Genomic DNA, 57,671 nt, shown 5'->3' on the forward strand with positions numbered 1-57,671 from the left:
CCGCCACGGGTCAAAACCCTGCCGCGAACGGTCAGTCGGATTTTCCGACTCCGGTCAGTTTAAAGTTGCCGCTTACACAGACCTGATCGTACCGACCCACCCCGACCTCAGCTCCGACTCAAGACTGGCAGCATTGGACTCCCCGCTTTCAAAGTCTGCGGCTTTGGTACTCCACCTCTGCGCCCAGAGCTGGAGTACCGCGCGCCAGACCTTGACCGCGTCCATTCGCGGCGGCCTGACGGCCGAGGAGCTGTATTCGGACGGTTGCGCGGCGATACGGTGGGCCATGCATCGACGCCGGACCTACACAGGTGCTGACGACCCGTACAGCTCTGTTGTGACGAGCGCTTGGGTTCGGCGCGCCCGCAGTGTCGACAAAGGCCAGCCTTGGGACGAGGCCAGGCGCGCCCGCTTGGCTATGCAGGAAAAGGTGCCCGATGGACTCTACGAATGGTTCATTGCCCGATGACCGTATTCCAGCCTCGCTCGTGCCCTCTGAGGGCGATGCCACATCACCGGACGCGACCGAAGGGCAAGATTGACCGTATGCCGTCAACCTGGTGGGACGGTAGGGTCCGCTCAGAAAGCACAATGGATGCTTTGGCTCCGCGTCTGAACGGAGAGTATGACGTATTGCCAAGGGTTCGCGACCGGGGAACGAGAAGAGCACGGCAATTGTCACCGGCCCCGGCTACGGTCGCATGATGATGCAGGAACTACTCAACGACGCGGGCCCCCATCTTGTCACCATGGCCACGGGCAGTGAATACCTAATGGACCTGACGAGCAGGACTGTGAGTCGCCAGATGGCCGCAACAACTCCCCTCGAGGGCTTCCTGGATGGTGGCTTCTATCGGTTGCGCCGTGGTTCCGCGTTTCCTTGTTTGTCCGGGCCGGGTTTAGCGGACTTCCGGGGAGCTGGGACGGCCGCGATCCGTTCGCAGGCCAACCCCGGACCTACCCGGGGCTGGCCGATGGGAAGCGTTGCGAAAGTGGACGCGATCTAGGTGTGTATCAACGTCCCGGAGTCCGAGCTGTCACTTGCAGATCACATCAGGCCACCCGTCCATGGCCACGTACCAGCTGTCGGACGCAGTTCCTTGCGAAGCCATGCAGCCTTTGTCTCCATGCCAGTCCACGCCGACAACGACATGACCTTTGCTTCCGAAGGAGAGATAGATGGAGGCAGGTGAGTTGAGCTGTGAGATCGCAGGCCCGGACTCGGGAAAGGTCCCGAGCTTTTGGGGTACGGTGCTTCCCTTCAGGGTCTGGGTCGCGTCAGGCGAGAGTATGGTGCTTTCGACGAAGCCGAGGTCGATCTGGCAAAACGATGATTTCTGCCAGCTGTCGCCCTTGACAGAGATGCCGTTGTAGTTAGTGCAGGCCGGGGATTCGAGGGGATAGACGGCCACGACAGATGCCCCGGTTGCTTTGGTCTGTCGGCCAGATGTCGTATTGGTTATCGAGCCCGAGACTGTCGAACTGGAGACTGCATTGAGCTGACCAGGAGGAGCTTCAGTGACGTCCTTTGTGAAGGGCTCGAGTTTTCCCTGAACCTTCAATTGGGCGGTGTAGCCCTGATCGTCAGCGACCCCTAGGCTTGTGGAGAATGAGGCAGTAAGCCCTTGCGATAGTGCTTTCGTAGGGTCGCTGGCGCTGGCACCCGCGGTAGAGGCCGCTCCTGAGGCCTTCAGCATGGCCTGGGCCTTATCCGCATTCACCGAGAAATAGATTTTCGACTGGCTGCCCTGGGTGTATGCGGGAATGACGGACTGGTCAAAGCCGAAGCTAGTGCCCTCTCCGACCACCTGTACGACGGTGCTTTTCGACCAGCTACTGAAGGTGTCCGGAAGGTCGAAATCGTGGCCCGTAGTATCAGTTGTTGGCTTGTTGGACACCGGGTCGGTCCCCGTGAGAGGCGTTCCTCCAGCAGCCTTAGCCCAGGCGGTTATGTCTGATGTACTTGTCCTGCTTGGGCGGTTGGTGTTGAAGTACCAGACGAGGACATGCTGGAACTTGTCGGTGGAATTGCTTGCAGTTCCGGGCGGCCCGTAGAGGTAGGCACACCCGTTCTTGGGCAGCGGGGTTTTGAGCTCAGAGTCGACGAGCTTCGCATCAATCGAAGTCAGCAAGTCTGTCTTGCCTGCCCAAGCCTGGCCGAGTTGATCCCCCGGAGGACAGCCGTCCGGGACCGGGAGTACGGTCGGTGTCGCAGAGGGCGAGGACGCTGCGGCGGCCGGCGTAACAGCTGATGATGATTCCGGCGACTGTCCGCATCCTGCAGTCATGGCGGCCATTGCCACGATTGCCAGCGCGACTGTAGAGGATCGGATGATGTTCTTCGGCATAGATATTCCGTTCTGTGATGCTGCTGTTCGGGCACTACTTGATCTGGGAAAGCATGAAGGCTACGAAAACGAAGTAGACAAGAATGAGAGCTACCCAGCTATATGCCAGTGCCAGGCCGGCAAGTGCCATTCCGCGGCCGCCTTCACCCGTACGGCGGATTTGCGACAGCGCAATATGGCCGATTGGAATCGCCACTATGCCGCCCACGATGCCAAACACAAGCGAAAGTATGGCCAGGACGTTGGTCTTATCGACCGCGACCACCCCGGAGACGGCGCGCGCGGCGTAGAGCGGGGTGCCTGACTCGTCGACGCCGACCTGGGTGAGCACTTCCCTGGTTGCGGACTGGCCTGCCATCGGCTTCGCGTCGGGTCGACGAGAAGCCGAACGCCGTGGGCCAGCCTTTTCGAAGCCGGGCTTTTGACCGATTCCCTCGGCAAGAAGGAACGCTATTGCGGTCATTGCCAGACAGTCAAGAACAGCCACCGGCCCGTTGACTCCCGGAGCCACGATTATGACGAGAGCGCCGATCCAGCCAGCCGGCAACAGATGCCTGTAGAGGATCCATCCGCTCAGAGCCAGAATAACGCCGATGCTCCCGACGAGGGCGGTGATGCCTGCATGGAGGAAAAGCGTGGTGAGTGAGAAGACCACTCCGGCAGCGGCCATCCCGAGGAACATCGGATTCGGCTGTTGCCGGTCCTCCGTAACGCGAACGGGAAAGCCTACCTTTTCAGTGACAAGCGATTGGCTCACGTTGACCCCCATCATGTGTACTAATTCAGGACCCGTCAAAGAATTTGCTAGATTCCCGGGGAATTCGGCCCATGTATGTCCCCGTCTTTGAATTACCTATCGTCGGCTGCGCCAAAGAGACATCCGCAGCTTCCGCGACCTGCCAACATTGCATTCCGGTCTCAGAAAATGAAGAATCCCCAGCGGCCCCCACGATAGAGGTAGACGGAGTAGGCGATCATGAGAGGGCCCGCCCAGAAGCCGTGCTCGTGTCCTGTTGTTGTAGCGGTGAACGCGGCGACCAGCGAGGCGATGCCGAGGATCATCCAAAAGGTGCCCAAAACGTAGCGCGGGCGTCGACGGCGCGTCGGAACGTTCTGGTTGATGGAGTTAGTGAGGTCTGGCTTGGACAAGACGGCTCCTTCTTTGCTTCTGCGGAATTCTGGTTCGTCGGACTGTTTAGACCTGCCTCACCACTTTGTGGAGGTCCAGTCGACGGCTTGGTCAAGTTGGCTCCCGCCGTTTTTGCCGGCCTTCGGTTCTCCGCCCAGACCGCCGACACCGCAATAGTTGCTGAGCGCCTTCACGATTCCGACCGTGTTGGCAATTGAATATTTGTCGAGGCCGTGGGCGGCTAGGAGGGCTTGTTCAGTGTCTTGGCGCTGACTGAAGGACTGTGCCGCGTACTGATCGCATGTCGTGGAACCGGCGTTTGAGCATCCGGACAGCAGCGCTGCGGCGACCAGCAGGAAGGGAATGACCAAGGAGAGGCCGCGACTTGGGTGGGCCGGGTGCCGTCGTGGGGTGCGAGCGGTTTTCATTGATTGTCCTCCAGAGTGCGATGAAGGGTGGCTAGGAGCTCGTGGGTTAGCGCTTGTTGGCGGGCATTTTTCTTCCGACAAGGATTCCGACCAGGCCGACAACGTACAGCGGAATGATCCACGCCAGATCGCTGGGGTAGTAACCGAGGACTGACATTTTGAATCCGGCGATGAGGAAAAGGATGACGCCGAGCGCGGTGATGATCGTTTTGTTGTTCACAGTGAGACCTTCAGGGTTGGGTGCTGGTTTCGGGGGGTTAGTTGGGTGCCGTCTTTGACGGTGGTGCGGCTGGGGCGAACTGTGCGCCAGCGCCTGCAGACCAGCTCGTCGGGATTTCGTATTTGCCCATCTTGCCGTTCTCTTGGATCACACGACCCTTTGACAGCAGGAGCTCGAAGGCTTCAGCTTCTTCGCTTTCAAACTCGTCGGTGTCGGCCTTGCGGTAGGCCACGGTGCGCGTCATCAGCTCGTGGGCAACGCCGGCGCTGTCAGTTGATTTGTCGAGGGTCAACTGCAGGTACATCTTGGCGCCCTCCGATTTGTAGACGAGCCGCAGCGCCTCCATTCCACGGAATCCTTCTTTGCGCTGGAACAGGATCTGGCTCAGCCATGCGTAGCGCAGGTGCCCGGTCAGTGCCTTGCCCCGGCGCCGGTTGGCTGCCAGGATCTTGCTTCCGGCGTTCAGGACCACGGCGGCACGTCCTCCGATCCAGCCGCCGCCCTTGTCGTACTTCTCGCAGATCATCGCGAACCGCGACTCAGTGATGTAGCAGTCGATGCGGACATCTTCCACCGCGGCAACCTTGCGGAATTGCTTGCGGTTGCTATCGAACAGGTGCACCGACGCGGCTGAGGCATGGATGGGGCCAATTATGTCGCCGTCAAGTTCGTCCCAGACGAGTTTTAGATCCTCGCTCAGGCTCGGGTAGGCGAAAGACTTCGGTTCGCCCGGCTCTGTAACGCTCAAGGGGCTGTAGACCACGGGAAGCTCCTTAGTTCTTGGTGAAAGGATTGGGCCGGACGTTGGGATCTTCCGACGATCCGCGTTCGGTGGTCGTCGCTCCCGTCTCGGTGAGCATCCGCGGGAGTACTCCGATCAGAAAAGCAACGTCAGCACCAAGACCGGGAACCCCCATGAGGCCAAGGATTGCCAGTAGGGTCAGCCAGAAGCTCCTGTTGCGGTCGGCAGCCAGCCACGCTGAACTCGGCCTAGTGAATGCGTAGACGAACAGAGCGACGTTCAGGATGTAGCAGATGGTGACGAAGAAGTTCATGATGCCTCTAACCTTCAATACAAAAGAGCGGATGCTCCGTAGTTATGGATCGTTCGCCTTCAGGCCGGTCGATGATCCTGATGGATGCTATCCAGACGGACCGGTCGTACCGAAGAGATGAGGAACCGTCGCGTGAGGTATGTCCACCGAAAGGCGGACAACATCTACTACTGTGACGCTGGTCCGACTCCCAAGATCCCAGAGTCACCTGTAGCGGGCCGCGCTCGTCCCCAGGATGATGAAATATGCGGCCACGGCGACGACGGCAATCCCTGTGGTGATCCAGCCGATGATCACAGCTGCCAGGGCAAGGCCGTGCCCGGCCTGGCCGTTCTTCTTGATCTGGGACAGGGCAATATGCCCCAGGATCAGTCCGATGACGCTGTTGAAGAAAACTACGATGAGCGAGGCGATCGCCATGCCGTTCGTCTGACCAGGGGTTGTTACCGTCGGATGCACAACTTCGTAGGTCTGACGCAAAGGTTCACGCTCTACGGGGATTTCGTTCCTCCGCGGATCCAAGGCCATAGCCAGCCAAGCACAGCCGATGCAGGTCAGGGCAAGAACCGCCCCGGAATACGCCGGAAGTGTCCAGGTGATTCCGCTGGACATGTTGCCCAGCAGCGCCATGCCGATGGCGACGCCAATGACGGGCACGATGGCGACATAGCTTCGAACGGGTCGACCTCGAAGCACAAGCCATGAGGTGAAATAGAACAAGGCCATGCAGGCATAAATCGCTACCGGCCCTGCCAGCCCGATCGAGGCGTAGCCGTGAAGGTAGGAGAACGGAACGCCGGGCACTGCGGCGAGGCTCGTCAGTGCCAGGCCCAGTACGACGAGCACGATGGCTGGAAGGACCAGGATCTTCTTTTTGGCCGCCAGGAAGAAGCCGCCAAGAACCAGAAGGAACCTGAGAGCCAGTAGCGTGTAGCTGATAACTGAAGCGGCTTGAAAACCGAAAGCCTGGATCAGCGGATAGATCAGATAGAACACGATCTGCCAGGAGACCACGACAATGCTCGCGCCCACCAAAGCGCGAACCCACCTAGGTCGCCCCTTCGGCAGGGAACCCGGGGCTTCCTGAGCTGCGGTAAGCAATCCCGATTCTTCGCTCATGATCGAACCTTTCAGTACGGATTGGGCATATTTCACGTTCCCGGAGGCCGAGTTCCGGAGACCGGACCCGGGTTTTCCGGAAACGCTTTGAACCACACAGGTTCATTCATTCCGTGCGGCGTTGCCGTGTGAAAATCGGCCACGTCGGCGGGGGAGCTTGGGCTCCGGATCAAAGGTATGGCAGCCCGAATGTGCGCCGGCCCTTTATCGCAAGTTAATGGACAGATTGTCCGCTGAACGGTCTACACCGCGACCATCGGGGACAGCGAGCACTGACAATCGGGTCGTCCTGCGTGTCCTCCAAAGAGGGGTCAACGGAAAGGTCATTCGGACACTCACAGTTATCGTGGGGGAGTCACGGACGTTTAGCCTGTTAGCCGTGGTTCCATCGGTGGCACAAGCTGGTGAACGCCATGCCGGTGTAGTCTACGACGGGCCGCTTTGATGATTACCGTTGGCTACCGGCAGCTGCGGAATGGAACCCCTCGGGAGGTGCTGGTGCGGGCTGCCCAGAAGCACCGGCGGGCGATTGTTGGAGGCCGTCAAAGGCTGGCGCTAGGAGACCTTCCTTATTCGCCGATGTTCGTCTTCGGCGCCAACAACCCTTCTTGTGAGAGTTGCCATCCGTCGAACGCGGCGCCCAGCGGACTTCGCCCGTGAGCTGAAGGGCGCCTCAGCTTGGGCGGGTGAATGTGCGGCCCAAAAAATTGCTAGCGGGCCGGGTCCGGTAATTTGGTCAAACGGATGAGGGCAATAGCGCTGCAAATGATGATGATGACGACAAGAGCTCCAATAGCGAGCCACGCCCGCTCGGGCACGGCCTCCCAGAGCCAGTCCTTCTCGGTGCTAGGCACCAGTGTTCTCAGGTTGATCGATTCAGCCCCCAAGGCGAAGCCCCACCGCGCGGGCATCAAGGCCGATAGCTGCTCAAGGCCTTGGCGGCCCGTGACCGGGATCAAGCCTCCGGCCAGCACGAGCTGCGCCATGATTCCCACCGCCAGGATGGGCATCACCTGCTCAGATGATTTCGCCCAGGCCGATGCCGCTAATCCAAGGGAAGCCGAGGCAATCGCGGTCAAGCTCACGGCGATCCAGAGGTCGACGCCAGGCATCGGGCTGAGGATGTGGTGAACCGGTTGGGGTTTGTACATGAGGAGAATTGTGACCATTACCGCGGACTGGATGCAGCACAGGGCCGCCGCAACACTGAGCTTGGCCAATAGGTAGATCACTGGGCGTAGTCCGGCCGCGGACTCACGACGGAAAATCTCCCGTTCTCCGACGAGATCACGGACAGTGAGCGCCATGCCCGTCACGGCTGCACCGACGACGAGCAGTACAAGTAGCTGGCTGGGCTCTCCGATTCTGGCCGGGCCGGGGACTCCAAAACCGGCGTCTCCCGGGACAATGAGGGCAAGAAAACCGAGCACCACAGGCAGGGCAGCGAGAAACGTGCTGTACCCCACGTCGGCCGTCATGAGCCGTAATTGCCGCGCAATCAGCCCACGGTACTGTCTCAGCGGCGGGCTGACCGAGGGGGCGCGCTTTGACTTGAACGGGCCGCTGGCTGGCGGGACAGGCCGGGACGCCTCGCGGGCAAGGTATCTTTCGAGCAGTTCGTCAGCTTCGTTGGCTGCCATGCCGAAGGCATCTCTCCACATGGTGACTCCGAAGTAGTGCAGCGCCTCCTGGGGGCGGCCTGTGTAGGCGGGGGTGCCTCCTCGTGCGAGGACAAGCAAGTAGTCGCACACGTCAATGCTTTCGGGCCTGTGAGTAACTACGACAACAATCCCTCCGGAGTCCGCAATTCGCCGCAGCAGGGCCATGACCTGCCTGTCCATATCCGGGTCGAGGCCGGAGGTCGGCTCATCAAGGATAAGCATTGTCGGTTCGGTCAGGAGCTCGAGCGCTACCGAAGCACGCTTTCGTTGCCCGCCGGACAGGCGTGCGATTGTTGTTCGAGCTTGTTGGCTGAGCCCCAGATCTTCCAGGACTCTCTTCACCCGCTCACCTCGCTCCTCCACGGTCACATCGGGTGGAAGCCGCAATTGTGCGGCGAAATCCAGAGCGTCCTCGAGCCGGAGTGTGCGGTGGATTATGTCTTCCTGGGGGACAAATCCGATTCGGGTCCGAAGGGCATCGAAATTGGCTGCGATGTCCATTCCGTCAAACGTGGCCCGCCCTTGGCTGGGTCTCTTCTGACCTGTCAGGATTGACATGAGGGTGGACTTCCCCGCCCCAGTCGGTCCGATTACGGCCATGAAACGGCCATGGGGGGCTTCGATCGCAACTTCGTTCAGGAGAGCCCGGGCTTTGCGCCCTGTCCCGGCGTGATAAGCAACCCGCTCCAGACGCAGTCCAGGACCGTCCGCGGCGGGTTCGACTACAGGGGACGTGCCGTCCACCGAGATGCGGAAATCGGTGTTTCCGACGGTGAGCAGGGCGCCTTCGGGACATTCGACTGTACCCTGTACGCGCTCTCCGTCGAGGAAGGTTCCGTTCCGGCTCCCCAGATCGCGAACCCGTAGTCGGGATTCGTCCGACGTAACCACGCAGTGTCGGCGTGAGACCAGCAGGTCATCAAGCGCGACGTCGTTCTCTGCCGCACGACCGATGGCCACTTCACGTCTCGGCGGGCGGCCGGGTCTTTCCGATGGCGATGTCGTCACCAGGGTTATGGCACCGGTTCCGGTGGGTGATGGGCTGAGGACGAGTGAAGGTGCTCCATGCAAAGGGTCGCCCAGATGGACGGTCTTCTCACCGCTCAGACGTACAGTGTGGATCCTCTGGCCGTCAGCCCATAGGCCGCCGGCGCTTCCCTCGTCCCGAACCCACCAGCCACCGTCGAAAAAGATAGCGGCATGAACCCGTGAGACGGTTGGGTCGTCCAGGACTAGGTCGCCGTCGCGGCCTACGGTTGCAATGGTCCCGGCGTGCACGGTCCATGTGCGCATTCCAGAACGCACCTCGAGGGTGCCGTCCAAGTCGTTCACTGGGTGCTCGTTGGCATCGGGACCACGCCGGGGGCGCCGAGGATCCGGGCGTCACCGACGACAAGTTCGGCTTCCCCATCCTTTGCACATGTGGCCCCTTGGTACTGGATCTTGAGCCGAAGCACATTCGTCATATCGACGTTAATCGGGAAGGCTTGCCCGTAGGAGACGGTCTGACTGTAGACCTTCCGGCCGTCCGCGAATATTTCAAGGAGGGCGGTTGAAGCGTTGCTGTGTGAGTCGTCCGCAAGTCCAGCGGTGGCTGCGAAGGTTTGGTAATTCCGTCCGAGGTTGTATTCGACCGACCCACCCGCAGTGTCCCCCCAGTTGCAAAAATTGGTGGTGATTGAGTGGGGGTACGCTACCCCTGAAATGGTTGCCGAACCTTTAGACATGCTTCCGTTGACGGATTGTTGATCGGCAAGGTAGTTCGTTACCGCCGACCGGGCGACAGACACTTTCATGATGCCGAGGGTGGACAGGTCCGTACCGGGCTGGGGGTCTTGGGTGAGCACCGTTCCGTCGGGTGAGCTCGGGTCGTATTTGTCGGTGACCTGGAGACGCGTCGATGTGCCCAGGAGCCGCTGTGCTTCCGGAAGGGACTTGCCAACAATGTTCGGCACCGTGCCCGGGGCTGCGGTCGCGGAACTCGACGATGACGCCGTTGCTGACGGTGTGGATGTCCACGTGGAGGTCGGTGTCACACTTGCTGTCGCGCTCTGGCTCACTACGTCATTTGCCGCAGAAGTTGCGGTCGTTGAGGAGGCATTCGTTGCGGTTGGGCGGAAAAGGTTTGCGGTAAGGATTCCTGCGAGCACCAATGCTACTGCTACCCCTGCTGCACCGATTATCAGGGGTTTGCGGTTCCTCGCCGGGCCGGAGATGTTGGTCTCCTCTCCTGGCTTGTTCGTATTTGGTTCGGCGACTGTGGCTGCGGTTATCCCCGCGAACTGGGTAGGCGTTTCGGTCACGGAGAGTCCGGGGGCTGCGGGCGGCGCGGTGAGGAGCGGCGCAGCAGGGGTACCGTCCAGAGCCTGGGCCAACGCCGCGAGCTGGAATGCGAGGGAGCTTGCCGAATCCGGTCGCTGCTCGGGCCGCTTGGACAGTAACCAATGGATGAGATCCCACAGCTCGTCAGGGATCCCTTCGGGCCGTCCCGGTGGCAGTTCGGCGGCTCGCTTGAGCACAGCGATTAGAGACCCTCCAACGAAGGGTGTGACACCGCAGGCGAGCTTGTACAGCATGATCCCAAGTGAATAGAGGTCCGCCGCCGGGGTGGGCTCGCCTCCGTTTGCCAGTTCAGGGGCGATGTATTCCGGCGTTCCGACGAGCATGGTGCTGCGGGTCCGTTGTGAATCCGTCAGTGCGGAGACTCCGAAGTCGGTCACTTTGGGCAACATTTCGGAGCCAGAGGCGTCAAGTAGAACGTTCTCCGGCTTGACGTCTCGGTGGACGACGCCTGCCTCGTGTACGGCCGCGAGTCCGGCTGCGATTCCCGCTCCAAGCCGGCAGACCTCAGCGGGGGGAAGGGTGCCTTGGCCTGTGAGGTGAGCGGCAAGATTGGGGCCATGGATGCGTTCCATGACGATGGCGAGGGTCTCACCTTCCACGACGAGGTCTTCGACCTTCACGAGGTGGGGATCGGCGAGTGAGACGAGGATTCCTCGTTCTTGGATGAACCGTGAGACGACCGCTTGGTCTTGGGCCAAATCTGCATGCAGGACCTTTACCGCGAGATCGCGCCCGTCGACGTCTTCTGCGGCGAACACCTCCCCCATCGCGCCTCGTCCCAGGCTCTCATTGATAATGTATCGGCTGCCAAGCGGTCGGCTCATCGCGCCCCTTCTCTCGTACTAGGGGAAACCCGGCGGAAGATAGGATCCACCGGTCCCGGAACTGACAAAACTAAGCTGCTTATGGAGTACGCAGACATCGCTCACTCCCGTTGGACGCTCATCAAGAGGGCTTGTCGCAATGCTGCCTTACGTAGGCATCCACACGGCTCATCGGCCCTGCATTGAAGATTGCTCCACCGACCAAGGCCTTCCAATCCCCGGAAACCGCTGCGTCTTCCTGCTTGGCCCATGCATCTCGCACGGATTCGGTATCACTGCGGATCTCATCCGGAGCAACGTCCGCCATGTCTTTCCACATGCTCTTCAGATCGCCGATGGCGCTGGCTGCATTCAGGAGACTTCCGAGGGGGTTCTTGCCGTTTGGGTCGCTGTTCATCGCGCTGAGGTAGAGCTCTTTGTGCTTTTCCATCGCCGCGCAATAGGCCTGCACCGACCGCGGTGAGGAGCAGGCCGCCGTCGTCACCAGTCCTGCGACAATACCTATTGTCCCAGCCACCCTGAAGCTCTGCCTCACTGGATCTCCCAACGACGTCCCCCTTCTGCGCGCTCCGCGCATGCACGCCCCTATTCTCCATTCAGATTTATTCTTTGGCCGCCGCGACAAACAATCTGCGTCAGCAGTGTGGGCCGAACGGGGGACATGGTTGCCGGGGTTGTGAAGCTCCTATCGCCGGAACGCCTTCACGTCCCCTGGCCGCGCGCGGTCAGATCGCAATATACGCTGAACTCTCATCCTCATTTTGAGGAGAGAAAACCACCGTAATTGCAGGGATCGATCCGGTGGGACGGGCACGGACCGTTAGCTTTCCCGGTCCTGAGAGAGCATCGAGGATCTTTTGTATGCATTGTTCCGCCTCGGCAATTTTCTGAGCGGGTATGACCCCGCCACTGTCGTCGAGAAGGTCCACTGAGATCCCAAGAGACCGGGCCTTTTCGGCTTGCTGGAGGATGGTCCTGGTCGCCAGGTAGCCTCCGCGGATGGTGTCCCGGATTCGTGCCTCGATTAGGAGCATCGTTTCACGCTCTTGAGGCAAAATGCGGTCCGGTGTTGCCGCAGCGAGACGGAGAGATGGCCCGGCCAGTTCTTGGATTTCTCTTGCCCACGTTGAGGCTTGCACTGCCCTTGCGCGTGCTCTGGCCGCCTCGTCCAGCAGCCGCAGCGCCTGACGTGTCTTTGCGTGCGCCTGCCGCTCATGAAGGTCGAGGAACCGCGCCAGGACCGTCGCCGTCGCTGCGCAGAGCAACGGGAGGATGACCAGGTTGAATCCTTCGTGTATGCCGTCCAGGGTGTTGAGAGACCACACCACGGTCAGAGCCGCGAAGCCAACGATTCCGACAATGGCCTGAGCGGGCCTGCCTCGCAGTGCGACCACGATAAAGAGGCACTGCAAGGCTCCAGGGTGCCAGTCCGCGTAACCGGGCCAACCGGTTGTCGGCAGTCCGGGTTGAACAAGCAAGGTCACGATCATCGCCCCGGCGACGAGAATCCACGCGACGACGGCTGGGAGCTGTCTGGGGCCGGGTAGGAGTGACAGAACCATCATGCCCCCATATACGACCATCGCGACGACGCTCAACGCCGGGAGCGTGCTCGCGGCAAGGGCGGAAAGGCCCAACGCAACCTGCAACCCTGCGAACGCTGCAGCCAGAATCACGAGTAGTGCGGTCGGTATTGCCCTAGTCACGGGTTATCCCGCACTCAAGGATGATCCGGGTTCCCCGGCCAGGGGCGGAAGTAACCGACGCCGAGCCACCCACGTCGGACATCCGCTGGATGATGGAGAGTCGGATACCGAGCCGTCTCTGGCTCACTGCGCCGGGGTCGAAGCCGCGACCGTTGTCCGAAACTTCGATCGAAAGGCGGTCCCTTGCTTCCGGTAGAGACACGGTGATGGCGACGGAATCTGCCCCGGAGTGGCGGCTCGCATTGTCGAGGGCTGTGTAAGTGGCTTCAAGTAACGCCGACGCGACAATGCCTGGCACCATGACCTTGGTGTCAACCGGAAGGTGGGAATAAATGTCGACCGGAAGGAAAGCAATGTTCTCTGAGATCGCCTGCAACCTGGAGGGAAGTTCCGATGCCTGAACCGGACCTTCGGCAAGCTGACCGGATCCGTAATATTCGAGTTGACGCAGACCTTCGACTGCCGCTGCAGACGCCGCCTTCTTCTCGGCCAAGCCAGCCGCAGCGCTTGTCCTCGCAACTGACACGAGCGCCGTCATCACGGTGTCATGGAGAAGGGCGCCGAGTCGGTGTCTTTCCGCGAGGTCTGCCCGCGCCGATGCCGACTCCTGGTAGGCATTGATGGCTTCTTCCTCGGCCTTGTCCGACTGCTGTGCACCCAGACGCATTGCTTGAATTGCGACAGACACCGCGACGCCGGCAATCCCCGCGTAGGCTGCGTCTTGGATAGCAAGGTCCATCCCTGAAGCACCACCAACAGGTGTAGCACGTATGAGGGCAAACACAATGGCGGTTGCGATCGCGTACGCCGTCGCGCTCCATGTCCCGGCAGCCCCTGCGACGCATGAGGTACTCAGCATCAGCACATGCCAAAGCCATGGAGGTCCGCTTTCAGGTCCGGGATGGCCGAGTGGCCAGAGAATCAAGCCGGCCGCAACGAGAGCCGCAAATGCCCCCATTGTTCGACGAGCCAACACCCCCCGGATCGCGGCACCAATAATTACTGCCAGAGATACCGCGACTCCGCCGCCGAAAACAATGACCCACCAGGGCGCCGTGCGCGGCAGTTCGGCGACAATGTCCCCGAATCCACGGATGCCCATGGCGAGGGCAAACACGGAGATTGACCGGGCAATGACTGTCTCTGCGGCGGCGCGGTTCGTGACGACCCGTGCGGCCGCGGCCACTACTTGGACCCCGGAATCACTGGCGGGAGGATGCCGTCCTCGATCGCATTCTTGTAGAGATGGACTTTTTGGCTTGCCGGACGGTTCTGCCCTTGGTATTTGGCTTTTGCGCGGTCAACAAACGTCTTCGCGGTGGAGGCGTTGCAACCCATACGGGCGGCGGTCGCTTCGAGGCTCAACCCCGAAGCATAGAGACCGACGGCCTCCCGTTCTTTCTCCGTGAGCGAATTGCGGGCGAATTCACGATCGTTTTCAACGACCGCAGCAAATTCGCGGCAGATGACCGGCCTCCCGGCATGGACGTCCCGTACCATCGCCATGAGTTTGGCCAATGGCTCACCTTTCCGGATGTATCCGACTGCACCCGCCGCCATGGCATCCCGCAGTGTTGCCGGGTCATCAGCAAGGGAGTAGATCACCACCGCACAACCGTGCTGCCGAAGACGGTAGACATTTATCCCCGGGTTGGACCCGTCGGCCAAAGACAGGTCGAGAGCCACGATCTGGCAAACCCCGTGTCCTGCCCCAATGAGCGCGTCCACTGTCGCCGCAACCTTGGTGACCCGGATGGGTTGCTCGGCCACGTGAGATTCCTGCACCGCGTACCCGGCGACACCGACGCGTATCGCTTCATGATCATCGACCACGCCAAGCAAGACCGGAAGCTTCCCCTCCGGATCTCCCGCATGCGCACGTCCGCGGTAACTCGGCCGGCAAGGCTGTGTCCCCATTTTCGTCCCCCCAAACCTGACCTTCTTGTGGAGGCATACCCTCCTGACTGCACAGTTTAGATTCGTCGAAAAGCAGGAGATCCAGTTTGCAGATCATTACGCATGACAGTTTCGGTCATGTCCAACACAATTGAGGTGATGAGGCGGGCCGCACCGGTAACCATTTGATGACTATTCCCTGGGAATCAACCAGCCAGGCCGACGAGCGTGGAATCGGCACCATTCAGGGCGCAGTACGCCTTGGCGGAGATCTTGTAGGCGCCTACCTTGAGGACGGATTCAGTTTGGCCTTTGTCCTTGAGGATCTGTTGGATCACCTTTGTCTGGTCATCTGAGGACATTTTTGTAAAGTCCGAGCACTTCGTGTTTGCTCCTTGGTTCCCGGAGCATGCTGTCAGGGATATGGCCGTCAAAGCGACCGTTACTGCTCCAAGCACAATATTTTTCAGTCCCACGATGTTTCTCCTATTCATATCGTCGATCACCTTTTTCGGGATCGTGTCTTCTCGGAATTGTCAATGAGTCGTCGTGGCACACCAGCACCTGAAGGTGAGGGGCAGCCGCCCGCAGCGCTAGTTCGATGTCCTCGCGGAACCAAACAAGATTTTCCTTGGCCACAGCCAAGCCGTCGTTTTCGAGCCAACGCACGACGTCCAGGGTCACAATTGATCCGGATCCTTGGGGACTTGCAGCGACGGCGGTCTCAAGAAAACTAGACATGCGGGTGTTCAGGGAGTACCTCAAGCAGTTCGGGGTCTGTTCGACAAGGCGGATGTCGGTGCGTGACCCTCCACGACTGGACACGGCGGAAAACCACGCATCAATCGTCTCGATAGCAATTTCAGGCGGCAGACCGGACCGGTACTCGACTGTGTCCGAAAATATTTCCCTGGTTCGCTCGTATTCGGTCTTGAACACCCTTTTGCAGGTACCCGATGCTGCCGCAGCGTTGAACCTATTTGAGGTGCCCGTACGAAGGAGCGCGCCGGCGGCAATGCCCACCAGGACGATGGCAATGACAAACCCAAGCGCTTGGTTCACTGTTCCTCCAGGTTCGGCAGACTGTCGTAAATCTGAACCCAAGACCATCAGTTCCCCATAGGATGCACCATGCTAACCCTGCTTCCAGGCTCCGGCTGTCCTCCGATCGGCGGACAAATGCTGCTGCTGGACTGTGGGGTCGGGGGGTCGCTGAACCTGGCTTCGCGCTGTGGCTGGCAGCGTTACTTGCCTGGCACCGAATGTCGCTACCAGTTTCCCTTACCAAGGCCGACAGGGTCGAGCTCGAGAGGATCAAGATGCTGGCAGACCTCGGCGTGGTCCCGCCAAAAGGCAGTTTTGGCGTCCAGATTCCAGGAGACATCGAGATATTGGTGTCCACGGTGCAGGCGTCCGCAGGTGGAAGCTAGAGTGGGGGCCGCTGGAGTCAGAAAATCCGCGCCAGCACTGGAAAGCAAGGCAATAAACCCACTCCACCGGCGGTGGATTCGCCCTTGTTTCAGTGGGTCATTCAGGCGGAGCGGCATCGGCTGGATGCCTCGCCGAAGGAATCGACGAGGGCTTCCGCGCGCGCAATGCCACCCAGGAGCTACGAAGTGGCCGGTGCGCGGACGATGTACGGACACGTCACGAATGCATTAGCGCTGGCTATCTCCTCGCATCAGCAGCAGAATAGGGGGACGCAGCTGGGGCCGGCTCTATGGGATGTCGGGTTGCGCGCACGGTCTCGATCTTAGAAGACGTTTTTCTTTTGGAGGGAAGAAAATGACACTTCTGGAGGCCGTTTCAGCATGCCTTTCCAAATATGCAACCTTTTCCGGCCGCGCCAGGCGCTCAGAATACTGGAAGGCCAACCTTGCCTACGTCCTGGCACTCCTAGCCTGGGGCGTTTTGTACCGCCTTCTTACTTGGGACGTCATCAGCTTCCTGTTCTTACTCTTCCTGTTGGCGTGCATCATGCCGCTTTGGACGGTAACCGTCCGCCGTCTCCATGACATTGGAAAACCGGGCTCATGGCTGCTTATCAGGGCTCTGCCACTCGTGGGTGACATCGTGATTTTCGTCTTCTGTTGCACTGACAGTCAGCCATTCACGAATGCCTACGGCCCTTCACCGAAGGCTGTCACCGACGCGCCGCCGGGCTATGCGTCCGTGCCGCCAGTCCACCAAGACGATTCGACTCTTCCGTTTTTTCAAGCCCGACGGCAGGCGCTCATTGAACGAGTCGGTCGAGAACGTTACGACTCCGGTGAGCCGAAGCTTGAATCCAAAAAGGTCGATGATTACTTCGACTATGCCAATGGACTAAGGCCAGCGTCGCAACCAGCTCCAAGGCCGGCCCTCAGTATTTCCGGGATGAGCCGGCGGAGTTTCGCCTTAGTTGCGGGCGTAGCCGCGGTGGCGCTCATCATACTTTTCCTCGTCATAGGCGTCTCAGGCGCGGGGAAGACTCCGCCGCAAACCGCGGTCCAGGCGGGAGTCCCAGCCGCCCAGTCTGTGGAACCTCCGCTTTCGCAGACAATCCCCGCCCAGCAGGCCCCGGTTGAGGTTGCGGTGCCGCCGGCAGTAACGGCTACACCCCCGGTCGTTCAGCCCACCTCGCCCGCCCCGGTAGTTCACCCCGGCGATCTTGGCCTCACATCGCCCTTACGACCGGTTGACTGCGCGGGCAAGTTCATCGTGATTTATCACTCGTCCTTGGCCCCTGACAGTTACGCTGCGGACGTCCAGGCGAACTTGGTAAGTCACCCAGGATCCAAATACCTTCTAACGCTTGGCAGTTGCACCTCCTTCAACCGCGTGTCCGCGACGGGAACGATGATCTACGCGGTGTATGGGGGACCATTCGATACCCTGGGGCAGGCATGCGTGGCTGCCTCAAGGTACTCCGATGCCTATGTCAAGGTCTTGGACAACACGACGCCCCCGGACCAGTCCGTACGCCAGTGCTCATGAACGGCAGTCCGTCCGAGCCACGAAGGGACGATCCATCCCCGGCGGACAGCGTGGCCCTTGGCAGCCGGCTTATACGCTGCATGTGCCTGATCATGGTGGGCACAATGTCAGTGCTAACAGCATGCACCGCATCTCCTACGGAAAAACCTGTAAGCACCGGAACGGCAGCAACCCACTCCGAGGCTAAGGTGAGCTTTCCTGGAGGTTCCGGGCTTTCGGCTACGGCGACGAACCACCCCGAAACTCCGGACATGCAGGCCGCCGCCCCGCCTAAATCGTCACTGCATGAGGTCGTGGATCTCGAAATGAGTACCGGCACTTTCCCGTCGTCCGGGGCGGCGCTCACGTTCACACTTGACCAACCCGTGCCGAATGAGAAATCCGCGTTCATCGCCAATTGGGACGCCCGGAACCTTGATTGGGTTCCCATGGCCACCGATCTGTCCTCGGACCGAAAAACTGTCAGCGCCAAGCTCGCGCATTTCTCCACCTACGGGCTGTTCGACATCGTGAGCAACACCATCGGACAACTGGTCGGCGCTCGGACTACCCCGCCCGATTGCAAGAATCCACCGCCAACCTGGGACGACAAGAATGCCCCGCAGTTCTATGACAACATCAACGGGCCCGTACTCTGGTGCGCTACATCAGACCCGGCCAACCCGGACGACCTTGAAATCAAACTCAGGCTGAATCGTGGCGCAGCAGCTTCCATCACGACCGCCATCAAGCCTGTCTGGTCGGAAAGCGACCTATGGCAGGGGCTTACCCCTGAAACCTGGGCGACCATGGCACTCAGCGGACCGGAATCGTTGGCTCCTACTCCGAACACCTATTTCATCCAGCCAACCGGCGAGTACTCGTTCCGCTTCAACAAGTCGGACGTGCTCGACTTTTGGCACTCGAACAAAACCACACCGCTCATCGAGGTCGACACGACAGTTCCGGACGTCCTTGCCGGGCTTCTCTACGATCAGGTATCGGATACCGGAGTTCCGGCGCTCTCCCTCATAACGACGATGATGGCGGTGACCCAGTGCGAATCTGATGTCTACGCAGCCGGGGGAGATCTGACGCTCACTGTTACCTCCAAGAAGTCCGTCGTCGACAAACTCCCGGGGTTGATGAACACACTCGCCGGATGTCTATCGGGCCACAGCGATTCCATAGCACAGGAAGCCGCTAAGTACTGGGCAACTAGAAACCCGGCATCAACCATCACGCAGATCGAGAAGACAGCTCATCTGGTTTCAAAAAGCATCTTGGCTGGCGCACAGATCTACGCAACAGTCCAGGTGCTGGCACCGGTCGCCGACGCGCTCACCGATCTGCTCTTGGACCCCATCGCCAGGCAGTTCGTATTCCAACCGAGCGATCAAGCGCTCAAAGAATATCTTTCATCGACGACGGAGCTCTACACCGGAACCTTCCACACAGGATATTTGTTCCAGCCAGGGACACCCACGCTCTCCCCTCTGCGCGCGTCAATCAGCGTGCGATACCCTCACGGCTGGACACCGTCATTGGTGCGTTTTGGGCGCACAACAGACAACTCATTGACCTTTTTCAACCCTCAGGGTAAGGAAGAGGTTACGTTCGACTTCCGGTCTGACAGAGAAGGGGCCGCCGGCGCCGGTCCTGTTGAGTACCTGGAGAACACGCCGGTCACCATCCCCGGCATTACTCCGTCCGGACCCGGCATCCACACCGCGTTTGTTGCCGTGCTCTACAGCAACGGCACGAGCTGGGGACTGCCCACGGGCATGAACTATGGCGTCGATCTACTTCTTTCCGCAGTACGAGCCGATCTCCCCGCAAAAGGAGAGACAGGCATCGGCGGGACCCTGTTAAGTGCCACAAATGGCGTCTTCGTAGGTCTCTATTCGCAGCATGGATTTGCTACGGATCAGGAGGCCCGCGCCTTTGTCCACTCGGAGGAATACAGACAGATCAAATCGTTGCTGACTTCGGTCTCAATCAAGACATGGTCGGAGTAGGCGAGCACCATCCTCAACCTGAATGTGGCTGTCACGTCGTTGGCAGTCCATATTGTGGCTCGCCGACAGGTTTCATGCGTCAAGGGTTCGCGTGCCCGGGACAAACTCCGTCAGGGGCAAGTCTACGAGGCGGGGATTTCCTGAGCTGGAGGATGCAGATGGTCCAGACGGAGACGCCCTTTACAAGTCAGCAGAATCGGCCTCTTGTCTGAACTTCCGGCGATGCGCTGGGTGGGCTCGAAGTCGTTGCCTCGGCCACATTGGTGGCCTATTGAGTCAACCCCTTGCTCGGATTGCCACCGGATTCACGTCGGCGACGTCAACGAGTAACGCCGAGCCGAAGCCAGCTGCACTCCAAAGTTGTTGTCCCATCCGTCAACATTTACGAGTGACTGCTTCCTAGCAAACACACATTCGCCGTACTCCCGATTGTAAATGCGCGCCGAGTCAGATCATCGGTGGCAAAACCCTTCATGGTAATGCAACACTGGCGCCCAAAGGGAGCGGGTTTCTAATTGCCTCAGCAGATGTGAACATATTGCTATGCTGGTGAGCCGTAACGGGTACACGCCATGGTTGCACCACCCCCGAAGGGGTCACCAAGATCTGCACGGCGTGGGTAACGCGTCTACAGCATGAGCACTGCACTAAGAAGCGGCCAGGACTAAGTGATGGCCCGAGCCTACTGTCGTGCACCGACGATAGTGACGGCTGGGGTGGAAGATGCTGACTATATGCCGCGGATGAGAAGTGGCTCGATGCGCAGCGGTGGTTCGCCCGGGTACACGAGTACGCCGTTGCCCGCCTTGGACTGCTCACTGGCCAGCACATCGACACGTGTTACGCGCCCGTCGGGATGCTCTATTTCAGAAATGACCCGCTGATGCCAGTGCCCACAGAAGACGTGGCGCGGATAGAGCCGGTCCACCGTTTCGCGCAGAAGGATCCGGGTGCGGTCGGCTTGGGCGACGATCTCAGGGGACAGGTCCAGACCGGGCTTCATCGGCACACCTGCAGGGACATCGTGAGTGATGAGCACATCCAGATCACCGCCAGCGATCAGCCGCTCGGCCTGTGCGACGGTGGGCTCTTCATTGGCCCACCAATCCCTGCCCTCCCGGCGTCTGGCTTTGTCCACCGAAAACGCCCCGCCCAATCCACCCACCCGAAGACCGTCAATGACGGTCCGACCGCCCTTGGGCAGCACCTTGATATTGCTGCGCCAGGATATGAGGCCATCCTCCTGAACTTCGAGCAAATTTATCGAGGAGAGGTTGTCATGGTTTCCAGGGGAGACCAAAAGCGTCATTCCGCGTTCCAGTAGGAGCGCGTTCAGCCTTTTTTCGTACCGTCCGCGTTCCGCCCCTGGCCAATCGACCCCGAAGTCTCCGACATGAATGAGTGTGGTAACGCCCGCGTCCGCAGCGGCTCGGATTGCAGCTAGACCCATCCCCAGGTGGCGGTGCCAATCCCCGAAAACGGCGATGGGCAGCGAGCGGGTTTCCTCCGTCATGCTTCAGGCTTCAGCAGGGGTTCAATTCGCACGACCGGCGACGTCATTCTGACAGACGGTATGTGATCGTTGCGGATCTGCAGCCAGTAGCGGGCCGACGCGCCGACGGCGCAAGACTCGAGCATGAGCAGCTCTACGGTTTCTCCGTCGCGGCGCAACTGCGAAAAGCCAGCGTCCAGGAAATCGACGATCGGCGGCGTGGCAGCCATCTGCCGCTTCACGGTTCTGGCGGTCAGGTCGAGCTCGTACCGGCTCCCCGTAGCGGTGGTCACCAGATACCGACCCTTTTCATCGTTGCGGAGCTCCCGTCTCATGGGGCGAGTGTAGCCGTGGCCTCTGACCATTTTTCTGGTCTTCAGGGGCAGATGCTGATGGGGGTGCGGGTTAATACCGCGGTTCCAGGATGAAGCGGCTCCGGCCGGCGGGTCCGCTGCGGTAGTGGACCGAAGCAGACTCCACGTCTCTTTCTTTCGTCGACTCGGGGTGGATAGGTGGGTCGCCACGATGAACCAGAGACTTTTGCACGCAGGCCTTGTTGGCCCGGCTGCGGGTTACGTCGATGGGGTCGCCGGACCAAAGTGACCTCCAAAGTGACACTTCGGCGACATAGGCGCAAACAAAACCCCGCCTCTGCTAGCCGCTAGGCCAGTAAAGACTGGGTTTTTGTTGGTGCACCCCCCCCGGGACTCGAACCCGGAACCCATTGATACGAAGTGAAGTCGTGTCGCTCCTTTGACTGACGGACCGACAGTCGGGATTGGTGGCCCGCCAAATCCACGCTCAGAAGGGGGGGTGCGTTGGCCAGGATTTGCCCCGGACAGGCTCCACGCGAAGCCACGACGGGGACTGGCTTAGCTACTCGTTTGCTCCATACGCTCTCTCCATTGCAGCAGTCGTGTCGCGAAGTGCTTCCGGCATGAGGTGAGAGTAGCGATCCAAGGTGGTTGTGATGGATTCATGGCCCAAGTGGGCCTGCAGCTGGTAAATCCCGAGTCCAGCCTGCAGCAGCCAGGAAGCATTGGTATGCCGCAAGTCGTGTATGCGGACGCGCTTCTTTTTGAGCCCCTTGGCCTGCGCCTTGCTGATGGCCAGATCCCAAGCGTCCCACGCGCGATTGTGCGGCAGAGGTGTGCCCGCCGTGTTGACGAAAACGAAGGTGTCCCTCGAAGCGGCCTTGCGGAGCAGCGGCTGAAGGCTTTCGAACACGCTGTCGGTCAGCGCGATGGTTCTCTTCGACTTCTTCGTCTTTGGGGGTCCGATGACCGGTGCGTTGTCCTCGTCCCTCGTCCACGCACGGACCACCTTCACGATGTGCTGCCCGCTAGCGGTTGTCTGGAAGTCCCGTTCCTCCAAAGCTGTCGCTTCCGAGTACCGCATGCCGGTGTGGACCAGGAAAGTGAAGAACGACTCGTACGGCTCACAGAGCTCCGCTCGGATCCTTGTCCACTCGTCGCGGGTCAGGAAGGTAGCTGATTCCTCCGTCGCCAAACTCTTCGGCAAGGACATCCCCTCACAGGGGTTGTCTGAGCGGTGCTTCTCTCTGACCATGGTTTTGAACGACGCTGAAATCAGGCCGTGGACGTTCTTGATCGTCTTTGGCGCCAAGCCCTTGAGTTGCATGTCTTTCACCCACGCAACCACGTCTCTGTACTCGACTTTGGTGGCGTCCATCGTGCCGATTCCGTCAGCAATGTGGCAGCGAAGCATTCCGCGGTACCGTCGGATCGTATACCCACTGTGGGTAAGCAACGAGATGTGGTCCTCAATCATTCGGGACACTGTGTAGACACCCCGATAGTGAGCCCTGACGCTCTCAAGTGCGGAGTCGATGTTGTTGCCGTGCGCCTTGAGGACGGTGAGCAGCAACTTAGCGCTGTCCTTGGAGGGCATCTTCTGCGCCATGCGCTGTTTGGAGTCCGGATCGGTCCACCTCACGTAGTGGGTGACGGTTCCGTCCTTGCGTTTTCTATCTTCGATGTAAGCCACAAAAATCACTATGCGGGGCTCGAGCCGGCGGGTGTCGCTTTTCGGCACCCGCGTGGGCGAAACAGGAGTTCGCGTGGTCGAAAACAGAAAAAACCCCTAGAATCCTTGTATTCTAGGGGTTTTTCCTTGTGCGCGGAGGGGGACTTGAACCCCCACCCCCTTTCGAGGACTAGCACCTCAAGCTAGCGCGTCTGCCATTCCGCCACCCGCGCAGGTGGTGTTCGGAGCGTTCGTTCTGCGCCTCTCGGCGCTTCTCTTTCCTCCGAAGCAGCGAGAAAAACTCTAACACGGTTTCTGGGAAATAAAAAAACCGGAGCGCGAGACGGCGCCGTCAACGGCAATTGGGCCCTGCCAATCGGCGCCAAAACGCGGGAAAGCACGCGGCCAAACGGGCATGCGGTGGGTAGGCTGAGGGAAGCGCGCGGGGAGCGTCAGCACCATCTGCCTTCCCGCCGGAGTACGTCCATCCCAGCCAGCAAGGAGAGTTCCATGACTGATATCCGACCCGATGACGAAGTAGTCCGGATCTGCCAGGAACTCATCCGCATAGACACCTCGAACTTCGGCGACGATTCCGGTCCCGGGGAGCGCGCTGCAGCTGAATACACGGCGGCGTTGATTAATGAAGTGGGATTGGACGCGGAAATCTTCGAGTCGGCTCCAGGCCGGGCCAATGTGGTCACGCGCATGGCGGGCGAGGACCCCTCGGCCGGCGCCCTCGTGGTGCACGGCCACCTCGACGTCGTTCCGGCCCTCAAAGACCAGTGGACTGTTGACCCCTTCAGCGGCGAACTCAAGGACGGACTCATCTGGGGACGCGGCGCCGTGGACATGAAGGACATGGACGCCATGATCCTCTCGGTCATGCGTGACTTCGCCCGCACGGGACGCAAGCCCAAGCGCGACATCATCTTCGCGTTCTTCGCCGACGAGGAAGCCGGAGGCAACCACGGCGCGCGCTACGCCGTCGAGCACCGGAGGGAACTCTTCGACGGCGCCACGGAAGCGATCTCCGAAGTGGGTGGCTTCTCGGCCACCATCGGAGGCCAGCGCACTTACTTGCTCCAGACGGCGGAAAAGGGCCTTTCCTGGCTGCGCCTCGTGGCACACGGCAGGGCCGGGCACGGTTCGCAAATCAACACCGACAATGCGATCACCCGCCTGGCCGGGGCTGTCACCAGGATCGGCGAATACCGCTGGCCGATTGAGCTGACCCCCACCACCCGGCAGTTCCTCGAAGGCGTGACGGAACTGACCGGCGTCGAGTTCGATCCGGACAATCCCGAGACACTGCTCAAGGAACTCGGCACCGTAGCGAGCTTCGTCGGAGCTACCCTGCAAAACACCTCGAACCCCACCTTGTTGAGCTCCGGGTACAAGCACAACGTCATCCCTGAATCGGCGGAAGCGCTGGTGGACTGCCGCACGCTGCCCGGCCAGCAGGAGTTGGTCTTCGAAACCGTCAAAAAACTCGCTGGGGACGGGGTGGAGGTCAGCTACGTCAATAAGGACGTGTCCCTGGAAGTGCCGTTTGCAGGCAACCTGGTGGACGCCATGATCGACGCCCTGCATACGGAAGACCCCGGCGCCAAGGTCTTGCCTTACACCTTGTCCGGCGGCACCGACAACAAGTCGCTCAGCAAGATCGGCATCACAGGCTACGGATTCGCCCCGCTGATGCTTCCGGAAGAGCTCGACTTCACGGGCATGTTCCACGGGGTCGACGAACGGGTTCCGGCCGATTCGCTCAAGTTCGGATCCAGGGTGCTCAACACCCTGCTCAGTAACTACTAGGGAGAACCCCTTGATTCCCGAGGAGATCCTGCCGGACGAGCTGCTCGAGCGCATCCGGGCGCGGGCCGCAGGCTATGACCGGAACAACGTGTTCTTCCACGAGGACCTTGAGGAGCTCGCCGCGGCGGGATACCTGAAGATCTTCGTTCCGGAGTCCGACGGCGGACTGGGGCTCGGGCTCGAAGCCGCGGCAGGGCTTCAGCGCCGGCTTGCCACGGCTGCTCCGGCCACGGCATTGGCCGTCAACATGCACCTGGTCTGGACCGGCGTCGCGCACGTCCTGGCGGCCCGTGGCGACAGCTCCCTTGACTTTGTGCTGAAGGAGGCAGGACAGGGCGAGGTCTTTGCGTTCGGGATATCCGAACCGGGGAACGACTCCATGCTCTTTGATTCAGGCACGACGGCGGAACCGCAGCCGGATGGCGGGTACAGCTTCACCGGGCGGAAGATCTTCACGAGCCTGTCGCCGGTGTGGACCCGCCTCGGCATCTTCGGCAAGGACAGCGGCGCACGGGAGGGGAGCGGTGAGCTGGTATTCGGCTTCCTCCACCGGGACGCGCCAGGCCACGAGACACTGGATGACTGGGACACCCTGGGCATGCGGGCGAGCCAATCGAACACCACGCTTCTCCACGGTGCCGTGGTGCGGCCGGAGCGGATCTTCCGGAAACTGCCTGTGGGACCCAATCAGGATCCGTTGATCTTCGCGATCTTCGCGTGCTTCGAAACACTACTTGCCGCGGTCTATACGGGCATTGCGGAGCGGGCATTCACCCTGGCGGTCGAAGCCGTCACGCGCCGGACCTCGGCCAAGTACGGCGGCCGAAGCTTCTCGCAGGACCCGGACATCCGCTGGAAGATCGCCGACGCCGCCATGGCCATGGATTCCATCCAGCCCCAGTTGGCGTCGGTGGCCCGTGACGTGGATGCCGTGGTTGATCACGGGGCGCAGTGGTTTCCAAAGTTCGTGGGCCTCAAGGTGCGGGCCACGGAGAACGCCCGGAGCATGGTTGATGTGGCCATCCGGGTTGCCGGAGGCTCAAGCTACTTCCGCGGCTCGGAACTCGAACGGCTGTATCGCGATGTGCTGGCCGGGATCTTCCATCCGTCCAACGATGAATCAGCGCACGCCACGGTAGCCAACGCGTGGCTGGGCCCGCTCGAAAGCTGAAACGCTCGGAAGCTGGAGCGGGGGACCCTGGAATAACGGCCGTGCTGTTATACGGTGCGCTGCACGTTGAGTACCTTGCGGCGCAGCCAGAACCGGCGACCGCCGCCGATATAGAGGATGCTCCGCTCCAGTTCCCACTTGCCGTATTCGGAGTGCTCCACGAGCCGACGTCGCGCCTCGGGCAAGGAATCGTCAGGGCTGACGGTCAGCACGAGATACTCGTACTGCCTTGCGTAGTCCCGCTGACGCTCCACTGAACTGCTCAGAAATTGTTCTCTCATCCCTCTCCATTTTCGTCTTTTTCGGGCTAACGTGAAGTCATGAGCATCGATCCGCGTGTCGCGCTTCAGTCATTGACAGCCGCCTTGGAAGAGCACCTGATTGCCGCTTCCGCCCGCCGGGGCGAAGGAGATCCCACCGTGGAGGCAGCGTTTTTTGCCGTCGCAGATGCCTTTGAGGTATATGAGGACTCACTATACGAGGCCTACTCGGAAGTCACACCACTTCAGGTGTTCGACGACGATGAAGAGGATGACGACGAGGAGAATAATGAACTCCTCGATGAAGACGAGCTGGAGATCCTTGATCAGTGATGCAGGCCCAGTAATGCAGGCCAGCAATGGGGGGGGCCGGCAGCGCCGGAGTAACAGCTAGGTCAGGCCGCTGAAACGTCCTCCAGTGCCCGGGAAATCTCAGCGGGAAGGGGCGCCAGCTGTGCGTCGAGCAGTTCCTTGAGCTGGACCGCATTGCGTGCTCCGACCACGGCCGTGGATACGCCTGGGCGGGAGAGCAACCAGCTCAGCGAGACGTCGACGGCGGACCGTCCCAGGCCACGAGCGGCCATGGCCACCGCTTCGACGATCCGTGCCCCCCGGGCGTCGAGGTACTTTTCGACGTAGCCGCTGAGACGGCCTTCAGCCGCACGTGATTCAGACGGAATCTGCCCACGGTACTTGCCGCTGAGCACCCCGCGGCCGAGGGGGCCCCACGCCATGAGTCCGAGTCCTGCGTCTTCGACGGCGGGCACCAGCTCGTCTTCGGGCTTCCTGTGCAGGAGCGAGTATTCGGATTGGTTGGCCACCACGGTGAACCCTGCGACAGCCGCGGCCTTGGCGGTCTGCCAGCCGTTGTAGTTGGAGATGCCGACGTACCGTGCGCGTCCCGACCGCAGCGCGAGGTCAAGGGCGGAGAGCGTTTCGTCCAGCGGGACGTTGCCGTCCCAGGCCTGCGCGAACCAAATATCGACGTAGTCAGTCCGCAAACGCGCAAGGCTCGCGTCGAGGGCGGACAGCATGGATCCGCGGGAGGCGTCCACGCTGCGCCGGCTGTCCGACGTCGAGATCCCCGCTTTCGTGGAGAGGACAACCTCCGATCGCGACACGACGTCCCCCAGCATGGAGCCCAGGAGTGCTTCGGCTTGTCCGCCTGCGTAGGAGGCCGCGGTATCGATCATGGTGCCGCCCGCGGCGATGAACGTATGGAGCAACTCCCGTGCATCCTGCTCGTCCGTTTCTTCCGCCCAGGACATGGTGCCCAGGGAAAGGGTGGACACCCGAAACCCGCTGTTGCCGACGTAACGCTGCTGCATAGCTGATAGCTTACGGGGAGTTCGCCTAGATCATGACGTAGGGTCTATTCACGTGAACTGGATAGAAGCAGCCTTCCTTGGCCTCGTGCAGGGCCTGACAGAATTCCTACCGATTTCTTCAAGCGCGCACCTGCGAATTGTCGGCTCGTTCCTGCCCAATGCGGCGGATCCCGGGGCTGCTTTCACGGCCATCACGCAACTGGGCACCGAGACAGCCGTCATCGTCTTCTTTTGGCGCGACATCGTCAGGATTGTCCGTGCCTGGTTCGGATCGCTGCGCGGCAAGGTCTCCAGGGATGATCCCGACGCGCGGATGGGGTGGCTGGTGATCCTCGGCAGCCTTCCGATCATCGTTCTCGGCCTGCTGTTCCAGGACCAGATCGAATCCGTCCTGCGTAGCTTGTGGATCGTGGCCACCATGCTGATCGTCTTCGGCATGATCCTTGCGGTAGCCGACGCCGTGGGCCGGCAGGAACGCGAGCTGAGCCAATTGACCTTCAAGCACGGCATCCTTTACGGCTTGGCTCAGGCCATGGCGCTCATCCCGGGCGTCTCCCGCTCCGGGGGAACCATCACCGCCGGCCTGTTGATGGGGTACACCCGGGAGGCGGCTGCACGCTATTCGTTCCTGCTGGCCATACCCGCGGTCTTCGGCAGCGGCCTCTACCAGCTATACAAGGTGGTGTCGAAGGAAGGAATCACCGGGCCTTTCGGCTTGCCGGAAACAGCCTTGGCCACGGTCATCGCCTTTGTTGTGGGCTTCATCATCATCGGCTGGTTCCTCAAATTCATCTCCACCCACAGCTACCGCGTCTTCGTGTGGTACCGCATTCTCCTGGGACTCGCCCTCTATGTACTGCTCGGTTTCAATGTCATCAGCGCCTAGCACTATGGTTGAGGCTGTGAAATCGTGGATCTCCCGCCCTGTGCCTGAACTACCCGGCAGCATGCCCCCTTTGAGGCTGTTCGATACCGCCCTCAGGGCCGTGGTGGAGGTCGAGCCACGCGCGGAGCAATCCATGTACGTGTGCGGCATCACCCCCTACGACGCCACCCACATGGGACACGCGGCCAGCTATGTCGCCTTCGACCTGCTCAACCGGGCATGGCGGGACAGCGGCCAGCGGGTCGCGTACGTCCAGAACGTCACCGACGTCGACGACCCCCTGCTTGAGCGCGCCACCGCCACCGGCGTCGATTGGCGCGAGCTGGCGGCGAGCCAGATCGAGCTTTTCCACACCGACATGGACGCCCTCAACGTGCTGGCCCCGAACCATTACATCGGCGCCGTCGAGGCGATCCCGATGATTGTCCCGGCCATTGAGAAACTGATCGCGGACAAACTCGCCTACCGCGTGCACGGTACCGGCGGCGAGCCCGACGGCGACGTGTATTACGACGTCGAGGCAGCCGGCAAAGCGTCGGATAGCCCGGACGCGTGGACGCTCGGGGACATCTCCGGGCTCGGTGAAGTGGAAATGCTGGAGCTTTTCGCCGAACGCGGCGGCGATCCGGGCCGTTCCGGGAAGCGGAATCCCCTTGATCCTTTGCTGTGGCGCGTTGCCCGCGACGGCGAGCCGCACTGGCCCGGCGCAAGCCTCGGTGACGGACGTCCGGGCTGGCACATTGAATGCACCGTCATCGCCCAGAAGTACCTGCCGGCTCCCTTCACCGTGCAGGGCGGAGGATCGGACCTCGTCTTCCCGCACCACGAGATGGGTGCCGGACACGCGTATTCGCTCAGCGGCGTTCCCTTGGCGCACCACTATGCCCACGCCGGAATGGTGGGCCTCGACGGCGAAAAGATGAGCAAGTCCAAGGGCAACCTGGTCCTCGTGTCCAAGCTTCGCGCCGCAGGCGAAGAACCTGCCGCAATCCGTTTGGCGATCCTGGCCCACCACTACCGCTCGGATTGGTCCTGGACCGATGAAGGCTTCGCAGAAGCCAAGGAACGGCTCAACACGTGGCGGGCGGCCCGGGACATCGCTCCCGAGGGGACGGCGGCGCAACTGCTCACTCGGATGCGTGCCGAACTCGCCAACGACCTCAACGCTCCCGGCGCGGTTGCTGCCGTCGATGCCTGGGCCGCTGCGGCCCTCAGCAACCCGTCGAACGCGAATCCGGGCGCCTTCGATTCCGCACTCGTGAGCGACGCGATCAACGGATTGCTTGGCGTCGAGCTCTAGTATCCAAACAACGCGGGTATCCAAACAACGCGGGTATCCAAACAACGCGGGGTCACTTACGGCCCATAATGTCGCCTTGGACGGGCCGTAAGTGACCCCGCGTTGGCTTAGATGCGCACCGCACCCCCGGAGACAGCCCGTCAGGGCTTGTCCTTGCCCCTGCGCTTCAGGTAGCGCTCGAATTCGCGCGCGATGGATTCGCCACTGGCCTCCGGGAGGTCGGCCGTGTCCTTGGCCTCTTCGAGCTGCCGCACATAGGCGGCGATTTCCGGGTCTTCCGTGGCAAGTTCGTCCACGCCGCGCTCCCACGCCTCGGATTCCTCGTTGAGGGCATGGGTGTCCAAGGGCACCTGGAGCAGATCCTCGATCCGGTTCAAGATGGCCAGTTGCGCTTTGGGGGACGGTGGCTGGGCGACATAGTGCGGCACGGCTGCCCACAATGACACCGTGGGCAACCCCGCAAGCAGCGCGAACTCCGCCAGCACACCCACAATGCCTACCGGCCCCTCGTACTGCGACGCCTCCAGGTTCAAGCGCTGCCGCAGTCCGCTGTCGTCCGAGGTAGTGCTGACGGGGATCGGCCGGCTGTGCGGCACGTCGGCCAGAAGCGCGCCGATCAGCACCACGTAGTCAACCTTGAGCGTCTCGGCGTGGACCAGAAGCTCGGCCGTGTAGGCGCGCCAGCGATAGGACGGCTCGGTGCCGAGCACGAACACCACGTCGACGTTGCTGTCCGGGACGCTCGCCTTGTAAAGGCGCGTGGAAGGCCATTTCACTTTGCGGGTTCCGGCGGCCGTGCGTCGAACGGTCGGCCTGGTGAACTGGAAGTCGTAGTAGTCGTCGGCATCAACGGATGCCACTTTCTTTCCTTGCCACAACTTGTTCAAGTAGTGGAGGGAATCGCTGGCCGCCTCGCCGGCGTCGTTCCAACCTTCGAAAGCCGCGAGCATCACGGTGATGCGCTGGCCTTCGGCTACAGGCTGGAGAAGGCGCTCAGGCTCGGGTGTTGTGGCCTGTCCGTCAGGGGCTCCGTCCAAACTGTTCATTCACTCACCCTACGTCCAACACCGCCACCCACGCATGGCGTGAAGTGACCGGCGTGGCCACACTTCGCCCCCGGCGTAGAACGGCAATTGCCTTCCGTCCTTCCACGTAGACTTTAGGCATGCTTGCTTCAGCCACCCAGCCCTTTGTAAAAGCCGAGCTCAAAGCCGCACTATGGGACATGGATGGCACCTTGGTGGACACCGAGCCATACTGGATTGCCGCGGAACGCGCCCTCGTGGAGTCCCATGGTGGCGCCTGGAGCCATGAACAAGCCATGCAGCTCGTAGGGCAGTCGCTGATGCATTCGGCCGGCATCCTCCAAATGGCTGGGGTGAACCTGGAAAAGCGCGAGATCGTCGACTCCTTGAGCGCCCGGGTCATCGACCGTCTCCGCGTCGAGGTGCCGTGGCGGCCCGGCGCCAAGGAATTGCTTGACGAGCTGTATCAATCAGGCGTCCGCTGCGCACTCGTGACCATGTCGGAAGGCCCCATGGCGCGGGAGGTCGTGGCCAACCTCTCCAAGCCCTACTTCGAGTTCCTCATCACGGGAGACACCGTGAGCCAAGGAAAACCCCACCCGGAGGCTTACCTTGCCGCCGTCGAGCGTCTCCAGGACACAGACCCCGGGCTGACCGCAGACCATTGCGTCGCACTCGAGGACTCGGTCCCGGGAGTTGCGTCCGCGGTTGCCTCAGGCGTGGTGACGGTGGGGATCCCGCACCAGATGCCGCTGCCGGAGGACCCCCGCCGGGCAACCTGGGACACCCTTCAGGGCAGGAAGGTCGCCGATCTTGAAGCGCTTGTTGCCGCCAGGGCCTCCGCGAATGCGCCGGCCGGGACTCTCCTTGGACGGGCGAACTAAGTGAGCACTCCCCGGAATGGTGGCCATAGCACGCGTCGCGGCAGTAAAGACGGGATTCCCCTCGGCCGGATAGCGGGAATCCCCGTATACCTCGCTTACTCCTGGTTCATCATCGCGGCGTTCACGGTGATCGTCTACGGTCCAGCTCTGCTCATCCGGGAGCACTCGCTTGGGATCGCCGCGTACTTCGTTGCCTTCGCCTACGCGGTGCTCCTTGCCCTTTCCGTACTGGTCCACGAGCTCGCCCATGCCCTGAGTGCCAAGGCGTTCAACTGGCCCACGGAGAAGATCGTGCTGAATCTCTGGGGCGGCCACACACAGTTCGAGAGCTTCATTGCGTCCCCCGGCCGCTCAGTGGTGGTTGCCTTGGCAGGACCCGCAGCCAACTTTGTCCTCGCGGGCGGGGCCTGGCTGGTGCTTCAGACCGGTATCTTCACCGGTGCGGGGGACACCCTGACAAATATCTTCATGTGGGCCAATTTCCTCATCGGCATCTTCAATGTCCTCCCGGGCCTGCCCTTGGACGGGGGCCGCTTGGTGGAGTCCGCGGTATGGAAAGCCACAGGCAGCCAGGAAAAGGGGACAGTGGCTGCGGGCTGGGCGGGACGGATCATCGTGATCGTCCTGGTGGTGTGGATCGTCGTACTGCCTGTGCTGAGCGGAAATACCCCGGATCTCAGCTACATGCTCGTCACCCTCCTGGTCTGCAGCTTCCTGTGGATGGGAGCCTCGGGCGCCATTCAGCAAGCCACGCTCCGCGGCCGCCTTCCCTTGGTGAGCGCCGCGGCCTTGGCCGAACCCGCCGTCGGGATTCCGAACTCGGCCACCGTCGCCGACGTCCTGCGGGTGGCACCTTACGGCACTCCCGCCGTCGTGATCTGCGGACCCGACGGCCGGCCACAGGGCCTTGTCGATCCGCATGCCACCGCAGCCGTGCCGCCCTCCCAGGTTTACACAACGTTGGTGACGGCGGTTTCGACCCCGCTCGCCGAGGGCGCCTACGTCCCGTGGAGTTCCAGCGGCCAGGAACTGATCCAGTATCTGGCGCAGCTCAGCGGCACTGAATACGCCGTCGTAGACGAAGTCGGTACGGTCATGGGCCTGCTGCGGCAGCAGGCCGTAGTGACAGCCATTACAGGTAAAGTAGCCCGACGGAGCGGACGCCCGTAGGACCTTCCCGGTAGAGTTACCTGCCGGCCGTGAATTAACCCGGCCGCGCATCACTAAGCAGTAACTGTGGCAACAAAAGACGGCCCAGCCGTACAGGAGCGAGGAAATCCCCATGAGCAGCGAAACCGCCGCCAACTTCACGGCCGCCGACACCGCCATCCAGCCGACGGGTGCGGCACGGCGCCGAGGGCCGTTCCGCGTGGGCGAGCGGGTTCAACTCACGGACGAGCGCGGCCGGATGAACACCATCACCTTGGAGGAAGGCGGGGCCTTCCACACGCACCGCGGCTTCCTCAACCATGACGAAATCATCGGCCAGGTTGATGGCTCCGTAGTCGCCAACAACATCGGCCAGCAGTACCAGACGCTCCGGCCGCTGCTCTCGGACTTCGTGTTGTCCATGCCCCGCGGTGCAGCAGTGGTCTACCCCAAGGATGCCGGGCAGATCGTCACGATGGCCGATATCTTCCCGGGTGCACGGGTTGTGGAAGCCGGCGTTGGTTCGGGCGCCCTTTCGATCTCCCTGCTCCGCGCAGTGGGGGACAACGGTTACCTGCACTCTTTCGAACGTCGCGAAGAGTTCGCGGACATCGCCCGCGGCAACGTGGAAACAATTTTCGGCGGTCCGCACCCCGCCTGGAAGATCTCGCTGGGCGACTTCCAGGAGGAAGTGGTCCGCAGTGAAGAGCCCGGATCCGTGGACCGCGTGGTGCTGGACATGCTCGCTCCTTGGGAATGCCTCGACGCCGTAGCTACCGTCCTGGCCCCCGGCGGCGTGTGGATCAACTATGTGGCCACGGTGACCCAGCTTTCCCGCACTGCCGAAGCCATCCGCGCCGACGGCCGGTTCACGGAACCGGACGCCTGGGAGTCCATGGTCCGTGGCTGGCACCTTGAGGGCCTCGCTGTCCGCCCCGACCACCGCATGGTGGCCCACACCGGCTTCCTTTTGGTGACCCGCCGGCTCGCCGACGGCGTGACCGGAATCTCCGTCAAACGGCGTCCGTCCAAGACCGAGTTCAGCGAAGAGGACTTGAACGCGTGGACACCGGGCGCCGTAGGGGAGCGCGCGGTTTCCGACAAGAAACTGCGTCGGGCGGCACGCGATGCGATTGCCGGCACCCACGTCAAGGACGACCCCACGCCTGCTCCCTGAGGAAACATCACAAACTGGTCCGCATTCCGGATGTCACAGGTTTCCCGACGCTTTTGAGGGCTAAGGTCTATTTATAGAAAGCGGGAAGGAGCTGATGCTTCGTGGATACGTCGAACAATGACTTCGGGCGAACAACGCCGGAGGAGCCAGCAAACAAGGCTGTGACTGAGGGAAAAGCGGGACACGGGGGTGGAGCAATCCAGCCGGTGGACGACTCTGCGGAACTCACCGTCGCGGAACGCCAGATCAACATCCTTCGAGACAAGCTGCGCCACATCGACCGTCAGCTTGCCGCCGCCACGCAGAACAACACCAAGCTTGTGACCATGCTGGAAACGGCGAAGGCCGAAATCCTGCGGCTCAAAGGAGCCCTCGAGCAGGACGGTCAACCGCCGTACAGCTTCGGGACGATCCTGCAGATCAATCCGAGGCGCCAGCCAACGGCAGGCAGCACGGGCCAGGCGGCCACTGAGGAGTCGGTGGACATCTTCAACGCCGGCCGCAAGATGCGCGTGGGCGTCAGCCCGCTCGTGAACATCAACCAGCTGGCCGTCGGACAGGAAGTCCTCCTCAATGAGGCCCTGCTCGTGGTGACCGGACTGGGCTACGAACGGGCAGGCGAACTGGTCACGCTCAAGGAGATGCTCGGCACGGACCGCGCCTTGGTAGTGGGCAGGGCCGATGAAGAGCGCGTGGTGAGGCTCTCGGGTGCCTTGCAGAAAGTGCACCTGCGGGTCGGTGACGCCCTGTCCCTCGATTCCCGCACCGGCTACGCCTTGGAGAAGGTTCCCCGGGCAGAAGTCGAAAACCTCGTCCTCGAGGAAGTCCCGGATATCACCTACGAGGACATCGGCGGCCTGGGCCCGCAAATCGAACAGATCCGCGACGCGGTGGAACTCCCGTTCCTGCACCCGGACCTGTACCGCGAACACGGGCTCAAGGCACCCAAGGGCATCCTCCTGTACGGGCCTCCGGGCTGCGGCAAGACGCTGATCGCCAAAGCCGTTGCCAACTCGCTGGCCGCCCGCGCCTCCGAACGCGCCGGCAACGTGGACCTGAAGAGCTACTTCCTGAACATCAAGGGACCTGAACTCCTTGACAAGTACGTTGGCGAAACAGAGCGGCACATCCGCCTGATCTTCGCCCGCGCCCGGGAGAAGGCTTCGGATGGCAGCCCCGTGGTGGTGTTCTTCGACGAGATGGACTCGCTGTTCCGCACCCGCGGCACCGGTGTCTCTTCCGACGTCGAAACAACCATCGTTCCGCAGCTCCTGAGCGAGATCGACGGCGTCGAACGGCTGGACAACGTGATCGTGATCGGCGCTTCGAACCGCGAAGACATGATCGACCCGGCTATTCTGCGGCCCGGCCGCCTGGATGTGAAGGTCAAGATCCAACGGCCGGACGCCGAAGCGGCCGCCGATATTTTCGCCAAGTACATCACCACCGACCTTCCTTTCCACGCGACGGATCTGGCAGAGCATGGCGGCGACGTCCAGGCCACGGTCGACGCCATCATCCAACGCACCGTTGAAGCGATGTATTCGACGGAGAAATCCAACGAGTACCTCGAAGTCACGTACGCCAACGGCGATACCGAGATGCTCTACTTCAAGGACTTCAACTCCGGTGCCGTGGTCCAGAACGTTGTGGACCGGGCCAAGAAGTACGCCATCAAGGACCTCCTGCTGACCCAGCAGAAAGGCCTGCGGATCGACCACTTCCTGCGCGCCGTCGTCGACGAATTCCGCGAGCACGAGGACATGCCCAACACCACCAACCCGGATGACTGGGCACGCATCTCAGGCAAGAAGGGCGAACGCATCACCTACATCCGCACCATCGTCCAGGGCAAGGCCGGCCAGGAGCCCGGGAAGTCGATCGAAACGACTCCCAACACCGGCCAGTACCTGTGACGGCCCGGCCGGAAGGCCTGCCCTCGGACAGGCTTCCCGTCGGCGGGGCCATGCGGGTCATGGGATCGGAAACCGAATACGGCATCCATTCGCCCTCCGCGCCTGGGGCGAACGCCACGATGATGTCCGCGCGGATCATCCAGGCCTACGCCAACCTGACGCGGCAGCGGGCGGCCGGGGGCGCGGAGACCCGTTGGGACTATACGGACGAAGAACCCCTGCATGACGCGCGCGGTTGGACACTCGAGCGGAGTGCCGCCGATCCCAGCCAGCTGACTGACAGGCCCCCGGTGCTCGACGCCGAGGCCGTCGCGCTGGCGTACGGACGCCAGGAACTGGAAGCCGACGGCGGCGACGAGTCCGGATCGCTGCTCATGAACATGGTGCTCGGCAATGGGGCCCGACTGTACGTGGACCATGCCCATCCTGAATATTCCAGTCCCGAGGTCACGAATCCCCGTGACGCCGTGGCCTGGGACGCGGCCGGCGACCTCGTCGCCTTGGCCACCGTTCGGAAGGTGGCCGCCGATCCCGACCTGCCGCCCATCAACCTGTACAAGAACAACACCGACAACAAATCGGTGTCCTATGGGTCCCACGAGAACTACCTCATGCCGCGCTCGGTGCCTTTCGGGGACATCGTCCGGGGCCTGACGCCGTTCTTTGTCACCCGCCAGGTCATCTGCGGAGCCGGTCGACTCGGCAAGGGCCAGGACGGTTCAACTGCCGGATTCCAGATCAGCCAGCGGGCGGACTTCTTCGAAGCCGAGGTGGGACTGGAAACCACCATCAGGCGTCCGATCATCAATACCCGGGATGAACCGCACGCCACCGCGGACAAGTACCGGCGCCTGCATGTCATCATCGGCGACGCCAACCTGAGCCAAGTGTCGAACTACTTGAAGTTCGGCACCACGGCTTTGGTCCTGAGCCTTATCGAAGCCGGCCAGGCTCCGAAGATCGAAGTACATGAGCCCGTGGCGGGCCTGCAGGCCATCAGCCATGACACCTCCCTGACCGCCACCGTCAGGCTTCTTGACGGACGGCGGGTCACCGCGCTTGATATCCAGTGGATGTACTACGAGGCAGCGGCCAAACTTGGCCAGGAGACCGGGGTTTCCGATTCCTTCAGTGGAGACGGCCATACCCGTGACGTCCTGGAGCGGTGGGAGTCGACGCTGGGGCTCTTGGGGAGCAACCCCGCGAGTGCCGCGTCTTCCGTCGAATGGCTGGCCAAGATGTCCCTGCTCGATGGCTACCGGAACCGTGACGGCTTGGAATGGAACGACGCCCGCCTGGGGCTTGTCGATTTGCAATGGTCCGACGTGAGGCCGGAGAAAGGCCTGTATTACAGGATGCTTTCCCGCGACCGCATGGAGACGATCGTCGACGACGCCACGATCAGCCGCGCCGTCGTCGAACCGCCATCGGACACCCGGGCGTATTTCCGCGGGAAGTGTGTTTCCAGCTTCGGCAAGGACGTGGTCGGCGCCAGCTGGGATTCAGTCATCTTCGACGTTCCCGGCATCGGGAAACTGCAGCGGGTACCCACCAGGGAACCCCTCCGCGGCACCGAAGCACTCACGGGTCAGTTGTTTCGGAAGCATGCCACAGCCGGTGCATTCCTCCGTGAATTGCTCGGCCTGGACCCGGCCCCGCCCGCCTGAACGGGCGGCTGAGGAACGGCCGCCAAACGGGCCCGACAAAACCGCAGCGTCACGGCCCGCCCCGTGGCAGTATGGCATTACAGGAAGTCCCCGTTGCCGGGGATGGACAGAATGGAGAAGGAAATGGCAGCTCAGGAGCAGCAGCAACCGCAGTCGCGGGACGTCGAGACAGAGGCCGACGCCCCCGAGGCACCGCCCGCAGCGCCAGAGGCACAGGCCTCGGTCGCCACGCAGGGCGTTGACGATCTCCTCGACGAAATCGACGGTGTACTTGAGTCGAACGCCGAGGAATTCGTGCGGGCATTTGTGCAAAAGGGCGGTCAATAGCCAGCCGCCAGCCAAGCCAAGGGCCCGGCCGGCGCGAGGCCGCCGGGCATCGGATGTCAGAGTCGAAGGAGCGCAGCAATGCAGGATCCATCAGCCGGCCACCTGGCCACCCAAGCAACGTCTTCGTTCATAGAGCATCTGCAACGCTCCAGGCCTGAACTCCTTCCCTTCAACCAAGCGCTGCCTGCGGGACAAATTCCGCCGGTGCCCCATGCCACGACAATCGTCGCCCTGAGTTACCCAGGCGGCGTCCTGATGGCGGGGGACAGGCGTGCCACCATGGGCAACGTGATCGCCAGCAGGCACATCGAGAAGGTCTTCCCGGCCGACGAATATTCCGTCCTGGGAATTGCCGGGACAGCAGGCCTGGCTATCGACATCACACGGTTGTTCCAGGTTGAACTGGAACACTACGAAAAGATCGAGGGCACACTGCTGAGTCTGGACGGCAAAGCCAACCGGCTTGGAGCCATGATCCGTGGAAACCTGCCGATGGCGATGCAGGGCCTTGCGGTGATCCCGCTCTTCGCTGGGTTCGACCAGTCGGCCGGCGTGGGACGGCTTTTCTCGTACGACGTCACCGGCGGACGATACGAGGAATTGGAGCACCATTCGGTCGGATCCGGTTCCGTCTTCGCGCGTGGCGCCTTGAAGAAGCTGTGGCGGCCGAACCTCACTGAGGACGAGGCTGTCGCCGTCGCCGTCGAAGCACTCTACGACGCAGCCGACGACGACTCCGCCACCGGCGGTCCGGACCCCGTCCGGCAGCTCTGGCCGGTGGTGTATACCGTCAACCGCGCCGGCGCCCGCCGCGTGCCGGAACGGGAATTGGCGGCGATCGCAGGATCCATTGTTGAATCGCGCGCAGTTGCCGGACGGGAGGCCTGAGATGACCCAGCAGTTCTATGTTTCGCCCGAGCAACTGATGAAGGACCGCGCGGATTTCGCGCGGAAGGGCATCGCCCGCGGCCGTTCCGTCGTCGTGATCAGTTGTGCTGACGGCATCGCGTTGGTGGCGGAGAACCCTTCGCCGTCGCTCCATAAGATCGGTGAGATCTACGACAAGATCGCGTTCGCCGCCGTGGGCAAGTACAACGAGTTTGAGAGTCTTCGCCAAGCAGGCGTCCGCTACGCCGACGTCCGCGGCTATTCGTACGATCGCGAGGACGTCACGGCCCGCGGCCTGGCCAGCGTCTACGCGCAGAGCCTGGGCGCAGTCTTCACCGCGGAACAAAAGCCCTTCGAGGTGGAGCTCGCAGTCGCAGAGGTCGGGCATACGCAAGCCGGGGACCACCTTTATCGGCTGACTTTCGACGGTTCGATCGCCGATGAGAACGGTTTTGTGGTGATGGGCGGCTTGGCCGAGCAAGTAGCCGAGACCGTGGCCGGCGGTTGGAAGGCCGACCTCAACCTGGCCGGCGCACTCCGCCTGGCGGTCAAGGCGCTGGCCACGGACAAGGAAGTCGACGCACTGCCCGGCACCGCCGTCGAGGCCGCAGTCCTTGACCGGAGTCCGGAAAGCGGACGCGGTTCCCGGCGGGCCTTCCGGCGGCTCCGGGCGGACGAAATCACGCAGCTGCTGGCAGGGGAGGCCTGAGATGGATAAAAGAATATTCGGGATTGAAACCGAGTTCGGCATTTCGTATTCGAGCCCGGACTCGCGGCCATTGGCTCCCGAGGAAGTCGCCAGGTACCTCTTTCGGAAGGTCGTGAGCTGGGGACGTTCCTCCAACGTCTTCCTGACCAATGGCTCGCGCCTGTACCTGGATGTCGGTTCGCACCCGGAGTACGCCACTGCGGAATGCGACGACCTCGCGCAATTGATTGCCCACGACCGGGCCGGGGAACTCATTCTCGACGACCTCGTCGATGAAGCGCAGGCGCGGCTTGCGGCGGAGGGATTCAACGGAACGGTCTACCTGTTCAAGAACAACACCGATTCCGCCGGCAATTCCTACGGCAGCCATGAAAACTACCTGATTCCGCGGCGCGGCGAGTTCTCGCGGCTCGCCGAGATCCTCATTCCCTTCCTCGTGACGCGGCAGCTGATCGCCGGCGCGGGCAAGGTGCTCAAGACGCCCCATGGGGCCACGTTCGCGTTCTCCCAACGTGCCGACCACATTTGGGAAGGCGTGTCCTCCGCGACGACGAGGTCCCGCCCGATCATCAACACCCGTGACGAGCCGCACGCCGACGCCGAGTTCTTCCGCCGTCTGCATGTGATCGTCGGCGATTCCAATATGTCCGAAACCACCGCCCTGTTGAAAGTGGGAACGGTGGATCTGCTCCTGCGCATGATTGAGGCCGGAGTGATCATGCGGGACATGCGCATGGAGAACCCGATCCGCAGCATCCGGGAAATCTCGCACGATCTGAGCGGTAAGGCCTTGGTGCGCCTGGCCAACGGCCGGCAACTGACGGCCCTGGACATCCAGCGCGAGTACCTCGCAAAGGTCACCGCCTTCGTGGCATCAAATGGAGCCCACAATCCGCACGTGCCGCTCATCCTGGATCTTTGGGAGCGGACGCTCGACGCGATCGACAGCGGCGACACCAGCGGAATAGATACGGAAGTTGACTGGGCCATCAAGAAGAAGCTGATGGATGGCTACATGCGCCGCCATGGAATCGGCCTCGACTCCTCGAGGATCGCGCAACTGGACCTGACGTATCACGACATCTCGCGCAAGCGCGGGCTCTTCTTCCTGCTCCAGTCGCGCGGTGCGGCGAGGCGCCTCGTGGCCGACACGGACATCAAGGATGCAGTGGATGCGCCGCCGCAGACCACCCGGGCAAAACTGCGTGGCGACTTCGTCCGGCGCGCCCAGGAACTCGGGCGTGACTACACCGTGGATTGGGTCCATTTGAAGTTGAACGACCGCGCGCACCAAACGATTTTGTGCAAGGACCCGTTCCGCAGCGTCGACGAGAGAGTGGATGCCCTGCTGGACTCGATGAGCTGACTCCCAGCTTCACCCGCTACTCTGGAGGTTGGCCTTTTATCAGGCCGCTACGCGCATGGCCGAGCCCGGCCCGGCCATGCCCTCCTTTTGCCCCGACGAAAGTTCAATTTGTGCGACGTCTACTAGCAATTCTTATCCCCGGCCTTTTGCTGCTCACCGCCTGCGGCGGAAGTCCAGCAACAACAGCAACCCCGGAGCCCACCAGCCAGTCCGCCGGCGATGTCGCCAAGCTGGATTCCCTCAAGGTCTCCGACAACGGAGACAAGAAGGCCCCCGGCCTGGAATTCACCAAGCCGTTGGACGTAACGCAGCCGACCATCAAGATGGTCAGCGACGGCACCGGTGACAAAGTGAAGGCCGGACAGGTGGCGCAGATCACCTACATTGCCGTCGACGGCAAGGACGGCAAGACACTCGAAGACACCTTCCCGACAGGGTCGCAGCCGGTCGAACTGAACGACCAGCTCAAGACCGGCAGCGCTGTGCTTTACAACGCGCTGGTCGGTGCGAAGGTCGGCGCCGACATCGCTTTCGCCGTCCCGGGAACCCCGGCTTCGGCTGAAGCAGCGGCAACGTCCTCCCAGCTGGTGGTCTTCAAGGTCACTGGCGTCAAGGACGCAGTCAAGCCCTTGGACAAGCCTGAGGGCGACACCGTGACTCCGCCCGCCGGCCTCCCCACGGTCAAGGTCGACGACAAGGGAATTCCGCAGATTTCCGTTGACGGTGCGAAGGCGCCGTCGGCCCTCGTCGCCCAGGACCTCATCAAGGGCAAGGGCGCGGTCGTCAAGGAAACGGACACCCTGACGGTCAACTACGTCGGCGTCACCTTGGCCGACGGCAAGAAGTTCGACTCGAGCTACGACAAGGGCCAGACAGCCAGCTTCGCGCTGAACGGCGTCATCAAGGGCTGGACTCAAGGCCTGACGGGCAAGACCGTCGGCTCCCGTGTCCTCCTGGTCATCCCGAAGAGCCTCGCATATGGCGACGCGGCCGCAGCCCAGGGCCAGCCCACGGGCGACCTGGTCTTCGTCGTGGACATCCTGGGCGCCCAGTAGCCTTCCGCAATTATCCGAAACACTGTAGCTATCACATTGAGGAGTACCCATGTCATTTGGTCAGCGCGATTACGACCGCACCAAGCCGGAGATCGACTTCCCTGAGGGCGACGTCCCCACGGAACTCGTTATCAAGGACATCATCGTTGGTGACGGCGCCGAGGCACAGGCCGGCGACACCGTCTCCACCCACTACGTCGGCGTTGCTTGGTCCACCGGCGAGGAATTCGACGCATCCTGGGGCCGCGGCGCGCCGCTGGACTTCCGAGTGGGCGTCGGCCAGGTCATCCAGGGCTGGGACCAGGGACTGCTCGGGATGAAGGTCGGCGGCCGCCGTCGCCTCGAGATCCCCTCTGAGCTTGCTTACGGTTCCCGTGGCGCAGGCGCGGCCATCAAGCCGAACGAAGCCCTCATCTTCGTGGTGGACCTCGTGGCAGTCCGCTAGGTTTCACAGCATGGGAAGGCGCGTCTGCAGCCGGAGAAATCCGGCCGCAGACGCGCCTTCCGCCTTTGCCGGCGGAATTTAGTAACGTTGCAAGGGTGTCCGCATCACGTACCGAACGACTCCTGAACCTGTTGATTGCCCTTCTGAACACGAGATACGGGCTGTCCCGGGCCGTTCTCAGGCAGAAGGTCTATCACGACGCCGGCGGCAGCGACGTCGCGTTCGGACGCATGTTTGAACGCGACAAGTCAGACCTGAAGCAGTTTGGCTTCGAGATCGAAACGCTCTTCGACCACGGATTCGGCGCGGACGATCCCGCCTCGACCCGTTACCGCATCGGCAAGGAGTCCAATCGCCTGCCGTACGTGCAGCTGACGCCGGCGGAGGGCACGGTCCTGCTCCTGGCCGCGCAGCTATGGGAGCGCGCGGCGCTCGGCTCAGCTGCGGCAAGCGCATTGCGGAAGCTGCAGGCTTCCGGCGACCTTGCCGACGTCCAACTCCCTGCCGGTGTCCAGCCGCGCATCAAGCCCGCAGGTCAGGCCTTTGACGACATCATCGTGGCCATGAACGGCCGGCACCCCGTGAGTTTCGGCTACCGTGCCGCCAGCACCGGCAAGGACGAACGCCGCACCGTGGAGCCTTGGGGCCTCGGGAGCCGGTTCGGCCAGTGGTACGTGGTGGGCTTGGACAGCGCACGCCAGGCGAAACGGTTCTTCCGGCTGTCCCGGATGACGAGCGATGTCCATGTCGAGACCGGGCATCACTGCGAGACACCTCCGGGGTTCGATATCCGCGCCGAACTGGACAGCCTCACCGAACTTCCCTTGCAGGAGGCCCACCTCGACGTCGCCGAAGGCCGTCTGCTCGGCCTTCGCAAGCGCGCGGTGAGTGTCGCCGGGACGGCTGCCACCAGCGGCTCCCCAGGCGGCTGGGACCGGCTGTCGGTGCCTTTTCGGGACAGTGAGCTGCTCGCCGAGGAACTGGCCTCCTACGGTCCCCACGTCCGCGTCGCGGGACCTCCGGAGCTGCGCGACGCCGTGATCCGGCGCCTTGAGGCGGCCGCTGCGTTCGCCTCGAGCCCCGCCGTCGAGGTCCGCTTCTCCGGCGCCGGCCCGGCGCCGCTGGCCCGTAAGCGGACCTCCGAAGACCAACTCAACCGCATGCTGCAGCTGGTCCCTTTCCTTGTCCACAACCAGGGCCTGCCGATCCAGGAAGTGGCGGACCGCTTCGGTGTGACCCGCGAGGAACTCGTGGCCGACCTGACCATACTGATTTGCTCCGGCCGGCCCGAGGGTTATCCGGACGACTTGTTTGACATCGATTGGGAAAACGACCACGTCTACATCCGCGAGCACCTCGAACTCAACCGGCCCATCCGCTTCAGCGTTGACGAGGCTTGCGCGCTGCTCACGGGCCTGGCGACCCTGGGCGGGCTCCCCGCCCAGGCCGGAATGTCGGAGGATGAGCAGAGCGGCGCCCTGGAGTCCGTCACACTGAAGCTCACCGGCGCTGCGGGCGAGGCCGGCCGTTTGGCGGCAGCCGTCGCGGGTCCACCCGTAACCCCCGCCGACGCCGGGGCGTTCGACACCATCACGCAAGCGATCCAGTCGGGTCATCAATTGCGGCTTCGCTACTTGTCCCGGCAGCGCGACTCGATCTCCGAGCGGGACGTCGACCCTTTCCGGCTGTATTCCTTGGACAACACGTGGTATTTCGAGGCCTATTGCCATAGCAAAGCCGGGTTGCGGAACTTCCGCCTGGACCGCATCGAGGAAGTCGCGCCCAACGGCCGGCCGGTTTCCCGGAGTGCCGCCGTCGAGGAAGGCGTTCCGGTGAAGCTGTACACGCCCAACGACGACGACGTCGTCGTCGTCCTCCAATTGACCCGGCAAGGCGTCGGACTGGCGGGCGACTATTACGCTGAGCGGACCGCCGTCCTTCCCGACGGCGGCTTGCTGGCCGAGATCCGGTTCGGAAATGCTGACTGGTTGCCGATGTTCGTCGCGCAGCATGGCGGTGCGGCCCGCATTCTGCAGCCGGCCGAGTTGGCGGACAAGTCGGCGGCGTGGGTGGCAGCGGCCCTCCGGCAGTACAAGCAGGCGGACCCGGTACAAACCGTGAAGGCTGGTTAGACTACTCAAATGCCTTGGTGGTCCTGGATCCTTCTGTGGGTCGCGCTGATTGCGGTATCGCTGCTTTGCTATGTCCTGTTGGGCGTTCGGCTTTTCCGGAAGTTCATGGCCACGGTGCATGAACTGAGTGCGGCAGGGGAGGCGCTCGGGCACCGCCCGCACCTTCGCGAACATGCCGACGACGACGGCGGGGCCCCGGCGGATGTGTTCGGTGCGGCCGTTTTTGCCTCACCGGAACAGATGCGTCATGATTACGTGACGGCCAAGGCCTCCCGCCGGGAAGTGCGTCGCCAAAAGCGCGTTAAGCGCAAAGCAGAACGGGGCCAACCCCAGTCTCTGCACGACATCGAATTCAGTTAGACGTAGGATGTATTCCAACGAAAGGACTTCCCGTGGGACGACTATTTGATGGCCCCTGGCCAATTGTCATTATCATCATCGTGGCCCTGCTGCTGTTCGCGGCCCCCAAGCTGCCTGCCATGGCCCGTAGCCTCGGCCAGTCGATGCGCATCATCAGGTCCGAAGTCAAGGAAATGAAGAACGACGGGAAGCCTGCGGCCAAGGACGACACGGACCCCGTTGAGGGCAGAGTGGTCAACCACCCCGAAGCGAACAAGAGCGGCAACGACACTGACGTTCCGCCCGCAAACCGTAGCTAAGCAGTAGTGGCAACGAAGACAGGCCGCAAAGCCAACCCCGAAGGGCGGATGGCGCTCCTAGACCACCTGAGGGAGCTTAAGAACCGGCTGATCAAGTCTGCCATCGGCGTTCTCCTGGGCGCCGTGGCAGGGTGGTTCCTCTACGAACCGGTGGTCAACAGCCTGTCGGATCCGTTGATCAAGATCGCTCAGGAGACCAAGCGGACCGCCGTCCTGAACTTCGCGAGCGTGGGAGATCCTTTCGACTTCAAGTTCCGCATTGCGATCCAGATCGGCTTGGTGCTCTCCAGCCCCATCTGGATCTACCAGGTCTGGGCATTCATTACGCCCGGCCTGACCAAGAAAGAGCGCCGGTACACGCTGGGGTACATGGCCGCCGCGGTGCCGTTGTTCCTGGCTGGGGTCTATGTTGCATGGACAGTCATCCCGAACGTCGTGCGTGCGCTGTTGCAGTTCACGCCGCAAAACGGGGCCAACAACATCGATGCATCCCAGTACCTGACGTTCGCCACGCACATGCTTCTTTTCCTCGGCATCGCATTCCTGGTGCCGGTGGTGTTGGTGGGCGTCAACATGGCCGGCGTCCTGAGTGGCAAGACCATCCTCAAAGCCTGGCGCATCACGGTCTTCCTCGTGTTCGTCCTGGCAGCCGTTGCCGCGCCCGGTGCGGACGCCTTGTCGATGTTCATGCTCGCCGGCCCTCTCCTTGCGCTGTTCTTCGCCGCGATCGGGCTCTGCATGCTGAACGACAAACGGCGCGCGCGCCAGCAGTCGAAGATCGCCGCTGAGACGGATGCCACGGCCGACATCGCCACACGTGCTTCCGATCTGGAGAATCTCTAGTCTCACGGCCACTAGGCTTGAAGCATGTCCTCCAATTCAGGGGCCCTTTCGCCCTCAGAAGCCTTTCAAGCCGCAGCGCAGCGGAGTGCTGAGTCGAAGACCTACCTTGGCACTTTCGCCCAATCGCTGGAGTTCGAACTCGACGAATTCCAGCGCGACGCCTGCCGTTCGCTCCAGGAGGGCAGGGGAGTGCTCGTGGCGGCGCCCACGGGTGCCGGGAAGACAATTGTCGGCGAGTTCGCCATCTATCTGGCGCTCGAACGCGGACTCAAGGCGTTCTATACGACGCCCATCAAGGCGCTGAGCAACCAGAAGTTCTCCGAGCTCTCGGCGAAGTACGGCGCCTCGAACGTGGGACTGCTGACCGGCGATACCACCATCAACGGCGAGGCTCCTATTGTCGTGATGACCACTGAGGTCCTGCGGAACATGCTGTACGCGGACTCGGACACCCTCGGGGACCTTGGCTACGTGGTCATGGATGAGGTGCACTACCTGGCAGACCGCTTCCGCGGCGCAGTCTGGGAAGAAGTGATCATCCACCTGCCCAGCGAAGTGCAAGTGGTCTCCCTCAGCGCCACGGTGTCCAACGCGGAAGAGTTCGGCGCGTGGCTCGACACCGTGCGCGGGCACACCGATGTGATTGTCTCCGAGCACCGTCCCGTCCCTTTGTGGCAGCACGTCATGGTGGGGCGTGAGATCGTCGACCTCTTCGCCGGGGACACCAGCTTCGACGAGATCGCTCCGGAGGCACCCGACGGCGAAGCTCCCGCACCGGGGGCAGTGCGGGAGCCGGACCGGTTTCCCCTGCAAAGGGAATTCGAAGTCAACCCGGAGCTGCTGTCCATGGCCAGGGCAGAAAGCCAGATGAATTACCGTGGCCGCTTCGGCCATGGTGGGCGTAGTCGCCGCCGGCAGGACCGCCAGCGCGACAATACCGCCGCGGAGCAGCGCAGCCCGGTCCGCAAGGCCAGCCGGCCCCAGATCATCGCGAGCCTGGACCGCCAGGGATTGCTACCGGCCATTACCTTCATTTTCTCCCGCGCCGGCTGCGACGGGGCCGTGGCGCAGTGTGCCGCCGCCGGCTTGTGGCTCACGACGGAGCGGGAACAACAAATCATCGCATCCCGGGTGGATGAGGCCAGCCGTGAGATTCCGGCCGACGACCTGGATGTCCTGGGCTTTTGGAGCTGGCGCGACGGCCTGCTCCGCGGCCTCGCCGCGCATCACGCCGGCTTGCTGCCGACCTTCAAGGAGGTTGTGGAGACGCTCTTCGCGGACGGCCTGGTGAAAGCGGTGTTTGCAACGGAAACCCTTGCGCTGGGCGTCAACATGCCTGCCCGCTGCGTCGTCCTCGAGAAGCTCGACAAGTTCAACGGCGAAGCCCACGTCAACATCACCGCGGGGGAGTACACGCAGTTGACCGGCCGCGCTGGACGGCGCGGAATCGACGTCGAGGGCCATGCCGTGGTCCTCTGGCAACCGGGCACCGACCCTGCCGCCGTCGCCGGCCTGGCATCGCGGCGCACCTATCCGCTCAACTCAAGCTTCCGGCCCACGTACAACATGAGCATCAACTTGATTGCCCAGTTCGGCCGGCCCCGGGCACGGCAGATCCTCGAATCGTCGTTCGCCCAGTTCCAGGCTGACCGTTCCGTGGTGGGGCTCGCCAAGCAGGTTCGCAGCCGCGAAGAGTCGCTCGCGGGGTATGCGGAATCCATGAAGTGCCACCTGGGCGACTTTACCGAGTACGCCAAACTCCGGCGGGACCTGAGCGAAGCCGAGCAGTTTGCCTCGCGGAGCACTTCGCGTGCCCGCAAATCGCTGACCGTCGACTCCCTGACCCGGCTCATGCCCGGCGACATCGTCAAGGTTCCCGGCGGGCGTACGCCGGGCTACGCCGTCGTGCTCAATGCCGATCCCAACTCGCGTGAACCGCGCCCCGCCGTCCTCACGGACGACAACCAGCTGCATAGGATCGGCGCCCACGAAGTCGAAGGGCCGGTCGCTCCCGTGTCCTGGATCCGGATTCCAAAGTCGTTCAACGCGAAACTCCCCAAATCGCGCCGTGACCTGGCATCCGCCATGCGGAATGCAGTGCGTGAGGGACGCCCGCCGGCCCGCGGCACCAACCGGAGCGAGGACTTCGGCCGCGCCCGCTACCTGCCGGACCAGGAAAAGAAGATCGCAGACCTCCGCAGGGCGCTGCGCGCCCATCCTTGCCACGGCTGCAGTGAACGCGAGGACCATGCCCGCTGGGCTGAACGCTGGTGGAAATTGCGTCATGAAACCGATGGGCTCGTCCGGCAGATCCAGGGCCGCACCAATACGATCGCGAAGACATTCGACCGCGTGTGCGACGTCCTCGCCGCCTACGGTTACCTCCAGACGTCCGACGCCGGCCATGTCACCATCAGCGCGGACGGCCAGCGCCTGCGCCGGATCTACGGCGAAAAAGACCTGCTGATCTCGCAATCCATCCGCCAAGGGGCCATCAAGGACCTCGACGCCGCAGAACTGGCCGCTCTGGCGAGCACGATGGTCTACCAAGCGAAGCGCGACGACCGGGGCCTGCGACCCAAAATGCCGTCCGTGTCCCTCGAAACGGCCGTGGACATCGTGGTGCATGAGTGGTCAGCGCTGGAGGACGTCGAGGACAAGAACAGGCTGCCATTGACCGCTGAGCCTGAGCTTGGACTTGTCTGGCCCATCTTCAAATGGGCCAAGGGCCGCCACCTTCAGGAAGTTCTCAGTGGTACCGACCTCGCCGCGGGCGACTTTGTGCGCTGGGCGAAGCAGGTGATCGACCTGCTGGACCAGATGGCCAAGATTCCAGGGCTCGAACGTCGCCACACCAAGATATGCCGCGAAGCGATCGACCTGGTCCGCCGCGGTGTGGTCGCGTACTCCAACGTCTCCTGACCCCCACAGATTCCCAGCAAGGAGCATATCCATGACCCATCCAGGCGTGCCCGCCGACACCCGGCCCCGCAAGGTCACCATGTACCGGAACGGCTCTGTCTACACTGCCGCTGATCCCTTCGCGACCGCAATGCTGGTTGACGGCGACACCGTTGCTTGGGTTGGCTCGGAGCAGGCAGCGACGTCGATTGCCGACTCGTCGATGGAAATCATCGATCTCCGGGGAGCCTTGCTGGCGCCCGGTTTCGTGGACTCCCACATGCACCTCACGGAGACTGGAATCGCTGCCGGTTCCCTCCAACTGGCGGGGGTCCGCTCGGCGCGCGAATTGCTCGACGCCGTCGCCCGGGCCGCCAAGGATCTTGGCGCCTCCGGCTCCGTGCTTGGCCACGGTTGGGACGAGTCAGTGTGGGGCGAAAGAACCCTGCCCACGCCGGAGGAACTCGATCGCGCCGCAGGCGGACGCAAGGTGTACCTGGCACGCGTGGATGCGCATTCGGCCCTTGCCTCGTCCTCCCTGGCATCCGCGGCGGGACTGGACGGCCTCGACGGCTACGACGGTTCCGCCCATGTCCTGAGGGGCGCCCACACTGCCGCCCGGCTGGTCGCCAGGCAGTTCCCCGATGCCGAACGCCGCCGATACCAGGAGGTGGCACTCCGGGAGGCTGCGGCCAACGGCTACGTCGCACTGGCCGAAATGGCGGCCCCGCACATTTGCAGTGTCGAAGACCTTCGGATGTCCGCCTCGTGGAACTCCGGGCCGTGGAGGGAGGACAGGGCAGCCGTCCCCGGAATTCTCCCCTACTGGGGCGAACTGGCCACGTCGGCCGAGCATGCCGCTGCCCTCCTGGAGGGCCTGGACGTAGACGTTCTTGGCCTGGCCGGTGATTTGAACATCGATGGTTCGATCGGATCGCGAACGGCTGCCGTCAGCGCAGACTACGCCGACGCGCCGGGCCAGCGCGGAAGCCTCTATGTCTCCGTCGACGAAGCCGCCCGCCACTTTGCGGCCTGTTCGACGCTCGGCATCCAGGCAGGCTTCCACGTCATTGGAGACGCGGGACTGAAGACGGCGCTGGATGCCTTGGACCTCGCCGCGTCGGAAGTAGGGGAGCAGCGCGTCCGTGCCGCTGCGCACCGGCTGGAGCATGTGGAAATGGCCGACGCCGGCGACCTCGCCAGGCTTGCCAAGTATTCGATCACCGTGAGCGCACAGCCAGCCTTCGATGCCGCCTGGGGCGGGGCCGGAAAACTGTATGAGCAGCGACTGGGGGAGCGAAGCCTTGCCATGAATCCCTTTGCTTCGTATTACTCCACCGGCGTGCCGGTGTGTTTTGGAAGCGACAGCCCGGTCACGCCGTTGCGGCCGTGGTCCAGCGTGAGGGCGTGCCTGGAACACAGCAATCCGGATCAACGCATTTCTGCACGGGCAGCCTTCCTCGGACACACCAGGGCCGGCTGGCGCGCGAGCAAAGAGCGCAATCCGTTCATGGGGCAATTGGTCCCCGGGGCTCCTGCAAGTTTCGCGGTGTGGGAAGTTGAGGAACTGATGGTGCAAGTGGCCGATGACCGAGTCCAGTCCTGGTCCACCGATCCACGCGCTCGAACGCCCCTCCTCCCGGCGTTGGACAGCGGCAGCGATCCCGCTTGCCTGCAGACAGTGCGCGAAGGCCAGGAGATCTTCGCGAGTGAAACTTTGCGGTCATAGTTCCAGATAGCCTGCTTGGCCTGAAGGCCCCTGACCTGCATGGATGAACAAAGCCCCAGCTCAGGGGGCGCTTGACACGATTTGTGAAGTCCGTAGCATTTAGGGTCAACAGACTGCCACAGGGAATACCTGGTTGTCTGGCCGCGGTCGGTTCCGGTTGTCAAAAACAGTCAACGGACCCGTTTCCCACGACCGTGGCACTCGTAGTGGGCAGGTCCACGGTGCTGCAGAAAACGGTTCGGCCACGAGTACAACGCGCGGGCCGGCACTGGACCTGGGCTTGTGGACCTGCCCGCGGCCAGTGGTGACCCTTGTGGCGGACGCCACAGATGTCCCAAAGTACGTCGGGTTGTCGTCCTATAATGGAGAGTTGCGCCTGAATGCCAGCCACGCTGCTGCTCCGGCCCACTGACCGCTCCATCAAGGAAAGGCCTCTTCTTGCGTGTCCTGACGATCATCCCCACGTACAACGAGCTGGAATCGCTACCCAAGACCCTCGGACGGCTGCGCGCGGCTGTGCCCGCCTCCGACGTCCTGGTTGTCGACGACAACAGCCCTGACGGCACGGGACAGCTCGCCGACAGCATCGCCGCCGAGGACAGCCAGGTCCACGTCCTGCACCGCAAGGGCAAGGAAGGCCTCGGAGCCGCGTACATTGCCGGATTCAAGTGGGGCATGGCCGCCGGCTACGACGTCCTGGTTGAGATGGACGCCGACGGTTCGCATCAGCCTGAGCAACTGCCGTTGCTGCTGGAAGCGATCAACGACGGCGCCGACCTCGCCATGGGCTCACGCTGGGTTCCGGGTGGCGGCACCGTGAACTGGCCGCTCTACCGCCAGGCGATTTCGCGCACGGGCAGCACCTATGCCCGGCTCATGCTCGGCTTGAAGATCAAAGACATCACCGGCGGCTACCGTGCGTTCCGCCGCAGCACCCTCGAGGCGCTCAAGCTGGACCAGGTCGAGTCGGTTGGCTACGGCTTCCAGGTGGACCTGGCGTGGCGGGTGGCCAAACTTGGCCTGAAGATCGTCGAACGCCCCATCACCTTCGTGGAGCGCGAGCTCGGGGCCTCCAAGATGAGCGGCAACATCGTCGTCGAGGCCATGATCAACGTCACCAAATGGGGGCTGGCTTCCCGCTGGGCCGCGTTGACCGGGAAGAAGACCCGGGTCTCAAAGTAGGCCGGACACACAAAGGCCGGATCTGCGCTCTGCGAAGAGGGCGGATCCGGCCTTTGGCGTGGGCCTTGAAAATCGTGGCTGTTATGCCGAGCGGCGTTCCCCGCGACGTTCGCGCAGGATGTTCAGGCGGTCTTCGAGGATCTGCTCGAGCTCGGGAAGGCTGCGGCGCTCCAGCAGCATGTCCCAGTGCGTGCGGACGGCCTTCTCATTGGTGTCAACGGGGCGTTCACCATCAACCAGGAGCGCTTCCTTGCCTGTCTTGGAAACCCAGACAGGAGGAATCTCGGCTTCGGAGGAGAAGGTAACGAAGACCTGCTCTCCGTCCGCGCAGCGGTATTCAACCCGTTGACGCGGCGCCGGCTCCACACCGGATTCGGTTTCCATGCTCTGGGCGCCAAGACGCATGCCCCGCAGGCTGCGATCGCTCATGATTACTCCCTCTGTCTGTTCGCGGAACCATGCTCCGCGCTAGCCGGACGCCGCGATGGCGTCGCCCGGACTACTGTCTGCACACGTTGCATCACTAGATGAAACGCCTGACCAAGCGTTAATGTTCCGTTCGGACTGAACCGGCCGGACAAATACACCATTATACGCGGATCGAAGCTGACAGGACAAAGCGAAGGGGACCGGCCAGTGAATCTGGCCGGTCCCTCTGCACGCCGTCCGCAGTTATGGCGACGGTTCCTGCGCAGCTGCAGTTGATTGCGCGTGTCCTGGACTTACGGCCGGTGTGCCCGCCGGGGCAGGGACCTCGGCTGACGGCTTCCCGGAATCGCTGAACAGGTCCGCCACGCCTGATCCACCGTTGGCGCCACCCAGCGCACCGCCGATGCCTTTGAGGGCCTCGCCGACCTCGCTGGGGATGATCCACAGTTTGTTCGATGATCCCTCCGCAATCTTCGGCAGGGTCTGAAGGTACTGGTAGGCCAGCAGCTTTTGGTCCGGGTTGCCCTTGTGGATGGCGTCGAAGACTTTCTGGATGGCCTGCGCTTCGCCGTCGGCGCGGAGGATCGCTGCCTTGGCGTCACCCTCTGCGGCGAGGATTGCTGCCTGCCGCTGGCCCTCGGCTGTGAGGATCGCCGATTGCTTGGTGCCTTCGGCGGTCAGAATCGCGGCACGCCGGTCGCGCTCGGCCCGCATCTGCTTCTCCATTGAGTCCTGGATGGAGTGCGGCGGGTCGATTGCCTTGAGTTCCACGCGCGAAACGCGGATTCCCCAGCGTCCGGTGGCTTCGTCCAGGACCCCGCGGAGCTGGCCGTTGATCTGGTCGCGCGAGGTGAGCGCTTCTTCAAGGTTCAAGCCGCCCACGACGTTGCGGAGCGTCGTGGTGGTCAGCTGTTCAACAGCCTGGATGTAGTTGGCGATCTCGTAGGTCGCCGCCCGGGGATCCGTGACCTGGAAGTAGACCACGGTGTCGATGGAGACAACCAGGTTGTCTTCGGTAATCACCGGCTGCGGCGGGAAGGAAACCACTTGTTCGCGAAGGTCCAACAGCGGCAGCAGGCGGTCGACGAACGGGATGAGGATGGTGAGCCCGGGGTTGAGCGTGCGCTGGTACTTGCCGAGGCGTTCTACGACGCCGGCGCGCGCTTGCGGGATGATCCTGATCGAGCGGACCAAGACGATAATCACGAATATGACGAGAACTAGCAGCACAATCGCGGCTGCCGTTCCTCCCAAGCTGTCCATACATCTCCTTCATTCCCCAGTTACGTATTTGATGCGGTATGCGTTCGGCAAAATGCCGGTTGCTCGTCGCCGAACGCTCATCGTCGAACGTACGGCTTGAGCCATGGCGGGATGCTTCTCAGTGCGGGCTGTTTTCCGCCGTCAAGGCGACCACCGCCGTCGCGCCGTCAATCCTGGTGACCTGCACGGTCTGGCCGGCGTCGATGGTTTCCGCCGCGCTGCGGGCGCTCCACACGTCGCCACCGATTTTGACGAGTCCCGCCGTCGCGCTGACAGGCTCCATGACGAGGGCGGATTGGCCGATCAAGCGGTCCACGTTGGTGCGTTGCTCGGCGGGACCCTTGCGGAGATGCTTCAGAGCGATAGGACGGACAAACGCGATCATCAGCAGGGACACGATGCAAAGGACGACGATCTGCAACCATAGATCGGCTCCGGCGAAGTCAGCGACGAGGGCAGCCAGCGCGCCGGCCCCGAGCATGATGAAGAAGAAGCTGAGAGTCAGCATCTCCACCACGGCGAAAGCGAGAAACACCGTGAGCCAGAGAGCCCACCAGTTGCTGCCGAGCCATTCAAACATCGTTCCCCCTGTTTCCGGACTTGCGGCGGCAGCCGGTCTGGCCCGGACTGCAGCGTCGGCAAGATCACAGTCGCTGTTTTTCCATCCTAGCCCGGTGCGAAGGTTACCGTTAGGAGCCTTGCTCCGGCGCTGTGAAAACGCTGAGAGTGAACTTCGCAGTGGCTTTGACTGACGTTTCCGCGGACGTCGACGCGAGGAGTGCGGAGCGCTCGAGATGGTGGCCTGCGGGACCCATGAAGGCGACATCCGCGATGTCCCGCCCGCTGAGATTGAGATCCACGTCGAGTCGAACGGCGTCCGCGAGAGTGAAGTACTCCTGCATCGACTCGGCAAGTCGCTCGTCTTTGCCCGGCTCAATGCCCAGCATTCCGGTCCGTTCCGCAATCTCCCCAAGATGTCCGTCGCGCGGAGTCACCACGATCACCCGGCCGCCTGGACGCAGCACACGGGCGAATTCCGGGGGATTCCGAGGGGCAAAGACAACGATGAGGGCATCCACGGCGTGGTCCGCGAGCGGCAGGGGCCGCCAGATATCCCACACCAGGTTGATGGCGCCCGGATTCAACCTCGCAGCCCGGCGGAGGGCGAACTTTGAAATATCGATGCCGATGGCCGCCGCCGGGGTGCGGTCCAGCACTGTGCGCAGGTAGTGGCCGGTTCCGGTCCCCGAATCCAGGACGAGGGATCCCGGCGCCGCCAGGGCCGGGGCCGCAAGGTCCGCGATGGCCTCGGCAAGGGGAGCATAATGGCCAGCGCCCAGGAAATCGTGGCGGGCTGCGACCATCTCGGCCGAGTCGGCCTCGAAGACCGTGCCCTTGCCGCTGAGCAGGTTGAAGTAGCCCTGTTTGGCGGAATCGAAACTGTGGCCGGCGACGCAACCCAGCGAAAACGGCGGCGCTTCGTTCAGGCGGAAAGGCCCGTTGCAGACCGGGCAGCGCAAGGAACGGACGGCGTCGGAATGCATATGGACAATCCTACGGTGGCCGGAGTGGCGCATATTGCCCCGGGGTGACTGCGGCTAGGCTCACCAGCGTGAAAGCCGAACAACTCCCTCTGCTGAATTCCGTCTCTGCTCCCGCCACCCATCCCGATGGGACGCGCGCCGTGGTGTCGGTCACGCGGCCCGATTTCGACGCCGATGCTTACGTAGGGCAGCTCTGGAGCATTCCCTTTGACCAGGCGATGCCACCCCGGCGGATCACCCGTGGCTTCCGGGACACCGCACCGGCCTTCTCGCCGGACGGCAAGGTGCTGGCATTCCTGCGGACGACGCCTGACGGCAAGCCGCAACTGCACGTGGTGGAGGCCAACGGCGGGGAGCCGCAAGCGATCACGGACCAGAAACTGGGCGTCTCCGAGTTTTCCTGGGCGCCTGATTCGCGCAGGATGGTGTTCTCCTCGAGGGTTCCCGAAGAAGGCCGCTACGGAACGGTTGACGGCGTCGGAGCCGGGAGCGAAGACCCGCGCCTGATCACCGGCAACCAATACAGGCTCAACGGCTTGGGGTACACCGCGGACAAGCCGGCCCAACTGTTCGTCGTCGACGTTCCCGAGCCGGGAATGGAACCTCCCGTGGTTCCCGCCGGGAGGGCCGCCAAGGCTCGGGGATCCGAAGCGGTTGGCTTGGTGCCGCCGGCGGTGCAGTTGACGTTCGGCGACGCCGACCACACGTCGCCGTCGTTCAGTAGCGACGGTACGAGCGTCTATTTTGTCGCTTCGCTCCACGAAGGGCACGACGCCGATATCGCCTCGGATATCTATCGTGTCCCGGCCGCGGGCGGAGAGACCACGGCGCTGCGTCCGGACGCTGCGCCGCAGTCCGTCCATGAAGTCTGCGAATCCGTGAACGGTGAATGGCTGTTCTTCACGGCACAGGACCTCGGTGACGACGGCCTGGACTTCGTCGCGAGGAACACGGCACTGTACTCCATGCCGGTCCGGGGAGGCAGCGCGACGATGCTCAGCGACGTCGAAAACCAGGACATCGGCGGCCGCCTCGAAGCCCGTGGCGCGGATGGGGTGCTCGCGCTCAACACGAGCCGTGGGAGCGTCCAGCTGATCCAGTGGACCGCCGACGGCGAGAGCGAGGTCCTCGTCAAGGGGCCACTGGTCGTGATCGGAGCGTCCGCGGTGGGGGACGTCGTGGCTGTCACGTATGGGGACGCCTCGAGCAGTGGCGAGGTCGGCGTTCTGGAAAAGGGCGAATTCCGCTTGCTCACGGACTTCGCCAAGGCGTTCCGGGACGGAGCTACCGTCCTTGAACCGCAGGAGTTCACCGCCACCGGCACAGACGGATACCCGGTCCATGGCTGGGCGGTCCTGCCGGAGGGGAACGGCCCCCATCCCGTGCTGCTCACCATCCACGGAGGTCCTTTCGCCCAGTACACGGGTGCCTTCTTCGACGAAGCGCAGGTGTACGCCGAGGCGGGATACGCCGTGCTGATGTGCAACCCGCGCGGTTCCGCAGGATACGGCCAGGCGCACGGTGGAGCCATCAAGGAAAAGATGGGCACAGTGGACATGGCGGATGTGCTCACCTTCCTGGAGGGTGCGCTGGAAGCCTTCCCGGCAATGGACAGGGAATCGATCGGCATCATGGGCGGGTCCTACGGCGGATACCTCACAGCCTGGGTCATCGGCCATGAACACCGCTTCAAGGCAGCCATTGTGGAGCGCGGATTCCTCGACCCGGTCAGCTTTGCCGGCTCCTCGGATATCGGATGGTTCTTCGGCGGCCAATACACGGGAGGCTCATCCGAGCAGATGGCTGCCCAAAGCCCCATGGCCGTCGTGACTGAAGTGCGCACGCCCACGCTGGTGATCCACAGCGAAAACGATCTCCGGTGCCCGGTTGAACAAGGCCAGCGCTACTTCGCGGCCCTCAAGGCGCAGGGCGTGGACGCGGCGTTGCTCCTCTTCCCGGGTGAAGACCACGAACTGTCTCGATCGGGCACGCCGCACCACAGGCGGCAACGCTTTGAGCAGATCCTGGCATGGTGGGCAAGGCACCTGCCTTCCACGGCAAATCCGCCGCGCGAAACCGGTTCAGTTACGGGTTGAGGAAACCGAGTCCGCTGCGTGCCTCGTCGATTCCGGGGTACGCCCAGTGGGCGGAGTACTCTCCATCGTTTGCCAGTGAACGCAGCTCGGCGCGATCCAGATAGATTCCGCCGTGCAGGTGGTCGGTCTCGTGCTGGACTATCCGGGCCTGCCACCCGGAGAATCCGGCCGAGGTCGTGCTGCCGTCAGGACGCTGGTAGTGCAGGCGGACATCGCGGTGCCGTGTCACCACGGCCTGGAATCCGCGCATCGACAGGCATCCTTCATAGAACGACGCCGTGGATGTCCCCTCCGGCTCGTAGCTTGGATTCAGTATCGCGAAGAAGCCGAGGGGCGTCCTCTGCC

General features: G+C 62.5%; 55 protein-coding genes and 1 tRNA gene (1 of these 56 running past the window's edge). 28 read left to right on the forward strand and 28 right to left on the reverse strand.

Features of this window, described 5'->3' with window-relative positions; all coding sequences use genetic code 11:
- Positions 1–133: 133 nt before the first annotated feature.
- The gene (locus BMF89_RS20400; RefSeq protein WP_139359762.1) at positions 134–469 is read left to right on the forward strand and encodes a hypothetical protein; all 336 of its coding nucleotides are present in this window, start codon (positions 134–136) and stop codon (positions 467–469) included.
- A gap of 568 nt (positions 470–1,037) precedes the next feature.
- Here BMF89_RS20400 and BMF89_RS20410 read toward each other — a convergent pair.
- From BMF89_RS20410 to BMF89_RS20475, 16 genes are all read right to left on the reverse strand, one after another.
- Positions 1,038–2,348 (reverse strand): hypothetical protein, encoded by a 1,311-nt coding sequence (locus BMF89_RS20410; RefSeq protein WP_078108871.1) that lies wholly within the window; start codon positions 2,346–2,348, stop codon positions 1,038–1,040.
- Between the two features lie 34 nt (positions 2,349–2,382).
- Positions 2,383–3,105 carry a DUF4190 domain-containing protein gene (locus tag BMF89_RS22220; RefSeq protein ID WP_216353863.1) on the reverse strand — a complete coding sequence of 241 codons (723 nt, stop codon included), beginning with the start codon at positions 3,103–3,105 and terminating at the stop codon, positions 2,383–2,385.
- Positions 3,106–3,266: 161 nt separating this feature from the next.
- Positions 3,267–3,497, reverse strand: a complete 231-nt coding sequence (locus tag BMF89_RS20420; RefSeq protein ID WP_078108872.1) for a hypothetical protein — start codon at positions 3,495–3,497, stop codon at positions 3,267–3,269.
- A 57-nt stretch (positions 3,498–3,554) separates the two neighbouring features.
- Entirely contained in the window at positions 3,555–3,905 is a 351-nt protein-coding gene (locus tag BMF89_RS20425; RefSeq protein WP_139359763.1) for a hypothetical protein, read from the reverse strand.
- Positions 3,906–3,951: 46 nt separating this feature from the next.
- On the reverse strand, positions 3,952–4,125 hold the full coding sequence (locus BMF89_RS22055; RefSeq protein WP_171983574.1) for a hypothetical protein: 174 nt from the start codon (positions 4,123–4,125) through the stop codon (positions 3,952–3,954).
- 37 nt (positions 4,126–4,162) lie between these two features.
- Positions 4,163–4,888 carry a hypothetical protein gene (locus tag BMF89_RS20430; protein ID WP_078108874.1) on the reverse strand — a complete coding sequence of 242 codons (726 nt, stop codon included), beginning with the start codon at positions 4,886–4,888 and terminating at the stop codon, positions 4,163–4,165.
- Between the two features lie 10 nt (positions 4,889–4,898).
- Positions 4,899–5,180 (reverse strand): hypothetical protein, encoded by a 282-nt coding sequence (locus BMF89_RS20435; protein ID WP_078108875.1) that lies wholly within the window; start codon positions 5,178–5,180, stop codon positions 4,899–4,901.
- A 204-nt stretch (positions 5,181–5,384) separates the two neighbouring features.
- Positions 5,385–6,299: a DUF4190 domain-containing protein gene (locus tag BMF89_RS20440; protein WP_139359764.1), complete on the reverse strand. Its 915-nt coding sequence runs from the start codon at positions 6,297–6,299 to the stop codon at positions 5,385–5,387.
- Between the two features lie 710 nt (positions 6,300–7,009).
- On the reverse strand, positions 7,010–9,253 hold the full coding sequence (locus tag BMF89_RS20445) for an FHA domain-containing protein (protein WP_366215032.1): 2,244 nt from the start codon (positions 9,251–9,253) through the stop codon (positions 7,010–7,012).
- 35 nt (positions 9,254–9,288) lie between these two features.
- Entirely contained in the window at positions 9,289–11,127 is a 1,839-nt protein-coding gene (locus BMF89_RS20450; RefSeq protein ID WP_078108878.1) for a protein kinase, read from the reverse strand.
- A gap of 121 nt (positions 11,128–11,248) precedes the next feature.
- Complete coding sequence (locus BMF89_RS20455) at positions 11,249–11,662, reverse strand: hypothetical protein (RefSeq protein ID WP_139359765.1); 414 nt, start codon at positions 11,660–11,662, stop codon at positions 11,249–11,251.
- A gap of 190 nt (positions 11,663–11,852) precedes the next feature.
- Complete coding sequence (locus BMF89_RS20460; RefSeq protein WP_078108880.1) at positions 11,853–12,833, reverse strand: hypothetical protein; 981 nt, start codon at positions 12,831–12,833, stop codon at positions 11,853–11,855.
- On the reverse strand, positions 12,826–14,019 hold the full coding sequence (locus BMF89_RS20465; protein ID WP_078108881.1) for an ATP-binding protein: 1,194 nt from the start codon (positions 14,017–14,019) through the stop codon (positions 12,826–12,828). Before BMF89_RS20465 ends, BMF89_RS20460 begins: the two co-directional genes overlap by 8 nt.
- Positions 14,019–14,666 (reverse strand): sigma factor-like helix-turn-helix DNA-binding protein, encoded by a 648-nt coding sequence (locus tag BMF89_RS20470; RefSeq protein ID WP_253190926.1) that lies wholly within the window; start codon positions 14,664–14,666, stop codon positions 14,019–14,021. The genes BMF89_RS20465 and BMF89_RS20470 overlap by 1 nt, the downstream gene beginning before the upstream one ends.
- Positions 14,667–14,935: 269 nt before the next feature.
- The gene (locus BMF89_RS22060) at positions 14,936–15,091 is read right to left on the reverse strand and encodes a hypothetical protein (RefSeq protein ID WP_171983576.1); all 156 of its coding nucleotides are present in this window, start codon (positions 15,089–15,091) and stop codon (positions 14,936–14,938) included.
- Between the two features lie 124 nt (positions 15,092–15,215).
- Complete coding sequence (locus BMF89_RS20475; protein WP_078108883.1) at positions 15,216–15,791, reverse strand: hypothetical protein; 576 nt, start codon at positions 15,789–15,791, stop codon at positions 15,216–15,218.
- 200 nt (positions 15,792–15,991) lie between these two features.
- Here BMF89_RS20475 and BMF89_RS22065 point away from each other — a divergent pair, with 200 nt between their 5' ends.
- The 3 genes from BMF89_RS22065 (at position 15,992) to BMF89_RS20485 (ending at position 19,702) form a co-directional block, all read left to right on the forward strand.
- Positions 15,992–16,159 (forward strand): hypothetical protein, encoded by a 168-nt coding sequence (locus BMF89_RS22065; protein ID WP_171983577.1) that lies wholly within the window; start codon positions 15,992–15,994, stop codon positions 16,157–16,159.
- Positions 16,160–16,514: 355 nt separating this feature from the next.
- Positions 16,515–17,705, forward strand: a complete 1,191-nt coding sequence (locus BMF89_RS20480; protein WP_078108884.1) for a DUF805 domain-containing protein — start codon at positions 16,515–16,517, stop codon at positions 17,703–17,705.
- A 251-nt stretch (positions 17,706–17,956) separates the two neighbouring features.
- Entirely contained in the window at positions 17,957–19,702 is a 1,746-nt protein-coding gene (locus tag BMF89_RS20485; RefSeq protein ID WP_139359766.1) for a hypothetical protein, read from the forward strand.
- A 730-nt stretch (positions 19,703–20,432) separates the two neighbouring features.
- Here BMF89_RS20485 and BMF89_RS20490 read toward each other — a convergent pair.
- The 4 genes from BMF89_RS20490 to BMF89_RS20505 form a co-directional block, all read right to left on the reverse strand.
- A complete protein-coding gene (locus BMF89_RS20490; protein WP_078108886.1) occupies positions 20,433–21,215 on the reverse strand; it encodes a metallophosphoesterase in 783 nt (260 codons plus the stop codon).
- On the reverse strand, positions 21,212–21,529 hold the full coding sequence (locus BMF89_RS20495) for a hypothetical protein (protein ID WP_139359767.1): 318 nt from the start codon (positions 21,527–21,529) through the stop codon (positions 21,212–21,214). The genes BMF89_RS20490 and BMF89_RS20495 overlap by 4 nt, the downstream gene beginning before the upstream one ends.
- Before the next feature lie 541 nt (positions 21,530–22,070).
- A complete protein-coding gene (locus tag BMF89_RS20500; RefSeq protein ID WP_078108888.1) occupies positions 22,071–23,201 on the reverse strand; it encodes a site-specific integrase in 1,131 nt (376 codons plus the stop codon).
- 129 nt (positions 23,202–23,330) lie between these two features.
- Positions 23,331–23,413: transfer RNA gene (locus tag BMF89_RS20505), tRNA-Leu, on the reverse strand.
- Between the two features lie 277 nt (positions 23,414–23,690).
- Here BMF89_RS20505 and BMF89_RS20510 point away from each other — a divergent pair.
- Together BMF89_RS20510 and BMF89_RS20515 are read left to right on the forward strand one after the other, a co-directional pair.
- Positions 23,691–24,995: a M20/M25/M40 family metallo-hydrolase gene (locus BMF89_RS20510; protein ID WP_078108889.1), complete on the forward strand. Its 1,305-nt coding sequence runs from the start codon at positions 23,691–23,693 to the stop codon at positions 24,993–24,995.
- A gap of 10 nt (positions 24,996–25,005) precedes the next feature.
- Complete coding sequence (locus BMF89_RS20515; protein WP_078108890.1) at positions 25,006–26,166, forward strand: acyl-CoA dehydrogenase family protein; 1,161 nt, start codon at positions 25,006–25,008, stop codon at positions 26,164–26,166.
- Positions 26,167–26,213: 47 nt separating this feature from the next.
- Here the strand turns inward: BMF89_RS20515 and BMF89_RS20520 are convergent, their stop codons facing one another.
- Positions 26,214–26,447, reverse strand: coding sequence for a DUF5703 family protein (locus tag BMF89_RS20520; protein ID WP_078108891.1), 234 nt, complete (start codon positions 26,445–26,447; stop codon positions 26,214–26,216).
- Between the two features lie 39 nt (positions 26,448–26,486).
- On the opposite strand from BMF89_RS20520, the gene BMF89_RS20525 reads away from it, so the two are divergent.
- Positions 26,487–26,759, forward strand: coding sequence for a hypothetical protein (locus BMF89_RS20525; RefSeq protein ID WP_078108892.1), 273 nt, complete (start codon positions 26,487–26,489; stop codon positions 26,757–26,759).
- Positions 26,760–26,821: 62 nt separating this feature from the next.
- Here the strand turns inward: BMF89_RS20525 and BMF89_RS20530 are convergent, their stop codons facing one another.
- Positions 26,822–27,754: an aldo/keto reductase gene (locus BMF89_RS20530; RefSeq protein WP_078108893.1), complete on the reverse strand. Its 933-nt coding sequence runs from the start codon at positions 27,752–27,754 to the stop codon at positions 26,822–26,824.
- Between the two features lie 52 nt (positions 27,755–27,806).
- Here BMF89_RS20530 and BMF89_RS20535 point away from each other — a divergent pair, with 52 nt between their 5' ends.
- Positions 27,807–28,640, forward strand: a complete 834-nt coding sequence (locus BMF89_RS20535) for an undecaprenyl-diphosphate phosphatase (RefSeq protein ID WP_078108894.1) — start codon at positions 27,807–27,809, stop codon at positions 28,638–28,640.
- 16 nt (positions 28,641–28,656) lie between these two features.
- A complete protein-coding gene (mshC, locus tag BMF89_RS20540) occupies positions 28,657–29,940 on the forward strand; it encodes a cysteine--1-D-myo-inosityl 2-amino-2-deoxy-alpha-D-glucopyranoside ligase (protein WP_078108895.1) in 1,284 nt (427 codons plus the stop codon).
- Between the two features lie 140 nt (positions 29,941–30,080).
- On the opposite strand, the gene BMF89_RS20545 is transcribed toward mshC, so the two are convergent.
- On the reverse strand, positions 30,081–30,986 hold the full coding sequence (locus BMF89_RS20545; RefSeq protein WP_078108896.1) for a PAC2 family protein: 906 nt from the start codon (positions 30,984–30,986) through the stop codon (positions 30,081–30,083).
- Positions 30,987–31,105: 119 nt separating this feature from the next.
- Here BMF89_RS20545 and BMF89_RS20550 point away from each other — a divergent pair, with 119 nt between their 5' ends.
- The 18 genes from BMF89_RS20550 (at position 31,106) to BMF89_RS20635 (ending at position 51,994) form a co-directional block, all read left to right on the forward strand.
- A complete protein-coding gene (locus BMF89_RS20550; protein ID WP_078108897.1) occupies positions 31,106–31,849 on the forward strand; it encodes an HAD family phosphatase in 744 nt (247 codons plus the stop codon).
- Positions 31,850–33,019, forward strand: coding sequence for a site-2 protease family protein (locus BMF89_RS20555; RefSeq protein WP_078108898.1), 1,170 nt, complete (start codon positions 31,850–31,852; stop codon positions 33,017–33,019). It begins immediately after the preceding gene.
- A gap of 112 nt (positions 33,020–33,131) precedes the next feature.
- Positions 33,132–34,175 carry a tRNA (adenine-N1)-methyltransferase gene (locus BMF89_RS20560; RefSeq protein ID WP_078108899.1) on the forward strand — a complete coding sequence of 348 codons (1,044 nt, stop codon included), beginning with the start codon at positions 33,132–33,134 and terminating at the stop codon, positions 34,173–34,175.
- A gap of 101 nt (positions 34,176–34,276) precedes the next feature.
- Positions 34,277–36,091, forward strand: coding sequence for a proteasome ATPase (arc, locus tag BMF89_RS20565; RefSeq protein WP_078108900.1), 1,815 nt, complete (start codon positions 34,277–34,279; stop codon positions 36,089–36,091).
- Positions 36,092–36,141: 50 nt separating this feature from the next.
- A complete protein-coding gene (gene dop, locus BMF89_RS20570; protein ID WP_078108940.1) occupies positions 36,142–37,758 on the forward strand; it encodes a depupylase/deamidase Dop in 1,617 nt (538 codons plus the stop codon).
- A gap of 123 nt (positions 37,759–37,881) precedes the next feature.
- Complete coding sequence (locus BMF89_RS20575; RefSeq protein WP_078108941.1) at positions 37,882–38,085, forward strand: ubiquitin-like protein Pup; 204 nt, start codon at positions 37,882–37,884, stop codon at positions 38,083–38,085.
- 78 nt (positions 38,086–38,163) lie between these two features.
- A complete protein-coding gene (prcB, locus tag BMF89_RS20580) occupies positions 38,164–38,973 on the forward strand; it encodes a proteasome subunit beta (RefSeq protein WP_078108901.1) in 810 nt (269 codons plus the stop codon).
- A gap of 1 nt (position 38,974) precedes the next feature.
- Positions 38,975–39,682: a proteasome subunit alpha gene (gene prcA / locus BMF89_RS20585; protein WP_078108902.1), complete on the forward strand. Its 708-nt coding sequence runs from the start codon at positions 38,975–38,977 to the stop codon at positions 39,680–39,682.
- Position 39,683: 1 nt separating this feature from the next.
- Positions 39,684–41,048, forward strand: a complete 1,365-nt coding sequence (gene pafA, locus BMF89_RS20590; RefSeq protein WP_078108903.1) for a Pup--protein ligase — start codon at positions 39,684–39,686, stop codon at positions 41,046–41,048.
- Positions 41,049–41,158: 110 nt separating this feature from the next.
- A complete protein-coding gene (locus tag BMF89_RS20595) occupies positions 41,159–42,103 on the forward strand; it encodes an FKBP-type peptidyl-prolyl cis-trans isomerase (RefSeq protein ID WP_078108904.1) in 945 nt (314 codons plus the stop codon).
- 49 nt (positions 42,104–42,152) lie between these two features.
- Complete coding sequence (locus BMF89_RS20600) at positions 42,153–42,548, forward strand: FKBP-type peptidyl-prolyl cis-trans isomerase (protein WP_078108905.1); 396 nt, start codon at positions 42,153–42,155, stop codon at positions 42,546–42,548.
- Positions 42,549–42,643: 95 nt separating this feature from the next.
- Positions 42,644–44,680, forward strand: a complete 2,037-nt coding sequence (locus BMF89_RS20605) for a WYL domain-containing protein (protein WP_078108906.1) — start codon at positions 42,644–42,646, stop codon at positions 44,678–44,680.
- 9 nt (positions 44,681–44,689) lie between these two features.
- Positions 44,690–45,040: a hypothetical protein gene (locus BMF89_RS20610; protein ID WP_078108907.1), complete on the forward strand. Its 351-nt coding sequence runs from the start codon at positions 44,690–44,692 to the stop codon at positions 45,038–45,040.
- Positions 45,041–45,072: 32 nt separating this feature from the next.
- Positions 45,073–45,339, forward strand: a complete 267-nt coding sequence (gene tatA / locus BMF89_RS20615; RefSeq protein WP_078108908.1) for a Sec-independent protein translocase subunit TatA — start codon at positions 45,073–45,075, stop codon at positions 45,337–45,339.
- Positions 45,340–45,387: 48 nt separating this feature from the next.
- The gene (tatC, locus tag BMF89_RS20620; RefSeq protein WP_078108942.1) at positions 45,388–46,182 is read left to right on the forward strand and encodes a twin-arginine translocase subunit TatC; all 795 of its coding nucleotides are present in this window, start codon (positions 45,388–45,390) and stop codon (positions 46,180–46,182) included.
- 24 nt (positions 46,183–46,206) lie between these two features.
- The gene (locus BMF89_RS20625; protein ID WP_078108909.1) at positions 46,207–49,104 is read left to right on the forward strand and encodes a DEAD/DEAH box helicase; all 2,898 of its coding nucleotides are present in this window, start codon (positions 46,207–46,209) and stop codon (positions 49,102–49,104) included.
- Between the two features lie 31 nt (positions 49,105–49,135).
- Entirely contained in the window at positions 49,136–50,812 is a 1,677-nt protein-coding gene (locus BMF89_RS20630) for an amidohydrolase family protein (RefSeq protein ID WP_078108910.1), read from the forward strand.
- Positions 50,813–51,250: 438 nt separating this feature from the next.
- A complete protein-coding gene (locus BMF89_RS20635; RefSeq protein WP_078108911.1) occupies positions 51,251–51,994 on the forward strand; it encodes a polyprenol monophosphomannose synthase in 744 nt (247 codons plus the stop codon).
- An 81-nt stretch (positions 51,995–52,075) separates the two neighbouring features.
- Here the strand turns inward: BMF89_RS20635 and BMF89_RS20640 are convergent, their stop codons facing one another.
- The 4 genes from BMF89_RS20640 to BMF89_RS20655 form a co-directional block, all read right to left on the reverse strand.
- On the reverse strand, positions 52,076–52,423 hold the full coding sequence (locus BMF89_RS20640) for an RNA polymerase-binding protein RbpA (RefSeq protein WP_059389983.1): 348 nt from the start codon (positions 52,421–52,423) through the stop codon (positions 52,076–52,078).
- 243 nt (positions 52,424–52,666) lie between these two features.
- On the reverse strand, positions 52,667–53,686 hold the full coding sequence (locus tag BMF89_RS20645) for an SPFH domain-containing protein (protein ID WP_078108912.1): 1,020 nt from the start codon (positions 53,684–53,686) through the stop codon (positions 52,667–52,669).
- 118 nt (positions 53,687–53,804) lie between these two features.
- Positions 53,805–54,266: an NfeD family protein gene (locus BMF89_RS20650; RefSeq protein WP_078108913.1), complete on the reverse strand. Its 462-nt coding sequence runs from the start codon at positions 54,264–54,266 to the stop codon at positions 53,805–53,807.
- Positions 54,267–54,375: 109 nt separating this feature from the next.
- On the reverse strand, positions 54,376–55,230 hold the full coding sequence (locus tag BMF89_RS20655) for a methyltransferase domain-containing protein (RefSeq protein ID WP_078108914.1): 855 nt from the start codon (positions 55,228–55,230) through the stop codon (positions 54,376–54,378).
- Between the two features lie 68 nt (positions 55,231–55,298).
- Between BMF89_RS20655 and BMF89_RS20660 the strand changes: the two genes are divergently transcribed.
- Positions 55,299–57,326: a S9 family peptidase gene (locus BMF89_RS20660; protein ID WP_078108915.1), complete on the forward strand. Its 2,028-nt coding sequence runs from the start codon at positions 55,299–55,301 to the stop codon at positions 57,324–57,326.
- On the opposite strand, the gene BMF89_RS20665 is transcribed toward BMF89_RS20660, so the two are convergent.
- On the reverse strand, positions 57,316–57,671 hold the 3' portion of the coding sequence (locus BMF89_RS20665; RefSeq protein ID WP_078108916.1) for a peptide deformylase. 322 nt of this gene lie beyond the right edge of the window; 356 of the gene's 678 nt are visible here — the last part of the coding sequence; its start codon lies beyond the right edge, outside the window — the gene reads right to left on this strand; its stop codon occupies positions 57,316–57,318. The two genes, BMF89_RS20660 and BMF89_RS20665, sit on opposite strands and share 11 nt — an antisense overlap.

The organism is Arthrobacter sp. SRS-W-1-2016 (genome assembly GCF_002009585.1).
In the GTDB taxonomy this organism is placed as follows: Bacteria; Actinomycetota; Actinomycetes; order Actinomycetales; family Micrococcaceae; genus Arthrobacter; species Arthrobacter bambusae_A.

Bases quoted from the DNA above. Each gene is read 5' to 3' on its own strand.
- BMF89_RS20410 (WP_078108871.1), bottom strand. From the start codon at position 2,348: ATGCCGAAGAACATCATCCGATCCTCTACAGTCGCGCTGGCAATCGTG.
- BMF89_RS20425 (WP_139359763.1), bottom strand. From the start codon at position 3,905: ATGAAAACCGCTCGCACCCCACGACGGCACCCGGCCCACCCAAGTCGC.
- BMF89_RS20435 (WP_078108875.1), bottom strand. From the start codon at position 5,180: ATGAACTTCTTCGTCACCATCTGCTACATCCTGAACGTCGCTCTGTTC.
- BMF89_RS20440 (WP_139359764.1), bottom strand. From the start codon at position 6,299: ATGAGCGAAGAATCGGGATTGCTTACCGCAGCTCAGGAAGCCCCGGGT.
- BMF89_RS20445 (WP_366215032.1), bottom strand. From the start codon at position 9,253: ATGCGCACATGGACCGTGCACGCCGGGACCATTGCAACCGTAGGCCGC.
- BMF89_RS20450 (WP_078108878.1), bottom strand. From the start codon at position 11,127: ATGAGCCGACCGCTTGGCAGCCGATACATTATCAATGAGAGCCTGGGA.
- BMF89_RS22060 (WP_171983576.1), bottom strand. From the start codon at position 15,091: ATGTCCTCAGATGACCAGACAAAGGTGATCCAACAGATCCTCAAGGAC.
- BMF89_RS22065 (WP_171983577.1), top strand. From the start codon at position 15,992: ATGTCGCTACCAGTTTCCCTTACCAAGGCCGACAGGGTCGAGCTCGAG.
- BMF89_RS20480 (WP_078108884.1), top strand. From the start codon at position 16,515: ATGACACTTCTGGAGGCCGTTTCAGCATGCCTTTCCAAATATGCAACC.
- BMF89_RS20485 (WP_139359766.1), top strand. From the start codon at position 17,957: ATGCAGGCCGCCGCCCCGCCTAAATCGTCACTGCATGAGGTCGTGGAT.
- BMF89_RS20490 (WP_078108886.1), bottom strand. From the start codon at position 21,215: ATGACGGAGGAAACCCGCTCGCTGCCCATCGCCGTTTTCGGGGATTGG.
- BMF89_RS20495 (WP_139359767.1), bottom strand. From the start codon at position 21,529: ATGAGACGGGAGCTCCGCAACGATGAAAAGGGTCGGTATCTGGTGACC.
- BMF89_RS20510 (WP_078108889.1), top strand. From the start codon at position 23,691: ATGACTGATATCCGACCCGATGACGAAGTAGTCCGGATCTGCCAGGAA.
- BMF89_RS20520 (WP_078108891.1), bottom strand. From the start codon at position 26,447: ATGAGAGAACAATTTCTGAGCAGTTCAGTGGAGCGTCAGCGGGACTAC.
- BMF89_RS20525 (WP_078108892.1), top strand. From the start codon at position 26,487: ATGAGCATCGATCCGCGTGTCGCGCTTCAGTCATTGACAGCCGCCTTG.
- BMF89_RS20530 (WP_078108893.1), bottom strand. From the start codon at position 27,754: ATGCAGCAGCGTTACGTCGGCAACAGCGGGTTTCGGGTGTCCACCCTT.
- BMF89_RS20545 (WP_078108896.1), bottom strand. From the start codon at position 30,986: ATGAACAGTTTGGACGGAGCCCCTGACGGACAGGCCACAACACCCGAG.
- BMF89_RS20550 (WP_078108897.1), top strand. From the start codon at position 31,106: ATGCTTGCTTCAGCCACCCAGCCCTTTGTAAAAGCCGAGCTCAAAGCC.
- BMF89_RS20560 (WP_078108899.1), top strand. From the start codon at position 33,132: ATGAGCAGCGAAACCGCCGCCAACTTCACGGCCGCCGACACCGCCATC.
- dop (WP_078108940.1), top strand. From the start codon at position 36,142: ATGCGGGTCATGGGATCGGAAACCGAATACGGCATCCATTCGCCCTCC.
- BMF89_RS20575 (WP_078108941.1), top strand. From the start codon at position 37,882: ATGGCAGCTCAGGAGCAGCAGCAACCGCAGTCGCGGGACGTCGAGACA.
- prcB (WP_078108901.1), top strand. From the start codon at position 38,164: ATGCAGGATCCATCAGCCGGCCACCTGGCCACCCAAGCAACGTCTTCG.
- prcA (WP_078108902.1), top strand. From the start codon at position 38,975: ATGACCCAGCAGTTCTATGTTTCGCCCGAGCAACTGATGAAGGACCGC.
- pafA (WP_078108903.1), top strand. From the start codon at position 39,684: ATGGATAAAAGAATATTCGGGATTGAAACCGAGTTCGGCATTTCGTAT.
- BMF89_RS20600 (WP_078108905.1), top strand. From the start codon at position 42,153: ATGTCATTTGGTCAGCGCGATTACGACCGCACCAAGCCGGAGATCGAC.
- BMF89_RS20610 (WP_078108907.1), top strand. From the start codon at position 44,690: ATGCCTTGGTGGTCCTGGATCCTTCTGTGGGTCGCGCTGATTGCGGTA.
- tatC (WP_078108942.1), top strand. From the start codon at position 45,388: ATGGCGCTCCTAGACCACCTGAGGGAGCTTAAGAACCGGCTGATCAAG.
- BMF89_RS20625 (WP_078108909.1), top strand. From the start codon at position 46,207: ATGTCCTCCAATTCAGGGGCCCTTTCGCCCTCAGAAGCCTTTCAAGCC.
- BMF89_RS20630 (WP_078108910.1), top strand. From the start codon at position 49,136: ATGACCCATCCAGGCGTGCCCGCCGACACCCGGCCCCGCAAGGTCACC.
- BMF89_RS20640 (WP_059389983.1), bottom strand. From the start codon at position 52,423: ATGAGCGATCGCAGCCTGCGGGGCATGCGTCTTGGCGCCCAGAGCATG.
- BMF89_RS20645 (WP_078108912.1), bottom strand. From the start codon at position 53,686: ATGGACAGCTTGGGAGGAACGGCAGCCGCGATTGTGCTGCTAGTTCTC.
- BMF89_RS20650 (WP_078108913.1), bottom strand. From the start codon at position 54,266: ATGTTTGAATGGCTCGGCAGCAACTGGTGGGCTCTCTGGCTCACGGTG.
- BMF89_RS20655 (WP_078108914.1), bottom strand. From the start codon at position 55,230: ATGCATTCCGACGCCGTCCGTTCCTTGCGCTGCCCGGTCTGCAACGGG.